Source organism: Mesorhizobium sophorae (genome assembly GCF_002270415.1).
GTDB classification, from domain to species: Bacteria; Pseudomonadota; Alphaproteobacteria; order Rhizobiales; family Rhizobiaceae; genus Mesorhizobium; species Mesorhizobium sophorae.
Window position 1 is genome coordinate 55,687 of record NZ_NNRI01000024.1, and the last position, 54,937, is coordinate 110,623.

General features: G+C 63.3%; 54 protein-coding genes, 1 pseudogene and 1 riboswitch (2 of these 56 running past the window's edge). Of the genes and pseudogenes, 33 read left to right on the top strand and 22 right to left on the bottom strand.

What is annotated here, in order from left to right:
- The 3 genes from CGZ66_RS38395 to CGZ66_RS38405 form a co-directional block, all read right to left on the bottom strand.
- Nucleotides 1–770 carry the 5' portion of a S49 family peptidase gene (locus CGZ66_RS38395; RefSeq protein WP_095091892.1) on the bottom strand. 94 nt of this gene lie to the left of the window's left edge, so the window shows 770 of its 864 coding nt (coding positions 1–770); it begins with the start codon at nt 768–770; its stop codon lies off the left edge, out of view.
- A 79-nt stretch (nt 771–849) separates the two neighbouring features.
- Nucleotides 850–1,650, bottom strand: coding sequence for a tRNA1(Val) (adenine(37)-N6)-methyltransferase (locus CGZ66_RS38400; protein ID WP_095091893.1), 801 nt, complete (start codon nt 1,648–1,650; stop codon nt 850–852).
- The gene (locus CGZ66_RS38405) at nt 1,650–1,874 is read right to left on the bottom strand and encodes a putative signal transducing protein (RefSeq protein ID WP_015318845.1); all 225 of its coding nucleotides are present in this window, start codon (nt 1,872–1,874) and stop codon (nt 1,650–1,652) included. Before CGZ66_RS38405 ends, CGZ66_RS38400 begins: the two co-directional genes overlap by 1 nt.
- A gap of 207 nt (nt 1,875–2,081) precedes the next feature.
- Between CGZ66_RS38405 and CGZ66_RS38410 the strand changes: the two genes are divergently transcribed.
- Nucleotides 2,082–3,098, top strand: coding sequence for a polyprenyl synthetase family protein (locus CGZ66_RS38410; RefSeq protein WP_095091894.1), 1,017 nt, complete (start codon nt 2,082–2,084; stop codon nt 3,096–3,098).
- 226 nt (nt 3,099–3,324) lie between these two features.
- Here CGZ66_RS38410 and CGZ66_RS38415 read toward each other — a convergent pair whose 3' ends face one another.
- Together CGZ66_RS38415 and CGZ66_RS38420 are read right to left on the bottom strand one after the other, a co-directional pair.
- The gene (locus tag CGZ66_RS38415) at nt 3,325–3,924 is read right to left on the bottom strand and encodes an NAD(P)-binding domain-containing protein (protein ID WP_095091895.1); all 600 of its coding nucleotides are present in this window, start codon (nt 3,922–3,924) and stop codon (nt 3,325–3,327) included.
- A 216-nt stretch (nt 3,925–4,140) separates the two neighbouring features.
- A complete protein-coding gene (locus tag CGZ66_RS38420) occupies nt 4,141–4,875 on the bottom strand; it encodes an SDR family NAD(P)-dependent oxidoreductase (protein WP_095091896.1) in 735 nt (244 codons plus the stop codon).
- 289 nt (nt 4,876–5,164) lie between these two features.
- On the opposite strand from CGZ66_RS38420, the gene CGZ66_RS38425 reads away from it, so the two are divergent.
- Both CGZ66_RS38425 and CGZ66_RS38435 read left to right on the top strand, forming a co-directional pair.
- Nucleotides 5,165–6,103 (top strand): LysR family transcriptional regulator, encoded by a 939-nt coding sequence (locus tag CGZ66_RS38425; RefSeq protein WP_095091897.1) that lies wholly within the window; start codon nt 5,165–5,167, stop codon nt 6,101–6,103.
- A 455-nt stretch (nt 6,104–6,558) separates the two neighbouring features.
- The gene (locus CGZ66_RS38435) at nt 6,559–8,334 is read left to right on the top strand and encodes a tetratricopeptide repeat protein (protein ID WP_095091898.1); all 1,776 of its coding nucleotides are present in this window, start codon (nt 6,559–6,561) and stop codon (nt 8,332–8,334) included.
- A gap of 104 nt (nt 8,335–8,438) precedes the next feature.
- Here the strand turns inward: CGZ66_RS38435 and CGZ66_RS38440 are convergent, their stop codons facing one another.
- Nucleotides 8,439–8,900 (bottom strand): GNAT family N-acetyltransferase, encoded by a 462-nt coding sequence (locus CGZ66_RS38440; protein WP_095091982.1) that lies wholly within the window; start codon nt 8,898–8,900, stop codon nt 8,439–8,441.
- A gap of 235 nt (nt 8,901–9,135) precedes the next feature.
- Between CGZ66_RS38440 and CGZ66_RS38445 the strand changes: the two genes are divergently transcribed.
- Nucleotides 9,136–10,056, top strand: a complete 921-nt coding sequence (locus CGZ66_RS38445; protein WP_095091899.1) for a glycine--tRNA ligase subunit alpha — start codon at nt 9,136–9,138, stop codon at nt 10,054–10,056.
- A gap of 2 nt (nt 10,057–10,058) precedes the next feature.
- Here CGZ66_RS38445 and CGZ66_RS40245 read toward each other — a convergent pair whose 3' ends face one another.
- The gene (locus tag CGZ66_RS40245) at nt 10,059–10,235 is read right to left on the bottom strand and encodes a hypothetical protein (RefSeq protein WP_167392422.1); all 177 of its coding nucleotides are present in this window, start codon (nt 10,233–10,235) and stop codon (nt 10,059–10,061) included.
- A gap of 194 nt (nt 10,236–10,429) precedes the next feature.
- Here CGZ66_RS40245 and glyS point away from each other — a divergent pair, with 194 nt between their 5' ends.
- The gene (gene glyS, locus CGZ66_RS38450; RefSeq protein WP_095091900.1) at nt 10,430–12,550 is read left to right on the top strand and encodes a glycine--tRNA ligase subunit beta; all 2,121 of its coding nucleotides are present in this window, start codon (nt 10,430–10,432) and stop codon (nt 12,548–12,550) included.
- Nucleotides 12,551–12,655: 105 nt separating this feature from the next.
- A complete protein-coding gene (locus tag CGZ66_RS38455) occupies nt 12,656–13,000 on the top strand; it encodes an ATPase (RefSeq protein WP_095091901.1) in 345 nt (114 codons plus the stop codon).
- 76 nt (nt 13,001–13,076) lie between these two features.
- Here CGZ66_RS38455 and CGZ66_RS38460 read toward each other — a convergent pair whose 3' ends face one another.
- Together CGZ66_RS38460 and CGZ66_RS38465 are read right to left on the bottom strand one after the other, a co-directional pair.
- Nucleotides 13,077–13,466: a hypothetical protein gene (locus CGZ66_RS38460; protein WP_095091902.1), complete on the bottom strand. Its 390-nt coding sequence runs from the start codon at nt 13,464–13,466 to the stop codon at nt 13,077–13,079.
- Nucleotides 13,467–13,568: 102 nt separating this feature from the next.
- Entirely contained in the window at nt 13,569–14,096 is a 528-nt protein-coding gene (locus CGZ66_RS38465; protein WP_167392423.1) for a hypothetical protein, read from the bottom strand.
- Nucleotides 14,097–14,280: 184 nt separating this feature from the next.
- Here CGZ66_RS38465 and CGZ66_RS38470 point away from each other — a divergent pair, with 184 nt between their 5' ends.
- From CGZ66_RS38470 to CGZ66_RS38480, 3 genes are all read left to right on the top strand, one after another.
- Entirely contained in the window at nt 14,281–15,261 is a 981-nt protein-coding gene (locus CGZ66_RS38470) for an L-threonylcarbamoyladenylate synthase (protein WP_425352347.1), read from the top strand.
- An 8-nt stretch (nt 15,262–15,269) separates the two neighbouring features.
- Nucleotides 15,270–16,700, top strand: a complete 1,431-nt coding sequence (locus CGZ66_RS38475) for an FAD-binding oxidoreductase (RefSeq protein ID WP_095091903.1) — start codon at nt 15,270–15,272, stop codon at nt 16,698–16,700.
- A gap of 185 nt (nt 16,701–16,885) precedes the next feature.
- Entirely contained in the window at nt 16,886–17,452 is a 567-nt protein-coding gene (locus tag CGZ66_RS38480) for a DUF6101 family protein (RefSeq protein ID WP_095091904.1), read from the top strand.
- A 51-nt stretch (nt 17,453–17,503) separates the two neighbouring features.
- Here the strand turns inward: CGZ66_RS38480 and ubiA are convergent, their stop codons facing one another.
- Both ubiA and CGZ66_RS38490 read right to left on the bottom strand, forming a co-directional pair.
- A complete protein-coding gene (gene ubiA, locus CGZ66_RS38485) occupies nt 17,504–18,487 on the bottom strand; it encodes a 4-hydroxybenzoate octaprenyltransferase (RefSeq protein WP_095091905.1) in 984 nt (327 codons plus the stop codon).
- A gap of 31 nt (nt 18,488–18,518) precedes the next feature.
- The gene (locus tag CGZ66_RS38490; RefSeq protein WP_095091906.1) at nt 18,519–19,445 is read right to left on the bottom strand and encodes a LysR family transcriptional regulator; all 927 of its coding nucleotides are present in this window, start codon (nt 19,443–19,445) and stop codon (nt 18,519–18,521) included.
- An 88-nt stretch (nt 19,446–19,533) separates the two neighbouring features.
- Here CGZ66_RS38490 and CGZ66_RS38495 point away from each other — a divergent pair, with 88 nt between their 5' ends.
- Complete coding sequence (locus CGZ66_RS38495; protein WP_095091907.1) at nt 19,534–20,349, top strand: phytanoyl-CoA dioxygenase family protein; 816 nt, start codon at nt 19,534–19,536, stop codon at nt 20,347–20,349.
- Between the two features lie 157 nt (nt 20,350–20,506).
- Nucleotides 20,507–21,784, top strand: a complete 1,278-nt coding sequence (purD, locus tag CGZ66_RS38500) for a phosphoribosylamine--glycine ligase (RefSeq protein WP_095091908.1) — start codon at nt 20,507–20,509, stop codon at nt 21,782–21,784.
- Nucleotides 21,785–21,801: 17 nt separating this feature from the next.
- Here purD and CGZ66_RS38505 read toward each other — a convergent pair whose 3' ends face one another.
- A complete protein-coding gene (locus tag CGZ66_RS38505; protein ID WP_095091985.1) occupies nt 21,802–22,914 on the bottom strand; it encodes a glycoside hydrolase family 25 protein in 1,113 nt (370 codons plus the stop codon).
- A gap of 133 nt (nt 22,915–23,047) precedes the next feature.
- On the bottom strand, nt 23,048–23,284 hold the full coding sequence (locus CGZ66_RS38510; protein ID WP_095091909.1) for a hypothetical protein: 237 nt from the start codon (nt 23,282–23,284) through the stop codon (nt 23,048–23,050).
- Nucleotides 23,285–23,496: 212 nt separating this feature from the next.
- Between CGZ66_RS38510 and CGZ66_RS38515 the strand changes: the two genes are divergently transcribed.
- Together CGZ66_RS38515 and CGZ66_RS38520 are read left to right on the top strand one after the other, a co-directional pair.
- Nucleotides 23,497–25,266, top strand: a complete 1,770-nt coding sequence (locus CGZ66_RS38515; protein WP_095091910.1) for an acyl-CoA dehydrogenase family protein — start codon at nt 23,497–23,499, stop codon at nt 25,264–25,266.
- A gap of 19 nt (nt 25,267–25,285) precedes the next feature.
- Complete coding sequence (locus tag CGZ66_RS38520; RefSeq protein ID WP_095091986.1) at nt 25,286–26,038, top strand: crotonase/enoyl-CoA hydratase family protein; 753 nt, start codon at nt 25,286–25,288, stop codon at nt 26,036–26,038.
- Between the two features lie 8 nt (nt 26,039–26,046).
- Here the strand turns inward: CGZ66_RS38520 and pdxH are convergent, their stop codons facing one another.
- Nucleotides 26,047–26,664 (bottom strand): pyridoxamine 5'-phosphate oxidase, encoded by a 618-nt coding sequence (pdxH, locus tag CGZ66_RS38525; protein ID WP_095091911.1) that lies wholly within the window; start codon nt 26,662–26,664, stop codon nt 26,047–26,049.
- Between the two features lie 40 nt (nt 26,665–26,704).
- On the opposite strand from pdxH, the gene CGZ66_RS38530 reads away from it, so the two are divergent.
- The 4 genes from CGZ66_RS38530 to CGZ66_RS38545 all read left to right on the top strand — a co-directional run bounded on the left by CGZ66_RS38530 (nt 26,705) and on the right by CGZ66_RS38545 (nt 29,764).
- On the top strand, nt 26,705–27,166 hold the full coding sequence (locus tag CGZ66_RS38530) for an RT0821/Lpp0805 family surface protein (protein WP_095091912.1): 462 nt from the start codon (nt 26,705–26,707) through the stop codon (nt 27,164–27,166).
- A gap of 100 nt (nt 27,167–27,266) precedes the next feature.
- On the top strand, nt 27,267–28,196 hold the full coding sequence (locus tag CGZ66_RS38535; RefSeq protein ID WP_095091913.1) for a DnaJ C-terminal domain-containing protein: 930 nt from the start codon (nt 27,267–27,269) through the stop codon (nt 28,194–28,196).
- Nucleotides 28,197–28,304: 108 nt separating this feature from the next.
- Entirely contained in the window at nt 28,305–29,123 is an 819-nt protein-coding gene (gene fabI, locus CGZ66_RS38540) for an enoyl-ACP reductase FabI (RefSeq protein WP_095091914.1), read from the top strand.
- 44 nt (nt 29,124–29,167) lie between these two features.
- The gene (locus CGZ66_RS38545) at nt 29,168–29,764 is read left to right on the top strand and encodes a histidine phosphatase family protein (protein WP_095091915.1); all 597 of its coding nucleotides are present in this window, start codon (nt 29,168–29,170) and stop codon (nt 29,762–29,764) included.
- 86 nt (nt 29,765–29,850) lie between these two features.
- Here the strand turns inward: CGZ66_RS38545 and CGZ66_RS38550 are convergent, their stop codons facing one another.
- Together CGZ66_RS38550 and CGZ66_RS38555 are read right to left on the bottom strand one after the other, a co-directional pair.
- Nucleotides 29,851–30,573, bottom strand: coding sequence for a carbonic anhydrase (locus CGZ66_RS38550; RefSeq protein WP_095091916.1), 723 nt, complete (start codon nt 30,571–30,573; stop codon nt 29,851–29,853).
- A gap of 105 nt (nt 30,574–30,678) precedes the next feature.
- Nucleotides 30,679–30,933: a DUF1344 domain-containing protein gene (locus CGZ66_RS38555; protein WP_095091917.1), complete on the bottom strand. Its 255-nt coding sequence runs from the start codon at nt 30,931–30,933 to the stop codon at nt 30,679–30,681.
- 271 nt (nt 30,934–31,204) lie between these two features.
- On the opposite strand from CGZ66_RS38555, the gene aroC reads away from it, so the two are divergent.
- Nucleotides 31,205–32,314 (top strand): chorismate synthase, encoded by a 1,110-nt coding sequence (gene aroC, locus CGZ66_RS38560; protein ID WP_095091918.1) that lies wholly within the window; start codon nt 31,205–31,207, stop codon nt 32,312–32,314.
- Nucleotides 32,315–32,415: 101 nt separating this feature from the next.
- Nucleotides 32,416–33,516 (top strand): 3,4-dihydroxy-2-butanone-4-phosphate synthase, encoded by a 1,101-nt coding sequence (ribB, locus tag CGZ66_RS38565; protein ID WP_095091919.1) that lies wholly within the window; start codon nt 32,416–32,418, stop codon nt 33,514–33,516.
- Between the two features lie 54 nt (nt 33,517–33,570).
- On the opposite strand, the gene CGZ66_RS38570 is transcribed toward ribB, so the two are convergent.
- The gene (locus CGZ66_RS38570; protein ID WP_095091920.1) at nt 33,571–34,794 is read right to left on the bottom strand and encodes an MFS transporter; all 1,224 of its coding nucleotides are present in this window, start codon (nt 34,792–34,794) and stop codon (nt 33,571–33,573) included.
- A gap of 121 nt (nt 34,795–34,915) precedes the next feature.
- Here CGZ66_RS38570 and CGZ66_RS38575 point away from each other — a divergent pair, with 121 nt between their 5' ends.
- A complete protein-coding gene (locus CGZ66_RS38575) occupies nt 34,916–35,524 on the top strand; it encodes a TetR/AcrR family transcriptional regulator (protein ID WP_095091921.1) in 609 nt (202 codons plus the stop codon).
- 95 nt (nt 35,525–35,619) lie between these two features.
- Nucleotides 35,620–36,603, top strand: a complete 984-nt coding sequence (locus CGZ66_RS38580) for a hypothetical protein (RefSeq protein WP_245331399.1) — start codon at nt 35,620–35,622, stop codon at nt 36,601–36,603.
- Between the two features lie 119 nt (nt 36,604–36,722).
- Here CGZ66_RS38580 and bluB read toward each other — a convergent pair.
- Nucleotides 36,723–37,394, bottom strand: a pseudogene (bluB, locus tag CGZ66_RS41295) (5,6-dimethylbenzimidazole synthase); the annotation flags it as partial.
- A 3-nt stretch (nt 37,395–37,397) separates the two neighbouring features.
- A riboswitch (cobalamin riboswitch) is annotated at nt 37,398–37,577 on the bottom strand.
- A 121-nt stretch (nt 37,578–37,698) separates the two neighbouring features.
- Here bluB and CGZ66_RS38590 point away from each other — a divergent pair.
- The 6 genes from CGZ66_RS38590 (at nt 37,699) to CGZ66_RS38615 (ending at nt 42,700) form a co-directional block, all read left to right on the top strand.
- The gene (locus CGZ66_RS38590) at nt 37,699–38,625 is read left to right on the top strand and encodes a histone deacetylase family protein (protein WP_095091922.1); all 927 of its coding nucleotides are present in this window, start codon (nt 37,699–37,701) and stop codon (nt 38,623–38,625) included.
- 3 nt (nt 38,626–38,628) lie between these two features.
- Complete coding sequence (locus tag CGZ66_RS38595; RefSeq protein WP_013532792.1) at nt 38,629–38,880, top strand: exodeoxyribonuclease VII small subunit; 252 nt, start codon at nt 38,629–38,631, stop codon at nt 38,878–38,880.
- Nucleotides 38,881–38,993: 113 nt separating this feature from the next.
- Nucleotides 38,994–39,260: a DUF2277 domain-containing protein gene (locus CGZ66_RS38600; protein WP_095091923.1), complete on the top strand. Its 267-nt coding sequence runs from the start codon at nt 38,994–38,996 to the stop codon at nt 39,258–39,260.
- A gap of 37 nt (nt 39,261–39,297) precedes the next feature.
- Nucleotides 39,298–40,218 carry a pirin family protein gene (locus tag CGZ66_RS38605; protein WP_095091924.1) on the top strand — a complete coding sequence of 307 codons (921 nt, stop codon included), beginning with the start codon at nt 39,298–39,300 and terminating at the stop codon, nt 40,216–40,218.
- Between the two features lie 126 nt (nt 40,219–40,344).
- Nucleotides 40,345–42,258: a 1-deoxy-D-xylulose-5-phosphate synthase gene (gene dxs, locus CGZ66_RS38610; protein ID WP_095091925.1), complete on the top strand. Its 1,914-nt coding sequence runs from the start codon at nt 40,345–40,347 to the stop codon at nt 42,256–42,258.
- Nucleotides 42,259–42,406: 148 nt separating this feature from the next.
- Nucleotides 42,407–42,700 (top strand): hypothetical protein, encoded by a 294-nt coding sequence (locus CGZ66_RS38615; protein WP_095091926.1) that lies wholly within the window; start codon nt 42,407–42,409, stop codon nt 42,698–42,700.
- Between the two features lie 29 nt (nt 42,701–42,729).
- Here the strand turns inward: CGZ66_RS38615 and CGZ66_RS38620 are convergent, their stop codons facing one another.
- A complete protein-coding gene (locus tag CGZ66_RS38620; RefSeq protein WP_095091927.1) occupies nt 42,730–43,131 on the bottom strand; it encodes a GFA family protein in 402 nt (133 codons plus the stop codon).
- Nucleotides 43,132–43,299: 168 nt separating this feature from the next.
- On the opposite strand from CGZ66_RS38620, the gene CGZ66_RS38625 reads away from it, so the two are divergent.
- From CGZ66_RS38625 to CGZ66_RS38635, 3 genes are all read left to right on the top strand, one after another.
- Nucleotides 43,300–44,064: a TlyA family RNA methyltransferase gene (locus CGZ66_RS38625; protein WP_095091928.1), complete on the top strand. Its 765-nt coding sequence runs from the start codon at nt 43,300–43,302 to the stop codon at nt 44,062–44,064.
- Complete coding sequence (locus CGZ66_RS38630; protein WP_095091929.1) at nt 44,061–45,302, top strand: class I SAM-dependent RNA methyltransferase; 1,242 nt, start codon at nt 44,061–44,063, stop codon at nt 45,300–45,302. Before CGZ66_RS38625 ends, CGZ66_RS38630 begins: the two co-directional genes overlap by 4 nt.
- A 186-nt stretch (nt 45,303–45,488) precedes the next feature.
- On the top strand, nt 45,489–47,876 hold the full coding sequence (locus CGZ66_RS38635; protein ID WP_095091930.1) for a caspase family protein: 2,388 nt from the start codon (nt 45,489–45,491) through the stop codon (nt 47,874–47,876).
- A gap of 82 nt (nt 47,877–47,958) precedes the next feature.
- Here CGZ66_RS38635 and CGZ66_RS38640 read toward each other — a convergent pair whose 3' ends face one another.
- The 3 genes from CGZ66_RS38640 to CGZ66_RS38650 form a co-directional block, all read right to left on the bottom strand.
- Entirely contained in the window at nt 47,959–48,651 is a 693-nt protein-coding gene (locus CGZ66_RS38640; protein WP_167392426.1) for a transglutaminase-like cysteine peptidase, read from the bottom strand.
- Nucleotides 48,652–48,894: 243 nt separating this feature from the next.
- Nucleotides 48,895–50,307, bottom strand: coding sequence for a metalloprotease TldD (gene tldD / locus CGZ66_RS38645; protein ID WP_095091931.1), 1,413 nt, complete (start codon nt 50,305–50,307; stop codon nt 48,895–48,897).
- A gap of 256 nt (nt 50,308–50,563) precedes the next feature.
- Complete coding sequence (locus CGZ66_RS38650) at nt 50,564–51,169, bottom strand: invasion associated locus B family protein (RefSeq protein WP_167392427.1); 606 nt, start codon at nt 51,167–51,169, stop codon at nt 50,564–50,566.
- A gap of 375 nt (nt 51,170–51,544) precedes the next feature.
- On the opposite strand from CGZ66_RS38650, the gene coxB reads away from it, so the two are divergent.
- The 3 genes from coxB to CGZ66_RS38665 form a co-directional block, all read left to right on the top strand.
- The gene (coxB, locus tag CGZ66_RS38655) at nt 51,545–52,411 is read left to right on the top strand and encodes a cytochrome c oxidase subunit II (protein ID WP_245331400.1); all 867 of its coding nucleotides are present in this window, start codon (nt 51,545–51,547) and stop codon (nt 52,409–52,411) included.
- A 38-nt stretch (nt 52,412–52,449) separates the two neighbouring features.
- Complete coding sequence (ctaD, locus tag CGZ66_RS38660; protein WP_095091932.1) at nt 52,450–54,102, top strand: cytochrome c oxidase subunit I; 1,653 nt, start codon at nt 52,450–52,452, stop codon at nt 54,100–54,102.
- A 77-nt stretch (nt 54,103–54,179) separates the two neighbouring features.
- A protein-coding gene (locus CGZ66_RS38665) for a heme o synthase (RefSeq protein WP_095091933.1) crosses the window boundary here: on the top strand, nt 54,180–54,937 show its 5' portion. Its footprint extends 187 nt past the window's final position; only the first 758 of its 945 coding nucleotides appear in the window; it begins with the start codon at nt 54,180–54,182; the stop codon falls past the right edge of the window.

Genomic DNA, 54,937 nt, shown 5'->3' on the forward strand with positions numbered 1-54,937 from the left:
TTGCTCGACCCGAACAGGCCGAACCGGCTGAGGAAACCGCGCGGCGCCGTGACCAGCCTGAGCTGGGTCTTCGCTCCGAAACGGGTCTTGAGCACCGTGCGCATGTCGCCGAGTGCATCGACCAGGCCGAGTTCGAGACCCTTCATGCCGGTCCAGAACAGACCGGTGAACAGGTCCGGATCGTCCTTCAGCTTCGTGCCGCGCCTTTCCTTGACGAGGTCGATGAACGTGCCGTGCACCTCGAGTTGCAGCGCTTTCAGGCGCTCGACGTCTTCCTTCTTCTCCGGCTTGAACGGATCGAGCACAGCCTTGTTCTGGCCGGCGGTGTGGACACGGCGCTCGACGCCGATCTTCTTCATCAGCTCCGGGAAGCCGAACGAGGCCGAGACCACGCCGATCGAACCGACGATGGAGGACGGATCGGCGAAGATCTCGTCGCCGGCGACCGCGATCATGTAGCCGCCCGATGCCGCGACGTCTTCGACGAAGACCAGCACTTTCTTGTTCTTTTCAGTTGCCAGGTCACGAATACGCTTGAAGATCAGCCGCGATTGCACCGGCGAGCCGCCCGGCGAATTGATCGAGATGGCGACCGCCGGTGCGTCGTAGGAAAACGCCTTCTCGATGAGGCCGGCCGTCGAGGCCAGCGACAGGGTCGGCCGGAACTGGCCACCCCCGGGCATGATGGTGCCGTGCAGCCGGATGACCGGAATGGTGACGACGGTCGAGCGCCAAGACTTCGGCAGCAGGCGGTTGATAAGTCGTTTCACGAGGGCGCGGTCTCCAGTCGATAGGTTGCAGGCATGTAGGAACTCCCCGGCCAACGGCAATGCGGCCGGTAAGAATAGCTCAATCTCCGAACAGCGAGGCCAGGCCGTTGGCAATCATTTCGCTGCGCTCATCAGGGCCGTCGCCCGATTGCGCATGAAGCATCAGCGGAGGGCGAATGGCGAGCTTCCCCCGCGCCCCGAGCGCAGCCCTGACGACGATGCGGATCGCCGCCGCGTCGGGGCGGGGATGGACAGCGAGGATCTCGGCATCGCCGAAGCGGCCGGAGATCGCGTCGAGAATGGAGCCGAGCTGCTCGGGCCGGGCGATCACGGCAAGCCCACCGCGCGGCCTGACTACGGCGGCAGCACTTCTGATCCAGCTCTCGAACAGTCCGTCCTCCGTGACGTGGGCTTCCTTTCTCAGGCGATCGGGCGTGGCACGATCCCGTACGGCGTTGAAAGGCGGGTTCATGATGACGAAGTCGAAGTCGTTGTCGGCGAGGCCGGCCGCCGCCCGCGCCCGTCCCGATACGGTGACATCGGCGATGAGCACAGAGGCACGGTCACTGAGATGGGCATTGCCGGGATGGGCAAGCGTTGCTGCGGCGAAAGCAGCCATTTCCGGCGCCCGTTCGACGAGCACGGCAGCGGCCGTTGGGCAGCGCGACAGCACCGCCAGACCGGCGGCCCCGGCGCCAGCGCCGAAATCGGCGAGACGTCCGCCAAAGGAGGATGGCACGGCCGCCGCCAGCATCATGGCATCCATGCCCGCGCGATGGCCGCCTTGCTTGGGCTGCACGAGCCAGAACCGGCCGCGATGGAAGGCATCGACCGTATGGGCCGGCGTGTCCGGGGCAAGGGTGGCCGGCGCGGCGGACATTATTTCCCGCGGATCTCGTTGGCGATGCCGGCATCCGTCAGGATGCGCCGTGCCGCGTCGGCCTGGTCGGCATCGACCATGACACGTCGCGGCAGGATGCCGAGCGAGCCGTCGAGCACGCTCATGTTCTGGTCGGCGACGAAGCAGCCGATGCCGGCATCGCGCATCAGCGATTCGACAAAGGAGATGATGACGGCGTCGTTGGTGCGAATGAGCTCTATCATCGGGCGAAACTCTCAGTTTGCGGCGCATATGTAAACGGGCAGGCGGATTTCCGTCACCAAGCAGACCTGCTCTTTCGGCAGGGTTGACAGGCTGTCATCGCCGCCGCGCCAATTCGCCACTTGCCGTGGCCGTGTCTGGCGCCCTAGAGTCCCTGCCGGGACCAAGGGTGCCGTCGCACGCGTTATACCAAGACGGGAGTGATTGTCGTGGGTGTCGTTCTCAACATCGAAAACGGGAAGCGGGAACCCGCCTCCATCAAGGATTTGATCGATCTGACGGCGGCCGATATGGGACGCGTCAATGAATTGATCCTGTCCAAGGCCGGCTCCGACGTCGAGATGATTCCGGAGGTTGCCAACCATCTGATCTCGTCCGGCGGCAAGCGGCTGCGGCCGATGCTGACGCTCGCTGCCGCGCAGATGTTCGGCTATGCCGGCGAGGGCCACGTCAAGCTCGCAACGGCGGTCGAATTCATGCACACGGCAACGCTTCTCCACGACGATGTCGTCGACGAAAGCGGCATGCGGCGCGGCAAGAAGACCGCGCGCATGATCTGGGGCAACCAGGCGAGCGTCCTGGTCGGCGACTTCCTGCTCGGCCAGGCCTTCCGCATGATGGTCGATGTCGGCTCGCTCGAAGCGCTCGACATCCTGTCGAGTGCGGCCTCGATCATCGCCGAGGGCGAGGTGATGCAGCTCGCCGCCGCCAAGAACCTCGATACCACCGAGGACGAGCATTTCGCCGTCATCAAGGCCAAGACCGCGGCGCTGTTTTCGGCCGCTGCCGAGGTCGGCCCGGTCATTGCCCAGGCGACACGCAACGACCGTGCCGCACTGCGCTCCTACGGCATGAACCTCGGCCTTGCCTTCCAGTTGATCGACGATGCGCTGGACTATGGCGGCACCAGCAAGGATCTGGGCAAGAATGTCGGCGACGACTTCCGCGAGGGCAAGGTGACCTTGCCGGTTATCCTCGCCTACCGGCGCGGCACCAAGGCCGAGCGCACCTTCTGGAAGCGCGCCATCGAGGACAATGTCGTCGATGACGCCGGCCTGGAAAAGGCGATCGGCCTGATGACCCGCCACGGCGCGATCGCCGACACGATCGGGCGTGCCCGCCATTTCGGCGAGATCGCCCGCGACGCGCTGGCGCCGCTGGAAGCGACGCCGCAGAAATCGGCGCTGATCGACGTCATCGATTTCTGCATCAGCCGGGTGAACTGAGCGGCTGGCGTTTCGGGGCAGGCTCTGCTCTGCAAAAAACCTGATCAGGAGATGGCACCGCCACGGCCGCTGTCTGGTGAGCCGACCTCCTGAAATTCGCTTTGGGGGTGGAAAGGGGACGTCGAAGCCCTCGCCACTTCCGGACCTCGGGTTATGACTTAGCCCGCGTGGACTCTCATGGCGGGGCCCGGGCAAGCAGCACCTCTGACAGTGGACAGTAAATCCGTTACTGCTCCTTCTTGAACAGGTCCTGGAAGAGCAGCTGGCCCCAAGCGCGGTCGCGTGCGTGCACCAACGCGCCACCCTCGTTGAGCTTTCCCAGCTTGACGGGTGCGAACCCCAGTTGTTTGGCCAAATCCGCCACGGGAGCGATCGCGTCCTCGTCGTCGCTCGACAGGAAGACCACCCGGTGGCCGCCCTCGACGATCGGATCGGCGGCCAGGGTGGCCGCAACGAGGTGATTGAAACCTTTCACGAACTTAGCGCCGGTGAACGACTTCGCAACGAAGGCGGAGGACGGGAGGCCGTCCAGCTCCTCAAGAGGAACCAACGCGTTCATCGCGTCGATGACCGTCTTGCCTTTCCAACTCGGCAGGGCCTTCGCAACCTCGCGATGTTCCCCGAACGGGACCGCCAAGATGATTGTGTCGGCCTCGAGTGCATCCCGCAGCGACTTGGCGACGACCGTGGGTCCAATCGCCCGAGCCTGCGGCGCCAACGCCTCGGGCGGCCGGCGGCTCGCGACGGTCACGTCGATGTTTTTACGGGCGAAGGCGTAGGCGAGGGCCTGGCCTATCTTACCGAATCCTACAATCGCGTAGCTCATAATGCTTCTCCTATCGGTGTCGATACTGATTACCCCGGCCTTCGACAGCGCTGGGTTATCCGTTTCGCCGCATGGCGACCTTCGCGAGATCTTCGGACCGCCACCGCAAGCGATGCGTGACATCGGTTCGAATTCCTGAATTGACGCGTAGTCGTCCTGCCGTGACGACTTCCGCGCGCCCGGACGGTCAACCACTTCCGGCGATCGGGCGCGATTTCAGATGGCCGAGAAGCCGCCGTCGACAGACAACTCCACCCCATTCACGAAGCTTGAATCGTCTGAAGCAAGAAACAGCGCGACCGCCGCAATTTCCTCAGGACGCCCCATCTTTCCCCGCGGGATCAGAGATTCGAACATCCGCTTCGCCTCCTCCGTGAGAACTTGGTCCTGCATCGGTGTGGCGATCGGCCCCGGCCTCAGCACGTTCACCCGGATATTCCTGCCCTTCAGTTCGTTGAGCCAGGTGCGTGCGAATGAGCGCAACGCCGCCTTGCTCGCCGCATACACGCCGTAACCAGGAAAACCTTTCACCGAAGCAACTGACCCGGTCATGAAGATCGATCCGCCATCGTTGAACAGCTGCAACGCTTTCTGAACCGTAAACAGCGTGCCGCGCGTATTCAGGCCGAAGGCCGCATCGAAATGCTGCTCGGTAATCTCGCCCAGTGGGACGGCTTCGCCCATGCCGGCGCTCGCGTACAGGACATCGATCTTGCCCTTCTCTCGCTTGACTGTATCGAACAGACGGTCGAGGTCGTCGAGATTGGCCGCGTTGCCGCGCACGCCGGTCACGTTCCGGCCAATCAGCTTGACGGCCTCGTCGAGCGCCTCCTGCCTTCGGCCCGTGATGAAAACATAGGCGCCTTCTTCAACGAACCGCCTGGCGCTCGCCAGCGCCATGCCGCTCGATCCGCCCGTGATGACCGCAACCTTACCGTCCAGCTTTCCCACGATTTTTCCTTTCAGGCTCTGCCTTTGGTCGTTCGGGAAGAACCCCGAGAGCCTAGAAATAAGTCTGCCGGGGTATGGCTTTGAGTGCGGAAACGCGCACATCGGTGGTGCAAAATCGATCCGGCTCGACGACGGACGCCGGCCGCGACGACCGGTGTGCGCCATTCAGGATTGGGCCGCGTTTGTCGGCATGGGTTATGTTAATCGCCGTGCTACCCGCAAACGAGATGCTGTTCGATGTGGTAGATGTGGGCTTTGGAAGGCGCACCGCGCGGTGCGAGATTGCACCATGATCGACTGGGATGACGTTCGCTACTTTCTTGCCGTCGCGCGTGGAGGCTCGGTGCGGGCTGCCGCCGAGCGCCTCGGTGTGAATCACTCGACCGTGCTGCGACGCATCGCCCAGCTTGAGGAACGCCTCGGGGTGCACATGTTCGAAAAGCTGCCGTCGGGCTACCGCCTGACGGCTGCGGGCGAGGAGGTCCTCGAGTTCGCGGACCAGATGGAAGCGTCGTCGCACCTGCTCGAGACGCGCGTCTTCGGGCGCGACCAGAGCGTGCGCGGGCTTCTGCGGGTCACGCTGGCACCGCCCCTCGCGACACACCTGCTCATGCCGGACTTCGCCGATTTCGCTAGTCAGCATCCGGACATCGAGATGGAAATCTTGTCGTCCGGCGAGCTGGCAAATCTGACCAACCGAGAGGCCGACGTCGCGATCCGCGTCGTCTACGACCGCAAAACCCTGCCGCTCAATCTTCACGGCCTGAAGGGACCGGAGCTGTTCGGCGGCGTCTATATGTCTCGCGATCGACTATCCGCGTGGCGTGCGGGCGCGCCTGATCCCATCCGCTGGATCGTCATAAGCATTCATGGAATTCCGGATTGGGCCAGCGAGGGTGAGGTTCGCACCACGGGGGTTCCATTCAGGACCACGGACGCCGAGGCGCAGATCGTTGCCGTACGGCAAGGGCTCGGGATGACGACACTGCCGTGCTTCGTTGGCGATGCCGACCCCCTACTGGTGAGGGTGCCGGGTGCCGACCTGCACATGTACGGAACGCTCTGGCTTCTCACGCAGGGGGAGACACGCAAGACGAAGCGCGTGCGGCTCTTTACCGAGTTCGTATCCCGCAGGCTCGCCGCGTACGCTTCGCTTCTCGCGGGGCTGAATGGAGGCGAGAACTTACGCCGACCCCGGCTTGATGACGATCCGACGATGTACCGTTGAGCACCCCTTCGTGACGATCAAGCGCATGTCGGGCGGTGGAAGGTTCCTCACCAGGGGGCTTAGGGCGGTGAAGTCGAAGCGGCGCTGTCAATCCTCGCCTTCAACATCCTCCATGCCATGAACGCCTTTGGCAGTACGGCGACCACGTCGAGCTGAGCCGCAGCCACGCCGTTTCTCCTCGGCGGTCTGCCGGGCGAGCGCTGATATCGGAGTCCAGCGGGCCAAACCTGTGATGCGGACCAAACCTGTGATATGATCGGCTCCGCGCTGGGCCATGACCGGAACTCGAAAACGGAAAACTGTCCCTGATCGCCATGGTTTGTTAATCGGGTGCCCGGATTGTGAATTCGAGGCGGATTGAAGCGCGACCCCAAAAAGGCCATGCTTTGCCCGGAAAGATCGAGTCTACGCCAATCCCGCTGACGCGGAGATGGCGCCTGGCTGAAAGGGATACGATGCAGCAAGGACGTGCGCGCTGGCTGACAAGGCTGGCAATTGTGACAGGCATGGCGATCTCGGCTTTGCCGGCCTATGCCAAGCAAACCGCCGAACCGGTCAAGATCACGTCGTTCTCGGGTGCCTATCTGGCCGCCCGGATCGCCGAAGGCGACAACGACCTCGACAGCGCCATCGCCTATTACAAGCAGGCATTGGCCTTCAATCCGAGCGACACCGGACTGCAGCAGAGCCTGATGCTGTCGCTGATCGCTCAAGGGCGCTTCGACGAATCCCTGGTCTATGCCGACAAGCTCAAGGAAGTTCCCGATGTCGAGCGCTTCTCGCGCCTGGCGCTGGCGGTCGATTCCTTCCACAAGAAGGATTTCGCCAAAGCACAGTACTGGCTCAAGCTGTCGCTGGAATCCGATCTCGACCGGCTGATCTCCGGCGTCATGTCCGGCTGGGCCCAACAAGGCGCCGGCCAAGCCAGCGATGCGATGGCTTCCATCGACAAACTGCAGGGGCCGGACTGGTTCGGCCTGTTCAAGTCCTTCCATCGCGCGCTGATCGCCGACGCGTCGGGCATGCCCGAAAAGGCCGAGGCGATCTACGCCGCGACGATGCAGGATACGGCCGCCGGTGGTGCGGCTCCCGAAACCTGGATGCGCAACGCCCAGGCCTACGCGTCGTTCCTGGCCCGCAAGGGCGACAAGGACAAGGCACTGTCGGTGCTCGACCAGGCCGAGGCGTTTGCGCCGGGCAAGCTGGAAATCGTCGCCTTGCGCGACAAGATCAGCAAGGGTGACAAGGTTGCGCCGTTCGCTGCCGGCCCGTCGGACGGCGCGTCGGAGATCCTGCTTAATCTCGCCACGGCGCTCAATCGCGGCGGTGGCGAGCCATTCGTCCGTCTTTACCTGCAGTATGCCCTGGCCCTGAAGCCCGACAGCGACGCAGCCCTGGTGCAACTGGCGGCCGTTTCCGAGCAGTTGAAGGACGGCGAGGGCGCCATCGCGCTCTATCGGCGCATCCCCGACTCTTCGCCGTTGAAAGAGCTTTCGGACCTGCAACTCGGCCTCAACCTTGCCGATCTCAATCGCCAGGACGAGGCGATCACCCATCTGAAGGCTTTCGTTGACGCGCATCCCAACGACATGCGCGCCTATCTGGCGCTCGGCGGCGTCTATTCGTCGAAGGATGATTTCCGCTCGGCGGCCAATCTCTACGACAAGGCAGTCACGGTGCTGAAGACGCCGACTGCCGCCAACTGGAACATCTTCTACCAACGCGGCATCGCCTATGAACGGCTGAAGGAATGGCCCAAGGCCGAACCGAGCTTCCGCAAGGCGCTGGAACTGTTCCCCGACCAGCCGCAGGTGCTGAACTATCTCGGCTATTCCTGGGTCGACATGAATACGAACCTCAAGGAAGGCCTGGCGATGATCCAGAAGGCCGTAGATCTCAGGCCGAGCGACGGCTACATCGTCGATTCCCTGGGCTGGGCCTATTTCCGCCTCGGCCGGTTCGATGACGCGGTGCGCGAGATGGAACGCGCGGTGTCGCTGAAGCCGGAAGATCCGGTTCTCAACGATCATCTCGGCGACGCCTACTGGCGTGTTGGCCGCAAGCTGGAAGCCACCTTTCAGTGGAACCAGGCGCGCGACCTGAAGCCGGACCCCGATGTGCTGGCCACATTGCAGCAGAAGCTGATGAAGGGCCTGCCGCCCATCGAATCCAACACCGCGCAGGAAACCCCGAAGGTCAAGCCCGAGCCGGTGCCAGCCCCGAAGGGGTGAAATCGGTTTCTTGGAATGCAAACGGGGCTCTTTCGGAGCCCCGTTTTCGTTTGGACGTCCATCCGTCCAAAAACTCAACACGTGCCAGTGCGCCGGAAACTGCCTCAGAACATCTTCCGGTAGACGATGAACCCGGAGCGCTCGCCGACCTTGTCATAGAGCTTCATCGCCGTGTGATTGGTCTCATGCGTCAGCCAATACACCCGCCCCGAACCGTCGGCCTGGGCACGCTCGTAGACGCCCTCTATCAGGGCCCGGCCGATGCCTTTGCCGCGCGAGGCCTCTGTGGTGAAAAGGTCCTGCAGGTAGCAATTCGGCGAGATCGCCGTGGTGCTGCGGTGAAAGAGGTAATGCACGAGGCCGAAAAGCTGTCCCTCGCTCTCGGCAACCAGCGCATGCATCGGCTCATAGGCATCGAAGAAGCGCGACCATGTCATCGCGGTGATCTCGCTTGCCAGCGCCGTCTCGCCCGAGCGGCCGTAAAATGCATTGTAACCGTCCCACAGCGGCAGCCATTGGTCGAAATCCTGCCGGGCGATGGGACGGATGATCGTGGAACTGGGCATGATTGAACCTGTTGTCCTGACACTTTGCGGCACGAGCAGACCGCAGCCGCCCATGCCCGGCAATGGGCCAGTCGCTCGCAAAGCTTTCAACATCATCGGCGGGCTCGCTAGGTCCGCACCGGCGCGCCTTGCTTGACGCTACGCCGCCGTGTCTCTAGGACGTGCCGGCAAGCTAGCCTTTGCTGCCGAGGCCCCCGTGACGATTGAAATCCCGACGATTGAAATCCCCGCCCATATGCATCCCAGCCGCTCGTTCCAGGGGCTGATCCTGACCTTGCACAATTACTGGGCGAACTATGGTTGCGTCATCCTGCAGCCCTACGACATGGAGGTCGGCGCCGGCACCTTTCATCCGGCGACGACGCTGCGCGCGCTCGGGCCAAAACGCTGGAACGCCGCCTATGTCCAGCCGTCGCGCCGCCCCAAGGATGGCCGCTATGGCGAGAACCCGAACCGGCTGCAGCATTATTACCAGTACCAGGTGATCCTGAAGCCGAATCCGCCGAACCTGCAGGAGCTTTATCTCGGCTCGCTGGCGGCGATCGGCGTCGATCCGCTGCTGCATGACATCCGCTTCGTCGAGGACGACTGGGAAAGCCCGACGCTGGGCGCCTGGGGGCTGGGCTGGGAGTGCTGGTGCGACGGCATGGAAGTGTCGCAGTTCACCTATTTCCAGCAAGTCTGCGGCATTGAGTGCGCCCCAGTGGCGGGCGAACTGACCTATGGGCTGGAGCGTTTGGCCATGTATGTGCAGGGCGTCGACAATGTCTACGACCTCAACTTCAACGGCCGCGAAGGGGCCGACAAGGTCACCTACGGCGATGTCTTCCTGCAGGCCGAGCAGGAATATTCGCGCCACAATTTCGAATACGCCAACACGGCGATGCTGCTGCGCCATTTCGAGGACGCCGAGGCCGAATGCAAGGCGCTGCTCGATGCCGGTGCACCGGCGTCGAACGACAATCTGCCGATGCACCGCATGGTTTTCCCGGCCTACGACCAGTGCATCAAGGCCAGCCATGTCTTCAACCTGCTCGACGCGCGTGGCGTGATTTCGGTCACGGAACGGCAGAGCTACATCTTGCGGGTGCGCAATCTGGCGAAGGCCTGCGGCGAGGCGTTTTTGAAGACGCAGGCCGGCGGACTGGCGGCCTGAGTTCAGGCACGCTTCATCACCTTGAGGCAAGCGTTGATCGGCAACACGTTCTGACCAGTGGCACCGTCGATCGTGCGCAGTGCCTGCCGTACACCCGGCATCGAGAAGGCACCGTGAGCCTGCGCGGTGAAGCAGGCGGTGAGTGCTACAATCTGCAGAAGTCTGGATGCCGTTTTCATGGTCGTTCAGCCAATAGTTCCCTACCTGAGCGTGGGTCGCTTCAGCGCTGCGTTCGGTTCATGGAAATCTTTGATCCAAGGACGGGCGGGGTCGCCTCGTCCCGACAGGGCGGCCAAAATTTCCGGAAAGGGTGACAGCGGCCAGCCGAGTTGCTATGCCCCGCGCGGACCATCTTGCCGCGTGAGCCTCATCCATGCCTGACCTGCTTCTCGAACTTCGCTCAGAGGAAATCCCCGCGCGCATGCAGCGCAAGGCAGCGGGTGATCTCAGGAAGATGCTGACCGATGGTCTGGTCGAGGCGGGCCTGACCTATGAGGCGGCGCGCGAGTACTGGACCCCGCGGCGTCTGGCGGTCGATATCAGGGGCCTGACCGCGCGCTCGAAGGATATAAGCGAGGAGATCAAGGGACCGTCTACGACGGCGCCCGAACAGGCGGTGCAAGGTTTCCTGCGCAAGGCCGGGCTTTCGTCGATCGCCGAGGCGCATGTCCATTCCGGTCCTAAGAAAGGCGATTTCTACGTCGCCCACATCTCGAAGCCGGGCAGGGCATCGGAAGAGATCATCGCCGAGCTGGTGCCGGGCATCATCCGCGGCTTCCCTTGGCCGAAATCGATGCGCTGGGGGCCGGCCTCGGCCAAGCCCGGTTCGCTGCGCTGGGTGCGCCCGCTGCAATCGATCCTGTGCACCTTCGGCCCGGAGACCGAGGAACCGGTGGTGGTCGATTTCGAGATCGACGGCATCCGCTCGGGCAACATCACCTATGGCCACCGCTTCCACGCGCCTGGCGCCATTACGGTGCGCCGCTTCGACGACTATGTCCCAAAGCTGGAGGCGGCCAAGGTCGTGCTCGACGCCGACCGGCGCAAGGAGATCATCCTTGCCGACGCACGCAATCTCGCCTTCGCCAACGGGCTCGATCTTGTCGAGGACGAAGGGCTGCTGGAGGAAGTCTCCGGGCTGGTCGAATGGCCGGTCGTGCTGATGGGCGAGTTCGAGGAGGCTTTCCTGGCCATTCCGGCCGAAGTGGTCCGGTTGACCATCCGCGCCAACCAGAAATGCTTTGTCACGCGGCCGCAGGGTGCTGCCGAGGGTCTTTCCAATCGCTTCGTCCTGACCGCCAACATCGAGGCCAAGGATGGCGGCAAGGAGATCGCCCACGGCAACGGCAAGGTGGTGCGCGCCCGCCTGTCCGACGCGCTCTATTTCTGGACGACCGACCAGGGCGATTTGCCGGACCTCCATCAGCTCGCGGCATCGGCGGAAAAATTCGGGCTCGATCTCAAGAAGCCGCTCGACCAGCGCATGGCGCGCCTCGACCATCTCGGCGTTACCTTCCACGCAAAGCTCGGCACGCAAGGTGAGCGGGTGGAGCGGATTGCCCGGCTTGCCGAGGAATTGGCGCCGATCGTCGGCGCCGATCCTGTGCTGGCGCGCCGAGCCGCTGTCCTGGCGAAGGCCGATCTCACCACCGAAGTCGTCGGCGAATTTCCCGAACTGCAAGGCGCCATGGGCCGCAAATACGCGCTGCTGCAGGGCGAGCATGCTTCGGTCGCCGCGGCGGCGGAAGAGCACTACAAGCCGCAGGGCCCTTCCGACCGAGTGCCGGCCGATCCGGTTTCGGTCGCTGTCGCGCTTGCCGACAAGCTCGACACGCTGGTCGGCTTCTGGGCTATCGACGAAAAGCCGACGGGGTCGAAGGACCCCTATGCGTTGCGTCGGGCAGCGCTCGGGGTGGTTAGAATATTGATCGAAAATGATATTCGACTGGCGCTGGCACCCATCGTCGGGAGGGTTTCCGACCTCCTCGGATTCTTCCACGACCGTCTGAAGGTCTACCTCCGCGACCAGGGTGCGCGGCATGATCTGATCGATGCCGTCATCACACCGCAGTCCGACGACTTGCTGCAGATCGTGCGCCGTGTCGAGGCGCTTGGTTCTTTCCTCGACACCGAGGACGGCAGGAATCTGCTCGCCGGCACCAAGCGCGCGGCCAACATCCTGGCTGCCGAGGAGAAGAAGAAAACGGCGGTCGCCAAGGCTGTTGAGCCGGCGCTGTTTCGCGAGGATGCCGAGAAATTGCTGTTTGCGGCGGTGAATCAGGGTGAGAAGCAAGCCGGCGAAGCGATTCAAAACGAAGACTTTTCCGGCGCGCTGCTGGCGCTTAGCGTGTTGCGCGAACCGGTTGATTCATTCTTTGAGCATGTTCTCGTGAATGATGAGGACGAGGCCGTGCGCGCCAACCGCCTGGCGCTCCTCGCCCGCATCCGGGCGGCCACCGGTCAGGTCGCGGACTTCTCGAAGATCGCTGGTTGAGGCCTGAAAAATTCTGAAGATGGGTCCTTCGAGCCGGCTTACAGTCATATGACGATGACCTCTCCGTGGCAAAAGGGACATGTTCCCCAACCCACGGAGGCTTCCATGAATTCCGATCACGAAATCGAAGTGACAGAAGAAACCCCGGCTCCCGCCGAGGCGCTTGAATCCGCTTCCGAAACCGCCCTCGATCACGCTGCCGCCGTCACGGTCGAAGCGGCCGATCTGTCGGATGATGACGAAGACGGCGACGATGAAGAAGAGTCTGACAAAGACGACGCCGAAGCCGCCACGCTCTCGGATGACGACGAAGATGAAGAAGACGATGAAGACGAGGACGAAGACGACGCCGATGACAGCGTGAAGGCTGAAGGCGACGACGAGAAATCCAAAGAAGAAGAATCCGAAGACGACGAGTCCGAAGAAGACGACAAGGAAGAAGCTGCCTGATTTTAGGCTGCCGATCTATCGATTGATGACAGGGCGGCGCTGACGCGCCGCCCTTTTCTGTCAGATGCTAGCCTTCTCAGTCTTCCAGAATGCTGACGCGCACGCTGTTTTCGTAGACGTCGACCTGGATCAGCGGCTCGCCATTGACGATGGCGCGCTTGGTCGAGGAGCTCATCGCGCCGGAACGCTCCAGCATGCGCTGCAAATCGGCGCGCTGGTCGTTGGTCCTGAACCAGCCATCACCCTCGTCATCGCGGTCGCGACGGTGGAATTTGTGCCAGTTGGCGCGGTCCTGCCGTACCATCTGCGCCGCAGTCTCCAGTGCATAGCCGTCACTCGCCTGATGATCCCGATCGGAAATGCGCGCGACATAGGATCCCAGCATGTCATCGGCATGAGCCGCGCCGGCGCCAAGCAACGACGCCAGCAGAAGCCCGGCCGCAGTGATGGTTTTGAATTTGCTCATGATCAGCCCCCCTTAGTGGCACCCGGCGGCGAAGAACCGGGACGGGTTTGCCTGCCAATGGTGCGCTGGGCGCCAGACCGCCGTCAAGTCGCTGTCCAGCCTCTAATTGGCTTTGCTGACCCCGCGAACGGGCTGGGTTGTTGCTCGTGCGGGTGCTTTCGGCGGCGAGGCCGAGTTTGTCCCGGCGTCTCCCGCAGGAGCGTCGGAGGCTGTAGCCGTTGCCGGCGCAGTACCTGTCGCCGGTGCGGTACCCGTCGCCGGTGCGGTGCCCGTCTCTGGTGCCGCGGCTTTCGCCGAGGCGGCGCTTGGCGCCGGCGCCGAGAAGGCGGGACCAACGACGCCGCCGCGAATGACCATCGGGTTCTGCTCAAAGCCGTGCTTGGCCTCGGGCTTGTCCGTGATCGCCGACACTTTTTCATAGGTGACGTCGGGCTGCGCTTCGCCGAGCCCCATCACCGATTGCACATTGCTGGCCTTGGCGGTTTCGGCGGTCTTCAGCGGTTTGGCGACATCGAGCTTGATGATGGATGGCGTCGAGGAGGGCACGCCGGGGAAAACCAGCGACGAGGCCTGTGCCCCGCCGGCCGTCACCACAACGACAATACCCAGCAGCATGCGCACAGACACCATGATCGCTCCCCTTTGCCCAGAAGCCGCACAGTAGCGGGCCGGAATTGATGCCGGCTTTCGCGTGAACGTAGCATTTTAGCTATTGATAAATCGCCAATACCCAGATTGCCCGACAGCGACTTGTCGCAACAGCCGACTTGCCCAACAGCCGCCATCGTACTACGCAGCCGGCATCTGCGAGGTGATGAGAGTGGCTGAAATACTTGCCGTCAGCGAGGCGCTGGAGCGGGCGCTGGCGCTGCTCCGGGACGGCGATGTCGTCGCCATCCCGACCGAAACCGTCTACGGGCTTGCCGGCGACGCCACCAACGGCATCGGCGTGGCGCGCATTTTCGAAACCAAGGGGCGGCCCCGCTTCAACCCGCTGATTGCCCATGTCGCCGACATGGCGATGGCCGAGCGCATAGCGCTGTTTGATCCGCTGTCGAAGAAACTGGCGCTTGCGTTCTGGCCAGGTCCGCTGACGCTCGTGCTGCCGCAGCGAACCGGCAACGGCATCCACCCGCTGGTCACGGCCGGGCTCGATACGATTGCCTTGCGCATGCCAAGAGGCTTTGGCGGCGAGCTCATCGCCCGGCTTGGCCGCCCGCTTGCCGCGCCCAGCGCCAATTCATCGGGCAAGATCAGCGCGACCACGGCGCAAGCGGTGGCGGCGGATCTCGGCGCACGCATAAAGCTGGTGGTCGATGGCGGGGCGACGCCGGTCGGGCTGGAATCGACCATCGTCAAGGCCGAAGGGGAAAGATTGCGGCTGCTCCGGCCCGGCGGCATTGCCGCCGAAGACATCGAGGCGGCAATCGGCATGGAGCTCTTGCGTGGCGGTGCCGCCGGCGTCGAGGCGCCGGGCATGCTTGCCTCGCACTATGCGCCTGACGCCGCGATGCGGCTCAACGCCGGGACAGTTGGTGAGGGCGAAGCCCTGCTCGGCTTCGGCATCCGGCGAGCCGAAGGCTGGCGGCACGCCGCCGCGTTCCTCAACCTGTCCGAGACAGGCGACCTGCGCGAAGCGGCGAGCAATCTTTTCGCCTATATGCAGGTACTCGACAGCAGCGGCGCACGGATTATCGCCGTCGAGCCGGTTCCCTTCGACGGGCTTGGCGAGGCGATCAACGATCGGCTCTCGCGTGCCGCCTCCCCTCGTGACAACATCTTGGCAGCAACGTAGTTTTCCCCATGACCGAAATATCAGAGAAACTCGATCCCTCTCTCATCGATCGCTTCGCGGCGATCGTCGGTGACAAATACGCGTTGCGCGACGAGCAGGATATCGCGCCTTACCTCACCGAGCGGCGCGGGCTCTGGCATGGTGCGACATCACTGGTGTTGCGGCCGGGCAGCGTCGAGGAAGTCAGCCAGATCATGCGGCTGGCAACCGAGTCGGGAACGCCAGTGGTGCCGCAAAGTGGCAACACCGGACTGGTCGGCGCCCAGGTGCCGGACAGATCCGGCCGCGAGATCGTGCTGTCGCTGTCGCGGCTGAACCGCATCCGCGAGATCGATGTCCTGTCCAACACGGTGACGGTCGAAGCCGGCGTCATCCTGCAGACATTGCAGGAAGCGGCCGATGGCGTCGACCGGCTGTTTCCGTTGTCGCTGGCCGCGCAGGGCTCCTGCCAGATCGGCGGCAACCTGTCGTCCAATGCCGGCGGCACCGGCGTGCTTGCCTATGGCAATGCGCGCGAACTCTGCCTTGGGGTTGAAGTGGTGCTGCCGACCGGCGAGGTGTTCGACGATTTGCGCAAGCTGAAGAAGGACAACACCGGCTACGACCTGAAGAACCTGTTCGTCGGCGCCGAGGGCACCCTAGGCGTCATCACAGCCGCCGTGCTCAAGCTGTTCCCGAAACCGAAAGGGCGCGAGGTGGCTTTCGTCGGCCTGTCATCGCCGCAAGCCACGCTCTCCCTGTTCAGCCTGGCGATGGACCGCGCCGGAGCAGCGCTCACCGCCTTCGAGCTGATCGGCAGGCGCCCGTACGACTTCACCCTGGCGCATACCCAGGGCGTGGTGCGGCCGCTGATCGAAGATTGGCCGTGGTATGTGCTGATGCAGATTTCGTCCGGCCGCTCATCGGAGGATTCGCGGGCATTGATCGAGGAGGTGCTCTCGACTGGTCTCGAACAGGGATTCGTCGGCGACGCAGTCATTGCCGCAAGTCTTGGGCAGGGCGATGCCTTCTGGAACTTCCGCGAGCTGCTGCCCGAGGCGCAGAAGCCGGAGGGCGCTTCGATCAAGCACGACATTTCGGTGCCGATCGCTTCGATCCCGCGCTTCATCGAGGAGGCCGCCGGCGCGGTGGCGTCGGTGAGTGCCGGCGCCCGCGTGGTCTGCTTCGGCCATATGGGTGACGGCAATCTGCACTATAACATCTCGCGGCCCGTGGACGGCGACGACGAGGCGTTTCTCGCTCTCTATCATCCGATGAACAAGGCCGTGCATGACGTGGTGCGCAGCCTGCACGGTTCGATCTCGGCCGAGCATGGCATCGGCCAGTTGAAGCGGGACGAACTGATCGCCACAGCGCCACCGATGGCGATCGACCTGATGCGCCGGGTGAAGGCTGCCTTCGACCCAGCCGGCATCATGAACCCCGGTAAGGTTATCTGATCCTTTCGGCTTCTTGTGGCTGGTGGCATTCCGATAACCATCCCGCAGATCAGCAAAATTTAACCGACTTTCTTAAGCGGGGCGGTAAGGTGCCCGCGCTACTGTCTGCTCACAAACGAGGCTGGAAAAACCGGCCCGGAGAGAACCGGACACCGGCTCTCAGGAGACAGACAGGAAGGCACTCTATGAACACCGGACTGAAGCCAGTCTGGGCCGGACGCAACATGCGTCTCGACCCATTCCGCCTGCCGCAAGTGGTCAGCTACGCCACACGCGACGACTACGGCGACGTGACCTTTACCATCGACAAGCGGGGCGCAGTGATCCGCCGCATGCTCGAGATGAGCGGTTTGCCGGCGATCATCGCGCTGCCAGCCAATGCGTTTCGCGGCGTCGCCGCCCGTGCGATGGAGGATCCGGACGGCAATGTTACGGTGACGCTGGAACTCCTGCACAACGATCCGATGCTGTCGGTGCCGCTGCTGGTGGCCGATGATCTCGAAGATGTCGCCGCCGACTGGCGCGCCTGGGCCGACGCCTACCGTCTGCCGATGCTCTTGATCGAATCGGACGGCGTTGCCCGTACCCTGGAAGAATCGCTCGGAGCCGCCATCAAGACGCTGCCGCCGCAGGATCGTCGCAAGGGCCGCGTTTCGCACATGCGCCGCCCGCGCTTCCTCGCCCGCCGCAGGGCCGGCGATCTCGGTCTCAGGCTGGTCATCGACGGCCAGGAGATTATTTCGCGCGAATAGGAAGAGCTTGGCGCGTCCTTCCTTCTCCACAAGCGGAGAAGGAAAAAGCCGCTAAACCAGCGGCTTCAATGCCACCCACACTGCGCCGCCGATCAGGCCAAGGAAGATCAGCCAGCCGACCTGGTTGTTCGAACGGAACAGCCGCAGGCACTGGTCCGGATTGTCGATATCCAACACGGCGATCTGCCGGGCCATATGGGCGCCGGCGGCGATCAACCCGGCCAGTGCCACCACCGGAGCCTGTGCCGACGCGAAGGCGATGGCGAAGCAGACCAGCGTGCCGCCATAGAGCCCGACAAGCCATGACTTGGTGTTGTCGCCGAACAGCCGTGCCGTCGAGCGTACGCCGACAATGGCGTCATCTTCCTTGTCCTGATGCGCATAGATCGTGTCGTAGCCGATCACCCACAGGATAGAGCCGATATAGAGCATGATGGCGGGCCCATCGAGATCGCCGAACTCGACCGCCCATCCCATCAGTGCACCCCAGGAAAAAGCAAGGCCGAGAACCAGTTGCGGCCAGTTGGTTATCCGCTTCATGAACGGATAGACGGCGACGATGGCCAGCGAGCAGATGCCGAGCAGAATGGCGAAACTGTTGAACTGTATGAGCACCACCAGGCCGATCAGCGCCTGCAGGACAAGAAACACCCATGCCCGCCGGCGCGTGGTCTTGCCCGACGGCAGCGGCCGTGACCGCGTCCGCTCGACCTTGTTGTCGATGTCCTCGTCGACGAGGTCGTTGTAGGTGCAGCCGGCGCCGCGCATGGCGATGGCGCCGATCAGGAAAAGCACAAGATACAATGGCGCCGGCAGCAGCGAGAGCAGCGGATCGCCGGGACGCGGATAGGCGCTCGCCGCAAGTGCCGCCGACCACCAGCACGGCCACAAAAGCAATTGCCAGCCGATCGGCCTGTCCCACCGGGCAAGCTGCGCATAGGGCCATATCGAGCGCGGCAGCACGCGATAGACCCAATGGCCGTTCGGTGCATCGGCGACACGGCCCTGGGCCGCTTTCGACTGGATCGGTTCCATGCTGCTGGATTGGCAGCAGACTGGAAGGCCGTCAAGCAGTCTCGCTTGCGGACGCGAAGATGTCATGAGAGGCGAACCAATCCTTCGCGACCTCGATGAACGCCAGCGCCGCGTTGGAGACGCGCTGGTGCGTGTCATAGGAGAGCAGGATCCGCTGCATGGGCAGCGGATCGGACAACCGTTTGCAGAGGAGCGGCAGGCCGTCATAGCTGCGGTCGCCATGCGGGCGGGTGTAGCTGACGGCGACGCCGAAGCCATTGGCGACCATGCTGCGCTGGAGTTCGAATGAACTCGTCGTTGTGTCCGCGACCGGGGAGAGGCCACGGCTGCGGAACAGGTCGAGCATGTGCTGCCAACTGTGCGGCTGGTCTGTCGTGATCAGCGGATAGGCGGCCAGATCCGCAAGGCTGACCTCGGAACGATCCGCCAGGGCATGGCCTGCCGGCAACAGCGCATGCGGCCGAAGTTCGCGCAGCAGGATGCGGGCGAAATGTGTCGGCAGGCTGAGGTCGTAGGTGAGGCCGAGATCGATGGCGGCGTCGCCGAGCCGCCGCCCGAGCGTTTCGAACGTCTCGTCGCGAACGACAATTTTCACGGCCGGATAGCGTTCGGAGAAGGCGCGGATCAGGGCCGGCGCAAAGAAAGGCGCCAGGTCCTCGAAACATCCCAGCACCAGTTCACCGCCGACGGCCGATCTGCTTGAACCCAGGCCGACGAGTTCGTCCGTTTCGGTGAGAACCTGTCTTGCCTTCGCCACGACAGCCCGACCGAACGACGTCGGCGACACGCCGCTGCCCCGCTGGCGGACGAACAGCTTCTGGCCGAAATTCTTTTCGACGGCGTCGATGGCCACCGAAATCGACGGCTGCGAGACGTTCAACATTTTCGCGGCGCCAGTGACGCTGCCATGACGCGCAACGGCGACCAGATAACGCAGCTGCGTGAGGGTCACATTCATAGGGTGATCCTATATATAAAATGAGAAGTCATTATTTTACTAAATGAAAGCGAGTTGCGATAGTCGGTCATTCCAAGAGGAGAACGCCATGGCTTCCCAGACCCAGACAATCGACACACAGACGATCGACGCAAGGACAATTGCCGACTACCAGCGCGACGGTGCGGTTTGCATCCGCGGTGCCTTCAAGGGTTGGGTCGACACAATTGCCGCTGGGATCGAGCGCAACATGCAGAACCGCAGCGCCACCGCATCTGATATCGCCAATGGCCGCGGCAGTTTCTTCGATGATTATTGCAACTGGGAGCGCATTCCCGAATTCGTCAGCGTGGTGCGGGATTCGCCCGCTGCCGAACTGGCAGCGGCGGTCATGCAGTCGCGCACCGCGCAGTTCTTCCACGATCACGTTCTGGTCAAGGAACCCGGCACGCAGAAGCCGACGCCCTGGCACCAGGACATCCCCTACTACTTCGTCGATGGCCGGCAGACGGTGAGCTTCTGGATCCCCATCGATCCGGTGAAGGAGGCGACGCTGCGCCTGATCGCCGGCTCGCACAAATGGGATAAGATGATCCTGCCGGTGCGCTGGCTCGACGACACCAATTTCTATGCCGGCGAGGGCGACTATCTGCCGGTGCCGGACCCGGACAAGGACCCGTCGATGAAGGTGCTTGAATGGGAAATGGAACCGGGCGACGCCATCCTGTTCGACTTCAGGACCGCGCATGGCGCGCGTGGCAACATGACCTCGGCACGGCGCCGGGCGCTGTCGTTGCGCTGGGTCGGCGACGATGCGCGTTATGTCGAGCGGCCGGGACGCACCTCGCCCCCCTACCACGGCCATGGCATGCAGCCGGGTCAGAGGCTGCGCGAGGACTGGTTCCCGGTCGTCTTCCAAGGCTGAACGACTGCCAGAAAATCGTCGGCGGTGTGCGCCGCCGATCTTCGGCAGGGGTAACGTTCCCGTGCGCAATTCCGATCAAAGCACCCTGATGCCTTGACCCATCGTGCAGAGAGCAATAGCGGGTGCTCTGCAGGTTAATAGGCATCACGAGGTGGCCATGAACGTTCTTCTTCTCGGCTCCGGCGGCCGCGAACATGCGCTCGCCTGGAAGATCGCCGCGTCGCCGTTGTTGACAAAGCTCTATGCGGCTCCCGGCAATCCGGGCATCGGCGGCGAGGCCGAGTTGGTGAAGCTGGACATTACCGATCACGAAGCCGTTGCCGCCTTCTGCAAGGACAAGAAGATCGACCTCGTCGTGGTTGGCCCGGAAGGGCCGTTGGTCGCCGGCATCGCCGACGATCTGCGTGCGCAAGGCATTCGCGTCTTCGGACCTTCCAGAGCTGCCGCCCGGCTGGAGGGCTCGAAGGGGTTCACCAAGGATCTCTGCGCCAGATACGACATCCCCACCGCCGCCTATGGCCGTTTTGGCGATCTGGCGTCCGCCAAGGCCTATGTCGAAAAGACCGGCGCACCGATCGTCATCAAGGCCGACGGCCTGGCGGCAGGCAAGGGCGTCACCGTCGCCATGACGCTGGACGAAGCACTGGTAGCGCTCGATGCCTGTTTCGAGGGGTCCTTCGGCGCTGCAGGCGCGGAAGTGGTGGTCGAGGAATTCATGACTGGCGAGGAGGCGAGTTTCTTCTGCCTCTGCGACGGCACCACAGCGCTGCCCTTCGGCACCGCGCAGGACCATAAGCGCGTCGGCGACGGCGATGTCGGCCCCAACACCGGCGGCATGGGCGCCTATTCACCGGCCCCGGTGATGACGCCGCAGATGATCGAACGCACCATGCGCGAGATCATCGAGCCAACCATGCGCGGCATGGCCGAACTGGGCGCGCCTTTCGCCGGCATTCTCTTCGCCGGGCTGATGATCACTGATAAGGGGCCGAAGCTGATCGAATACAACACCCGTTTCGGCGACCCGGAATGCCAGGTGCTGATGATGCGGCTGAAGGACGATCTGCTGGTCCTGCTCAATGCGGCAACCGACGGCCAGCTTGCACACACTTCGGTGCGCTGGCGCGACGAGGCCGCACTGACCGTGGTCATGGCGGCCAGGGGCTATCCAGGCACGCCGGAAAAGGGATCGGTCATCCGCGGCGTCGAAGACGCGGCGGCCGAAGGCGTCCAGATATTCCACGCCGGCACGGCCATAAACGGCGGCGCGCTGGTTGCCAATGGCGGCCGCGTCCTCAACGTCACGGCATCAGGCGCAACGGTCCGCGAGGCGCAGAAACGCGCCTACGCCGCGCTCGACCGGATCGATTGGCCGGATGGATTCTGCCGCCGCGATATTGGCTGGCAGGCCGTGGCACGCGAGCAGGCAGACTAAAGTTCTGCGACGGTAGCTTATCGCAAACCGCGATCGATCTCGGTCGAAGCGGTGCTGAGCGGATCGGCGGCGGCAAAGGCGGCGTCGAGTTGCAACGGCGAACGCTGTTCGGTCCGCTTCCAGGCGACATATTGGACAATGCCGAAAGTCGGCCGCTGCGGCACGGTCTTCACGACAGGCATGCGGAATCCGTCGCGGAACTTCGTCCAGCGCGTGCCCAGCGCCGCGACCATGTCCTCGAAGGTCGGCGGCGCCGCGACCGAGGCGTAGGTGATCGTGACATTGCCGGCGAGGCCGGCTTCGCGTGACACCGGCAACGGTATCGAGGCGAGATAGTCAGGCGGCACGTCGATGAGACCACCGAAAGGCCATTGCGCGCGCAGCGTGGCCGCGTCCGTCGGCGCGACATTGACGTCGATGTCCTTGGGCGTGCCGGCGACCCTGTAAGGGCAGCGGAGCCGGCCGCAATTGGCTTGCGCCGAGAACTGCCACAGCGCGTAGCCCTGCCAGTTGCCCATCGGAAAATGCACGTCGATGTCGGGCTTGTAGCGGGCATACCAGAGCGGCAGCCGCGACAAGAGCCGGTACCTGTAGCTGTTGTCGGCAATGTACTGGGCCGTCTTGCCATTGGAGTAGAGCACCGGGAAGCGGCCGATGCGCCGATGCACCTGGCGCACGAACTCCTCGGCATCTTCGAGCGACATCCACTGCGAAGGATCATTGCCCTCGATGTCGAGAGCCAGCAGGTCGTCAGGCGCGGGTTCGGCGAAATCGAGGAAATTATTGGCCTGTTCGACCGGATTGCCGGGGCGGGCGAGGTGATAGGCTCCCCATTTCAGGCCGAGCGCCTTGGCGACCACCTTGCGTGTCTGGAACAGTTCGCGCGTCACCGCGTGGCGTTTCCACAGCGCCTTGCACAACTTCACCTCGGTGTCGTCGCCGAAACAGAAATAGGGTGGCGGCATGCCGTCGGATGCCTTGTTGATGAAGCCGACGATCCGCTTGTCGGTGGCAAGTTGGGCCCAGTCGATGGAATTGTACTCGTAGGCGTCGACGACCAGGGCGCGGTCAGCGTTCTTCCACGGCTCGGAAAAATCCGAGGTTTTTGCCGCTGATATCAGCGCCATCATCGCCGCGAGAGCGATCGCTGAGCGGCGTAGAAGATGCGCCGGCGTTTTCAAACAGGGAATCCCCGTTAACCAAAGACAAATCCTGGACCGTCATGGTTAAGGAAGTGCTTCCACGGGGCTGGCGCCGGCAAAGCTATCGTCTGATGAGTGGCTGAAATTCAAACGGGTCTGGCGCCGGCTCTTGCGGCAGCGTGCCCTCGGCGGCGCGTTTGCGGTGGTGTGCGAGGGAGCATTGCGGCGAGCATAATATGCCGTGATCCGACCAGTAGGCGGCGCCGTTTTCCAGTCTGCCCTGATGGTACGAGAACCCTGCCGCGCGATAGGGCAGGCCGCATTCGATGCAGCGATAGGCATCAGGTCTGGCAAGCATGGGTGGTTCCGGTCTGTTGGTTCGGTCTGTCGCCGGTCGACTTGATCCGGCGTCGATAGAATCTAATACGTGTCGGCGCGATTGCAAAATCCACGTGACATAGTTTGACGTTTACGTAAAAAGAAGATGGGAGGCCGCCGCTGAAAGGCGGATGGTTTTGCGGCAGTGCGGGTCCTAGGATCGGTGGGCCTATATCAGGAGGAGGGAGCGGCATGTATCGGGCACCGGTCGAGGATATCGCTTTCACGCTCAAGCACGTGGCTGGTCTCAAGTCCGCCCTTGATGCCGGCACGTTCGGCGATCTCGGCGAGGATCTGGTCGATGCGGTTCTTGGCGAGGCCGGCCGCTTCGCCACCGACGAAGTCGCGCCACTCTACAAGATCGGCGATGAGCAAGGTGCGGTGCTGAAGGACGCTATCGTCACCACGCCGCGCGGCTGGAAGGAACTCTATCGCCGCTGGATCGACGGCGGCTGGAATGCGCTGTCCGGGCCCGAGGAGTATGGCGGCCAGGCGTTGCCGACCATGCTTGGCGTCGCAGCGCTCGAAATGTGGAACTCAGCCGCCATGGCCTTCGGCATCGGCCCGACGCTGACCATGGGCGCTGTCGAGGCGCTCGACAAGCACGCCTCTGAGGCACTCAAGTCGAAATATCTTGAAAAGCTCGTCTCCGGCGAATGGATGGGCACGATGAACCTGACCGAGCCGCAGGCCGGCTCGGATCTCGCTGCCTTGCGCGCCCGCGCCGAGCCGGTGGGTGATGGCACCTATCGCATCTTCGGCCAGAAGATCTTCATCACCTATGGCGAGCACGACTTTACCGACAACATCATCCATCTGGTTTTGGCGCGGCTGCCCGATGCGCCGGCCGGCACGCGCGGCATATCGCTGTTCCTGGTGCCGAAATTCCTGGTCGGCGACGATGGATCGCTGGGCACGCGCAACGACGTCTTCTGCTCCGGCCTGGAGCACAAGCTCGGCATCCACGCCTCGCCGACCTGCACCATGATCTATGGCGATGGCTTCGGGGGCGCTGCGCCTGGCGCCATCGGCTGGCTGATCGGCGAGGAGAACAAGGGCCTGGCCTGCATGTTCACCATGATGAACAACGCCCGCCTTTCCGTCGGCATGCAGGGTGTCGCGGTCGCGGAAGCCGCCACGCAGAAGGCGATCGCTTATGCCAATGAGCGCCGGCAAGGCAAGGCGGCAACCTACGTCGGCGCCGGCATGGCGCCGATCGTCCATCATCCCGACGTGCAGCGCACGCTCCTGACCATGAAGGCGCTGACGCAGACGGCCCGCGCCATCAGCTACTGCTGCGCCCATGCCATCGACCTGGCGCGCGTATCGGCCGGCGATGAGGCGGCGCATTGGCGCGACCGTGCCAATCTGCTGACGCCGCTGGCCAAGGCTTTCTCGACCGATGTCGGCGTCGAGGTTGCCTCGCTCGGCCTCCAGGTGCATGGCGGCATGGGCTTCATCGAGGAGACCGGCGCGGCGGCATTCTACCGCGATGCGCGCATCGCACCGATCTATGAGGGCACCAACGGCATCCAGGCGATCGATCTGGTCATGCGCAAGCTGCCGCTCGGCGGCGGCGAACACGTGCATGGCTTTATCGACGAACTGGCGGCTGTGGCCAATGCCGTGCGGACATCGAATCTCGAGGGTTTCGGCCGCACCGCCGATGCTCTCGACAAGGCGCTCGGTGAACTCAGCGAGGCGACCCGCTTCCTGCAAAAGCTGTCCGCCGATGGCCGGTCGGACGAGGCGCTGTCCGGTGCCACGCCCTATCTCAAGCTGATCTCGCTGGCCGCCGGCGGGGCCTATCTGGCGCAGGGCGCTCTTGCCGATCAGGACCGTATCGCGCTTTGCCGCTTCTTCGCCGAAAACCTGCTCGGTGAGGTCCGTGCCCTGAAGGACCGCGTTGTCGATGGCGCCGAAAGCCTCGCCGCTGCCGGCAAGGCGCTCATCTCTGCCTGACGTTCAGAAGGAAAAACCCGTGACAGACCATATCCTCGTCGAGCGCCAGGGCGCCATCCAGATCATCCGTATGAACCGCCCCGACAAGAAGAACGCCTTGACGCGCGCCATGTATGCGAAAATGTCGGCTGCTCTGGCCGAAGGTGATGCCGACCCGGCGATCCGCGTCCATGTCTTCCTGGGCGTGCCCGGCGCCTTCTCCTCCGGCAACGACCTTGCCGATTTCATGGTCGTCGCCACCGGCGGCGACGGCGGCACCGAGGTCTGGGACTTCCTGATGGCGCTGGCCAGGGTCGAGAAACCCATTGTCTCCGGTGTCGACGGCATCGCGGTGGGCATCGGCACGACGCTCAACCTGCATTGCGACCTGACCTTCGCCACGCCGCGCACCGTGTTCAGGACGCCTTTCGTCGATCTCGGACTGGTGCCCGAAGCGGGCTCCAGCCTGTTGGCGCCGCGCATCCTGGGACAGCAGGCTGCTTTCGCGCTGCTCGGCCTCGGCGAGGGCTTTTCGGCCGAACGCGCGAAGGCCGCCGGCCTGATCTACGATGTGGTCGAGGAAGACGCGCTGGAGGCCTCGGTGCTGACGGCGGCCGGCCAGATCGCGGCCAAGCCACCTCAGGCTCTGAAGATCGCGCGCGACCTGATGCGCGGCTCGCGCGACGACCTCCTCGCCCGCATCAGTGAGGAAAGCGAGTATTTCCGCGCGCGGCTGAAATCAGACGAGGCGCGCGCCGCGCTCACGGCGTTCATGACCAGGAAGAAGGCCTGAGCCTCTCTTTAGGGATAAAGCCTCGTCTTGTCCCAGCCGCCTTTTGCATCACGCGAAAAGACGACCCGGTCGTGCAACCGGAACGGCCTGTCATGCCAGAACTCGATCGTCTGCGGTACGATGCGGAAGCCCGACCAATGCTTTGGCCGTGGAATTTCGCCGATCGGATAGCGCGCTGTGTATTCGGCCACCGCCTTTTCCAGCGCAAAGCGGCTTTCCAGCGGCCGCGACTGTTTCGAGGCCCAGGCGCCGATACGGCTGCCGCGTGGTCGCGTCGCGTAGTAGGCGTCGGCTTCGGCGTCGCTGACGATCTCCACCGGACCGCGAATGCGCACCTGGCGGCGCAGTGATTTCCAATGGAAGCACATCGCCGCCTTCATGCTGCCAAGAATCTCCTGGCCTTTGGCGCTCTCGAAATTCGTGTAGAACACAAACCCGCCTTCATCGAACCCCTTGAGTAGAACCATTCGCACATCCGGCATGCCGTCGGCATCGACGGTCGCCAGCGCCACGCCGTTTGGGTCGTTCATTTCGCTCTTGGTGGCGTCCTCCAGCCATGCGGCAAAGAGGCGAAACGGCTCCGCCGCCTCGGTAAAGTCACTGCTTGTTAACTCTGTGTCACTCATAGTTTTTCTCAAATCGTTACGAGGCGGGGGAGGTTGCAGATTGTCGCGTATCGCGCAAGCTTTTGACAGCAGGCAAAGCGGCCTAATTGCTTCAGCCAGCGCCAAAGCCGCGATCATGATGATCGCTCTGCCGCTTGCTGCCTGCGGCGCGGGTGGCTTCAGCCTGGAAAAAGCAGAAGTCGACCGCTCGATCCTGACCAGCAGCACGTCCGTCCCCTCCGCGCCGGTCAGTTCGGATCGCGACTCCGACCAGACGACGATCGGCAATGCGGTGTCCTCGGCCGATATCGAGCAGCTCGGCGGGCAGGCCGTGCCGTGGGCGAATGCCGGCACCGGGTCGCGAGGCTCCATCACCGAACTGGCGGAATTGAAGGACAAGGGCCAGACATGCCGCCGTTTCAGAGCCTCGCGCGAGAGCTTTGATGGCGTTGCCATGTTCGAAGGCGAACTTTGCCTGGCCAGCGCCGGCGGCTGGCACATGCAGGACTTCAAGACGCGCTGATTTTCCGTTTTTGATATGGTGCTCGGCCACTGGAATTTCTTCCTATGCGAGCGCATATAGGGGGCAACCAGAGACTCACTCCTTTTCCAGGGCAGTAAGCATGCGCGACCCCTATGAGGTGCTGGGCGTTGCCAAGAACGCATCGGCCAAGGACATAAAATCGGCGTACCGGAAACTCGCCAAGAAGCATCATCCGGACCAGAATCCGAATGATCCCAAGGCGAAGGACCGTTTTGCCGCAGCCAACCAGGCCTACGAGATCGTCGGCGACGAAAAGAATCGGGCCGCGTTCGATCGCGGCGAGATCGATGCCGACGGCAAGCCGCGTTTCCAGGGCTTTGAGGGCGCCGCTGGTGGCGGTGATCCCTTTGGCGGGTTTCGCCGGCAGCAAGGAGCCGGCGGCTCGCGCTTCGAATTCCGCTCCGGCCGTCCTGGCGGTGATCCGTTCGACGGTAACAGCGATATTTTCAGCCAGATTTTCGGCGACGCCTTTTCGGGCGCGCGCGGCCCCGGCGCGGGCGACCGCCGCCAGCCGGCGACCGCTGCCGACCTGAATGTGACACTCGACGTCACCATCGAGGAGGCGGCAACCGCCGAAAAGGTGACGGCGATGTTCCCCGACGGCCGCAAGGTGGCGGTCAAGCTGCCGGCCTATGTCGAGGACGGCCAGACCATCCGGCTGAAGGGGCAGGGCGAGCAAGGGCCGGGCCAGCCGGGCGATGCGCTGGTCAAGGTCCATCTGCGCCGGCACCCGCGCTACCGCATCGAGGGCCGCGACCTGCATGCAGATCTGCCGGTGACGCTGGCGGATGCGGTGCTCGGCGCCAAGGTGCCGGTCGAGACGCCGACCGGCAAGCTCGCGGTCAACGTTCCCGCCTGGTCGAACTCGGACAAGGTGCTGCGGCTGAAGGGCAGGGGCCTGCCGGAGAAAGCCGGCGGCCATGGCGATCTCTACGCCCATGTGCGGATCATGCTGCCGGAAGGCGGCGATAGCGCGCTCGAAGCGCTGCTGCGCAGCCAAAAAGGCTGATTGGCGGCTTTTGTCCCCCGAACTGTCCGGTTTGAACGCTTGAAGGGGCAGTGTGCCTGTGCGATAGGGCACTCCACAAAGCTGAAAAATCTTGCGGAGAGCGCTGACATGGCGGGTGGACAGGGCCTTATGGCCGGCAAGCGCGGCCTTATTCTTGGCGTCGCCAACAACAGATCGATCGCCTATGGCATCGCCAAGGCCTGTGTCGACCATGGCGCCGAGATCGCGCTCACCTACCAGGGCGAGGCGTTCAAGAAGCGTGTCGAGCCGCTGGCGGCCGAACTTGGCGCGTTCGTCGCCGGCCATTGCGACGTCACCGATCCGGCTAGCCTGGACGAGGTTTTCGCCAAGGTCGCCAGGCATTGGGGCAAGCTTGATTTCCTCGTCCACGCCATCGCTTTTTCAGACAAGGACGAGCTGACCGGCCGTTACGTCGAGACGACGCGCGACAATTTCCTGCGCACCATGGACATTTCGGTCTATTCCTTCACCACCATCGCCAAGCGCGCCGAGGCGCTGATGAGCAATGGTGGCTCGCTGCTGACGCTGACCTATTATGGTGCCGAAAAGGTCATGCCGCACTACAACGTCATGGGTGTCGCCAAGGCGGCGCTCGAGGCCAGCGTGCGTTATCTCGCGGTCGACCTCGGCGCCAAGAAGATCCGCGTCAACGCCATTTCCGCGGGCCCGATCAAGACGCTTGCCGCATCAGGCATCGGCGACTTCCGCTACATCCTGAAGTGGAACGAATACAATTCGCCGCTGAAGCAGACGGTGACGCAGGAGGAAGTCGGCGATTCCGGCGTCTATTTCCTGTCCGATCTGTCGCGCGGCGTCACCGGTGAAGTGCATCACGTCGATTCAGGCTACCACGTCGTCGGCATGAAGGCGGTCGACGCCCCGGATATTTCGACGGTCAAGGATTAACAGCCCCAACCGTCGTCCGTCCCGATCCCGTACCGGAAGACCTGATGTACCCGCTGGTTTATATCGTGCGCCACGGCCAGACCGCGTGGAACGCCGAATCCCGGCTTCAGGGGCAGGCCGACACCGACCTCAATGCGCTTGGCCGCGAGCAGGCGACCGGAAACGGTCATCGGTTGGCCGAGGTGATGCAAAATCCCGCGGATTTCGATTTCGTCGCCAGCCCAATGAAGCGGACGCGCGAGACGATGCAGCGCATCCGCGCCGCGATGAAGCTCGATCCGGATGCCTATCGGACCGATCCTCGCCTGGTGGAAGTCAATTTCGGCGATTGGCAGGGTTTTACCTATGCCGAGCTCAAGACGCGGTATCCAGGCGCGCGCCGGACACGCGCGCTGGACAAATGGAACTTTCAGCCGCCCGGCGAGGGCGCGGAGAGTTACCAGATGCTGCTCGAGCGGGTGAAGCCCTGGTTCGACGCGATCCAACGCCAGACGATCTGCGTGACGCATGGCGGGGTCATGCGGGCTCTGTTTCGCTTCGTGCTTGGGGTGGCGGAGGACGAGGCAGCCAACCTGGAAATACCACAGGACCGCGTGCTCAGGCTGCAGGGCGACCGCCTGGAGTGGCTGTCGCAGTCCTAGCCGGGACGCTTGCCTAGCCAGGACGCTTGTTCATCCCAGGGTTTGGAAGGCTCCCAACTCTTGACCCGGTCGTTCCGATGAACGTGTCATTCGATGTAGGTCACCACACCCGTCTCAAGATCATAGATTGCCGCGACGATCTTCAGCTTCCCGGCCCCGATGGGATCGGCCAGGAGCTTACTTGAAGCGGCCAGGCGCCGCACAGTCCTGCGCGCGCTCTCCCTGGCGGTGTTGTCGACGAAATCGCCTGCCTCGCTCCGCGCCGCGATCGCCGCAGGCAGGATCGGTTCGATCATCGGGCCGATCGCGCCCGGATAGGTCGCGTTCTTGGTGACCACGTCGCAAGCCGCCTTGACGGCACCGCAGCTTGTGTGCGCGAGGACAACAATCAATGGCGAGCCGAGCACCGCCGCGCCGTATTCGACCGTGCCGAGCGTCGCAGCGTCGGCGAGGTTGCCGGCATTCCGGGCGACGAATAGCTCTCCAACGCCTTGGCCGCCGAAGATCAACTCGGGCGGAACGCGACTGTCGGCGCAACTGATGATGGTAGCCCAAGGCGCCTGATGCCCGGCGACAGCCTTCCGCTGCGCGGCAAGGTCGATCGAGCACAGTTCCGGGTGGCTGACATAGCGCTCGTTGCCGGATTTCAGCGCGGCGAGCGCTGCATCAGGGGACAATGCCGGCGCAGCACTCTCTGCCGCACGCGCGGACCACGAAGCTCCACCAAGACCGATCGCAACGAGCCCCGCCGCGCCGACCTTGAGGAAATCCCTCCGGTCGACCCCTTCGCCTTCGCAGTCGCTGCACATTGTTCGGTCCCCGCTCGCATCTTCCACTTGATGGCTGGATCTGCGCGCTGAGATTGCTACCAACGGACGGCGTTGGCAAGCGCGCCGTGCGGGGCCGGAAGGCGCTTATTCGGTGTCGGGCAATTGCATGTCGGTGACGATGTTTTCGCCATTGGTCTCATCGTAAGCGATGACGACATCCATGCCCGGCTTCAGCGAGTCGAGGTCTGTCTCGGCATTCAGCTTGTAGGACTTGCCGTCATCCAGCGTCAGCGTCGCGGTGTCCTTGTCGATCTTCTTGATCAGGCCTTCGGTCTGTCCGGCGAAAGCGGCGGTGGAAAGCAGCAGCGTGGCGGCTACGGCGCCAATCAGGGTACGCATAATCGTTCCTCGTTATCATTGCACCGGCATGGGCGGCGGCAGGCGATGGAAGAGAGCAGAAACCAACCGAATGTGTCAAAACTAAATCCGCCTGATCACAGTTTGACCACTGTGAAAAACGCCAATAGAAGGCAGGCCACGGCGCCGAGCGTCCTCCTGGGTGCGCGGAGGATGCTGTGGCACTTTTTGATTTGCGTATGATCCCTTGCGAGAACGGCTTCGTTTTCGGGTCATGTGCTAAGCTGGCTCCGATGCCGGGCAGGGTCATTTCATGTCTCACAACACGTTCGGCCACCTTTTCCGCGTCACCACCTGGGGCGAAAGCCACGGCGCCGCACTCGGCTGTGTGGTCGACGGCTGTCCGCCCGGCATCCGCTTCACTCTGCGAGACATCCAGGCCGAGCTCGACAAGCGCCGGCCGGGCCAGTCACGCTTCGTCACCCAGCGCCGCGAACCCGACGAAGTGAAAGTGCTGTCGGGCTTCGTCTTCGACGAGGACGGCGAGACGATGATCACCACCGGCACGCCGGTCTCGATGTTGATCGAGAACGTCGACCAGCGCTCGAAGGACTATGGCGAGATAGCCCGCCAATACCGGCCGGGCCATGCCGACTACACCTATGACGTCAAATACGGCCTGCGCGATTATCGCGGCGGCGGCCGCTCCTCGGCCCGCGAGACGGCGGCACGCGTCGCGGCCGGGGCCCTCGCCCGCAAGGTGGTGCCCGGCATGGTGGTGCGCGGCGCGCTGGTGTCGATGGGCGAAAAGTCCATCGACCGCGCCAACTGGAACTGGAATTTCATCGGTGACGCGGAAAATCCGTTCTTCACCCCAGATCCGGCTTCCGTTCCCGTCTTTACCCAGTATCTCGACGGCATCCGTAAGGCGGGGTCCTCGGTCGGCGCGGTGATCGAGATCGTTGCCGACGGCGTTCCCGCCGGCCTCGGCGCGCCGATCTACGCCAAGCTTGATCAGGACATTGCCTCCGGCCTGATGTCGATCAACGCGGTCAAGGGCGTCGAGATCGGCAACGGTTTCGAGGCCGCCCGCATCACGGGCGAGCAGAATGCCGACGAGATGCGCATGGGCAATGACGGCAAACCGGTGTTCCTGTCCAACAATGCCGGCGGTATTCTCGGCGGCATCTCGACCGGCCAGGCGATCATCGCCCGTTTCGCCGTCAAGCCGACCTCGTCGATCCTGACGCCGCGAAAGTCGATCGACAGGGACGGCAACGACGTCGAGATCATGACCAAGGGCCGTCACGATCCCTGCGTCGGCATCCGCGCCGTGCCGATCGGCGAGGCGATGGTTGCCTGCGCCATTGCCGATCATTATCTGCGTCATCGGGGACAGACAGGTAGGGGAGTAGGGCAGTAGGGGAATATGTTACGCTACCCACCCGAGACAGCCATTTTTTCCTTTTCCCCACTCCCGTACTGCCCTACTCCCTTATTCCCCTGCGAGTGAAACGAGCGCCTATGCCTTACGACCAGAAGAAAATCGTCGAAGCCCTGCGCGCTTTCGAGCGCGGCGAGATCGTCGTTGTCATGGACGATGATGGACGCGAGAACGAGGGTGACCTGATCGTCGCCGCCGTCCATTGCACGCCGGAGAAGATGGCGTTCATCATTCGTCACACCTCCGGCATCGTCTGCACGCCGATGCCGCGCGAGGAGGCCAAGCGGCTCAACCTGGCGCCGATGGTGGCCGACAATGATTCCGCCCACACCACCGCCTTCACCGTCAGCGTCGATTTCAAGCACGGCACGACAACAGGCATTTCGGCCGAGGACCGCACGCTCACCGTGCGCAATCTCGCCAACGGCAATGTCGGCGGCTCGGATTTCGTCCGCCCCGGCCACATCTTTCCGCTGATCGCGCGAGAGGGCGGCGTGCTGATGCGGTCGGGTCATACCGAAGCCGCGGTCGATCTGTGCAAGCTCGCTGGTCTGGCGCCGGTCGGCGTCATTTCGGAACTGGTCAATGACGACGGCACTGTCAAGCGTGGCCCGCAGGTTTCGGCCTTTGCTGAAGAGCATGGTCTCAAACAGGTTTCGGTCGCCGACCTCATTGCCTACCGGCAACGCAAGGAAACGCTGGTCGAACGCGTGGCTTGCTCCGAAATCGACACGCTCGGCGGCAAAGCGCAGGTCTTCACCTACACGCTGCCCTGGGACCCCATGCATCATGTCGCCATTGTCTTCGGCGACATCCGCGACGGCGAGGAGGTGCCGGTGCGCCTGCATTCCGAGGATGTGGTGACCGATGTATTCGGCACCAGCCACCGGCTCGACGGCATCATGAAGGCGATGGGCGAGCGCAGGCGTGGCGTCATCGTCTATCTGCGCGAGGGCTCGGTCGGCGTCGCCCATCAGGAGCGCAAGCGACCGGCGAGCGGCGACCGAGAGGATCATGAAGAGGCGCGCCGCCGTGAGAACGAATGGCGCGAAATCGGCCTCGGTGCGCAGATACTCAAGGATCTCGGCATTTCCTCGATCAATCTGATCGCTTCGCGCGAACGGCACTATGTCGGTCTCGAAGGCTTTGGCATCCATATCGCCAAGACCGAGATTCTCTGAAGGGCAACCGCTGGGGATAGAGCCCGGTCCGTTCGAAACCGGGCGCTTCGGGGATCATCCGGCGGGAACGACGGCTGCTTCGCAGCCATCCAGGTGGCATTCAGGCGTGGCCAGGCTGCGCTGACCAAGCAACGCGGTGACCAGTGCGATCGTGCCGGCCGCAACCGACACCCAGAATCCGTTCTGGGCGCCGAACGCATCCACCACCGAGCCGGCGGCGAACGAGCCCAGCGCCATGCCGATGCCGATCCCGGTGGTCACCCAGGTGATGCCCTCGGTCAGCATCGCCTCCGGCACATGCCGTTCGATCAGGCCGAACGCCGTGATGAAGGTCGGCGAGATCGCCACGCCGCTGACGAAGACGGTCAACGCCAGCAGCGGCACCGTGCCGGCGGTGAGCGGCAGCAAGGTGCTCAGCGCAATGACGGCGATTGCGATGGCAAGCTGGCGTTGCAGCGGTGCTTTCAGGTTGAGCGCGCCGACGATGATGCCGAGCACGAACGATCCCAGCGCGTAGACACCGATGACGAGGCTTGCGGCGCCTGGCTGGCCAAGTTCCTTGGTGATCGCCACGGTGCTCACTTCCGTCGTCGCGAAGGTCGCGCCGATGAAGATCAGGGCAAAGGTGATGATCTGCACCGGCCGCAGGCGGATTGCCGAGCCGCGCGACCCATGTTCCACCGGCCGCACTTGCGGCTCGGTCGAGCGCTGCAGGATGAACGCCGTCGAACCGAAGGCGAGAAACAGCGTGCTCACCAGCATCCCTGCTTCCGGGAACAGGGCGGCACTCAGGCCGACCGACAGCGATGCCCCGGCAATGTAGACCAGCTCGTCCGCCGCCGACTCGAACGCGAATGCGGTGTTCATCTCGGGCCGTCCGCGGAAAATCTCGGTCCAGCGTGCGCGCACCATTGCGGGGATGCTGGGCATCGCCGCCGCCAGCAGTGCCGACACGAACAGCGTCCATACAGGCCAGTCCTGATTGGCCGCCGCAATCAGGACCGCGAAGGCCAGCACCGAAATGGCGGTGGTCGGCACCACGACCTGCGTCTGGCCAAGGCGATCGACAAGCCTTGATATTTGCGGCGCCACGAAAGCGTTGGCCAGCGCGAATGTCGCGGAGACGGCGCCGGCCAGCCAGTACTCGCCACGCGTCTGCGACAGCATCGCCACGATGCCGATTGGCGCCATCGCGATCGGCAGCCGCGCCATGAAGCCCGCTGCTGCAAAGCCCTTGGCGCCGGGGGCGCGAAAGATCTCCGAATAGGGATTTTGCATGGTCCGGTTCCTCGACAAAGGCAGATTCGGCAATTACATACGATGCGTATGATTGTTAGATAGATCATACGCCGCGTATGTAAATTGGCATACGAAGCGTATGTTAGTAGGTCCAGAAGCCATGCACAAACCTCGCAAGGAGATGATCGCCGAGACGCGCGCCAAGCTGATCGCGGCCGCCCGCCACGCCTTCGGCACAATCGGCTATGCCCAGGCGTCGATGGATGATTTCACCGCATCGGCCGGGCTGACGCGTGGCGCACTCTATCATCACTTCGGCGACAAGAAGGGCTTGCTGCAAGCAGTTATCGCCGAAATCGACGGTGAGATGGCGGCGCACGTGAACGAAGTGGCGTCGAGAGCACCGACCCGCTGGCAGCATTTCGTCGACGAATGCACGACCTATATCGAGATGGCGTTGGAGCCGGAAATCCAGCGCATCATGTTCCGGGATGGCCCGGCCGTGCTGGGGGATCCTGCACAATGGCCGAATGCCAATGCATGTGTCGGTTCAATGACCGATCATCTGACCAGGCTGCAGGAGGAGGGCGTGGTCGTTCCCAGCGTCGACCCCGAGACCGCCGCACGGCTGATCAACGGCGCCAGCAGCCAGGCAGCGCAGCGGATCGCCAATTCGAACGACCCCGAAGCGACGTCGAAGTCCGTTGTGGCAGCCTTCAAGCAGTTGCTCGAAGGCTTGCTCAAGAAGCAGGGTTCGCAGCCGGTCTGAAATCCCCATTGCTGACCTGGCGCCACTGCACGCGATTGACAACAGCCGGTTTCAGCGCATCCTCTCGCGCCATCTCTGAGCGGAGATTCGGGGGCATGTGGGATTTCAATATCGGTAGGTCGGTGTCCATCATGATGCGGACCTGGCCCTTCATTGTCTTTCGCATGATCGTCTATTTCGGCATAACGCTGGCTTACATCGTCGCGACCGGCACGGGCGCCTCCGTTGGCTACGGCATTGGCCATATCTCCACCGATCCCGACGGGCCGCTGTCCTTTGCCTTGTGGGGCGGCGTGGTTGGCTTTGGCGTTGTCTCGATCGCCGTCTACTGGATCCGCGAATACATCCTTTATGCCGTCAAGGCCGGCCATATCGCCGTCATGGTCCATCTGGTCGACGGCCGCGACATTCCCGACGGCCAGAACCAGATTGCCTATGCCAAGGACATCGTGACCCAGCGTTTTGCTGAGGCCAACATCCTTTTCGTCGTCGACCAGCTGGTCAAGGGCGCCATTCGCGCCATCACCGGGCTGCTCGGCGGCATCTCCGCCTTCCTGCCGATCCCGGGCCTGAGCGGCCTGGTCAGCTTCATGAACACGGTGATCCGCCTGTCGCTGACCTATGTCGACGAGATCATCCTCGGCTACAACATCCGCATCAATTCAGCCTCGCCGTTCGAGACGGCGCGGCAAGGCGTCGTGCTCTATGCCCAGAACGGCAAGATCATGGTCAAGAACGCCGTTTGGCTGGCTGTCATCATGTGGGGCGTCTCGTTTGTCATCTTCCTGCTGATGTTGGCCCCAGCCGGCGCCATTCTTTTCCTCATGCCCGGGCAGCTTGCCGGCTGGGCTTTCGTGCTCGCCATCGTCTTCGCCTGGGCCTTCAAGGCGGCGTTCATCGAACCCTTCGCCATCGCCTGCCTGATGCAGGTCTATTTCAGGACCATTGAGGGCCAGGTGCCCGATCCCGCCTGGGACGCCCGGCTGGCCGAGGCGTCGTCGAAGTTCAGGGAACTCAAGGACAAGGCGCTGGCCTCCTTCGGCGGTTCGCGCTGGGGCACGGCCGGCGCGACGCGCTGATCGGCAGTGGTCGCCGGCGCGGCATCGAACCCGTTGAGGCGCGTAACGGTCGATTTGAGCGACGCTTCACCTTGCCCGCAAAAGGTCTCGCTCATGATCAGGTCCGGCAGCGGTAAGCGGCGGCCCCAGCCATGCGCTTCGAGGTCCGGCTTTGGCGCGAACTCGGAAACTCGACCGACGCAGAGATAGGCGACCGGCGTAACATGCTCGGGAATTGACAGCAGCTGTTTCAGCGCTTGCGCCTCGATGATGCTCACCCAGCCGACCCCGACGCCTTCGGCGCGCGCCGCCAGCCAGAAATTCTGCACCGCGCAAACCGTGCTGTAGAGGTCCATCTCCGGATTGTGCCAGCGCCCCAGCGGCGAACCCTTCGAACGCTGCCGGTCGCAGGTGATGCAGATGTTGAGCGCGCTTTCGCAGATGCCTTCCAGCTTGAGCTTGCGGTAGAGCGCCTGTCGTTCTTCCGCGATGGCCGGCAGTTCCTGCTCCCGCGCTGCCAGGAACAGGTCACGCACTTTTTGCCGTCGCTCGGCATCGCGAATGACGATGAAATTCCAAGGCTGCATGAAGCCGACCGAGGGCGCATGATGAGCCGCAAGCAGCAGCCGCGCCAGCACCTCATCGTCGAGCGCGGTTGGCAGGAAATGGCTGCGCACGTCGCGCCGCGTGAACATCGCGCGATAGACCGCGTCGCGCGCACTCTGGTCAAATCCGTCGCCAATAGGAGCGGTCATGTATTCCGGCATCGCGTGTCCCCTTGCGATTGCAATCCATTTCATCCGCCTGACCATGCGGATGACGATGCCTGCCAGGCCGGTCTTCTGGCTCGGGATCAACCCGCGTCCGGTGCCTTCCCGTCATCGACAGTGGCATTTACCGGCGCGGTCCCCCTTACAGCGTTGGGCACGCCACGGAATTCAACCGTGTTCCCGATTCTCCCGCTTGCGGCGAGCACCAGGCAGTGGCAGCTAGCTTACGCCGAAGCGCTGACGACGCCAATGCCTGCAGCGACACCAATGGACGCATGTGTGATTTTCCCCAGCCATCAGGCCACAACGCATGGCCATCGCGACGTCGGGGCACTAGATAGGGGAGATGGCCACTCGTCTCTATACCCATCCGATCTTCCTTGAGCACATCACGCCGCCCGGTCACCCCGAGCGGCCTGACCGCTTGCGCGCCATCGAGCGGGTGCTCGACGATGAAGCTTTTGTCGCCCTCGATCGCATCCGGGCGCCGGAAGGCGACGAGGCCACCATTCTCTACGCGCATCCCGCCGATTTCGTCGCCCGCGTCCGCGCCGCCATTCCCGACGAGGGCATCGCCCGCATCGACGCCGACACGTCAGTCAGCCCGAAGAGCTGGCAAGCGGCGATCACCGCGATCGGCGCCGCCAATGCCGCCGTCGACGATGTCTTTGCCGGCCGCGCCGACAACGTCTTCGTCGCCGCGCGGCCGCCCGGCCACCATGCTGAAAAAACCACGGCCATGGGTTTCTGCCTCTTCAACACGGCGGCGATCGCCGCGCGCTACGCTCAGAAGAAACATGGCGTCGAGCGCGTTGCGGTCGTCGACTGGGACGTGCATCACGGCAACGGCACGCAAGATATTTTCTGGGACGATCCGTCGGTGCTCTATTGCTCGACGCACCAGATGCCGCTTTATCCCGGCACCGGTGCAAAGAGCGAGACCGGCGCCGGCAACATCGTCAACGCGCCACTGGCGCCGCAGACCGGCAGCGAGGTTTTCCGCGATGCCTTGCTGTCGCGTGTCCTGCCGGCGCTCGACAATTTCGCGCCCGACCTGATCATCATTTCGGCCGGTTTCGACGCGCATCATCGCGATCCGCTGGCCGAAATCAACCTGACAGAGGATGATTTCGACTGGGCGACCGGCCAGCTTATGCAGCGCGCCACGCGCCACAGCGGCAACCGGCTCGTCAGCCTGCTAGAGGGTGGCTACGATCTGCAGGGACTGGCATTTTCGGTCGCCGCCCATGTCGGGCGACTGATGAAAGGATGAATGATGGCTGGTGAGACCAACGAAGACGTCAAGGCGATGAGCTTCGAGCAGGCACTCGACGCGCTGGAAAAGATCGTCGATGACCTGGAACGTGGCGACGTGCCGCTCGACCAGTCGATCAGGATCTATGAGCGCGGCGAGGCGCTGAAGGCGCATTGCGACAGGCTGCTGAAGGCCGCCGAGGACAAGGTCGAGAAGATCAGGCTGTCGCGCGACGGCAAGCCGGTTGGAACCGAGCCGCTCGACGCCGACTGAGTCATGCTTCCCGAACGATGGTCTTGCCTCACCGGCTTTTGGACATGATCATGCTCGAGGATAACAGCCGTCCCGATTGAAACGCCTTCAGGACAAGAGGAGGTTCGGAAACGATGTGCAGAAACATCAAGACCCTGTTCAATTTTGATCCGCCGGCAACCAATGACGAGGTGCGCGACGCCGCACTTCAGTTTGTCCGCAAATTGAGCGGAACGACGCGACCTTCGAAGCAGAACCAGCACGCCTTCGATCATGCGGTCGAAGCCATCGCGGCATCGGCGCGTGAGCTTCTCGATTCCCTCGAAACCCATCAGCATCCTCGCAATCGCGAAGAGGTGGCCGCCAAGGCGCGGGCAAAATCGGCGATCCGGTTTGCCTGATGCGACAGGCAGGCACGGCCGCCGACAAGGAGAGTCCATGAGCTTCTTCCCCGGGAAAGACCCTGAAGTCGGCGACGCCTTTGCCAGCGACCAGATCGAGCTGATGGTCATTCCAAACGCCAAGGACATCGGTGGTTTCCAGGTCCGCCGCGCTCTGCCGACCGCAAAAAGGCGGCTCGTCGGGCCTTTCATCTTCTTCGACCGCATGGGCCCGGCGATCCTGCGCGCGGGCCAGGCGCTCGATGTCCGTCCGCATCCGCATATCGGGCTGTCGACGGTGACCTATCTGTTCGACGGCAAGATCAGGCATCGCGATTCACTCGGCACCGAAATGGTCATCCAGCCCGGCGACGTGAATTTGATGACCGCTGGCCGCGGCATCGTCCATTCCGAGCGCACGCCGGAGGAATTGCGTGGCGCGCCGATGTCTGTTTCCGGCCTGCAGACATGGCTGGCACTGCCGGACGGCAAGGAGGAAGTGGCTCCGGTTTTCGAGAACACGGCTGCCCTGCGGCTCCCCGAGATCGATGCCGAAGGCGTCAGCGGGCGCGTCGTCATCGGCGACTTCCAGGGACTGCGGTCCCCCGTGAGGGCTTACTCCGAGACGCTTTATGCCGACCTCAGGCTGGCGCCTGGCGCCAGCGTGAAAATCCCGGCCGATGCCGAGGAGCGCGCCATCTACACGCTCGAAGGCGAGGTTTCGATTTCAGGCGATGTTTTTCCGGCGGAGCGGCTGTTGGTGTTTCGGCCCGGCGACGAGATCGTCGTGTCGTCGGAAGGCGGTGCGCATTTCATGCTATTCGGCGGCGCCTCGCTCGGCTCGAAGCGTTACATCTGGTGGAATTTCGTCTCGTCCTCCAAGGAGCGCATCGAACAGGCCAAGCAGGAATGGAAGACCGGCCGCTTCGATATCGTTCCCGGAGATGAGGAAGAATTCATCCCGTTGCCGGAAAGCTGATGCATGTCGCCCAAAAGTGGCCGGGTTTTGGGACCTAAAGCCTGATCCGCGTCACAGACACGCATTTACTTTCGCCGGCGGCCGGCCTATCCCGCCCATGAACAGAAAGCCTGAGCAGGCCTACCCGTGAATTCAACGCCGCACACGCCGCTTCTCGACAAGGTCCGCATCCCGGCCGACCTGCGCACGCTTGCCGAGAGTGAATTGCCGCAACTGGCATCCGAGCTTCGTGCCGAACTGATCGACGCGGTGTCCCACACCGGCGGCCATCTTGGCGCCGGCCTTGGCGTGGTCGAGCTGACGGTGGCGCTGCACTATGTCTTCAACACCCCGGATGACCGGCTGATCTGGGATGTCGGCCACCAGGCCTATCCGCACAAGATCCTGACCGGCCGTCGCGACCGTATCCGCACCTTGCGCCAGGAAGGGGGCCTGTCCGGCTTCACCCGTCGCGCCGAGAGCGAATACGATCCCTTCGGCGCCGCTCACTCCTCGACATCGATATCGGCCGGCCTCGGCATGGCCGCCGCCCGCGACCTCTCCGGCGGCCGCAACAACGTCATCGCCGTCATCGGCGATGGCGCCATGTCGGCCGGCATGGCATACGAGGCGATGAACAATGCCGGCGCGCTCGATGCCCGGCTGATCGTCATCCTCAACGACAACGACATGTCGATTGCGCCGCCGACCGGCGCGATGAGCGCCTATCTGGCGCGTCTGGCCTCGGGCAAGACCTATGTCGGCCTGCGCGACTTCGGCAAGAAACTGACCTCCTATCTCGGCAAGCGCGCCGACCGTGCGATCACCCGGGCGGTCGAGCATGCACGCGGCTACGTCACCGGCGGCACGCTCTTCGAGGAGCTCGGCTTCTATCACATCGGCCCGATCGACGGTCACAATCTCGAGCATCTGATCCCGGTCCTGAAGAACGTCCGCGACAATGGCGAAGGCCCGGTGCTGATCCATGTCGTCACCCAGAAGGGCAAGGGCTACGCGCCGGCCGAAGCCGCCGCCGACAAGTATCACGGTGTCAACAAATTCGATGTCATCACCGGTGCGCAGGCCAAGGCGCCGGCCAACGCGCCAGCCTACACCAAGGTGTTCGCCGAAAGCCTGGTCCAGGAGGGCCGCGAGGATGACCGCATCGTCGCCGTCACCGCCGCCATGCCGAGCGGCACCGGCCTCGACCTGTTCGGTGAAGCATTTCCCTCGCGGATCTTCGATGTCGGCATCGCCGAACAGCACGCGGTGACCTTCGCCGCCGGCCTCGCCACCGAAGGTTACAAGCCGTTCGCCGCTATCTATTCGACCTTCCTGCAGCGCGCCTACGACCAGGTCGTCCACGACGTCGCGATCCAGAAACTACCGGTGCGCTTTCCCATCGACCGCGCCGGCTTCGTCGGCGCCGATGGCGCCACCCATTGCGGCGCCTTTGACACCACCTTCCTGGCGACCCTGCCGGGTTTCGTGGTTATGGCAGCAGCAGACGAGGCGGAACTGCGCCACATGGTGCGCACCGCCGCAAGCTATGATGACGGTCCGATCGCCTTCCGCTATCCGCGCGGCAATGGCGTCGGCGTCGACATGCCGGAGCGCGGCGCTGTCCTCGAAATCGGCAAGGGCCGCGTCGTCAGGGAAGGCAGCAAGGTCGCGCTTCTGTCCTTCGGGACCAGGCTGCAGGATTGCCTGATCGCCGCCGAGGAGCTTGGCGCAGCCGGGCTTTCCACCACGGTCGCCGATGCCCGTTTCGCCAAGCCGCTCGATGAGGATCTGATCCGCCGGCTGGCCCGCTCGCACGAGGTTCTGGTAACGGTGGAAGAGGGCGCCGTCGGCGGCTTCGCCAGCCATGTGTTGCAGTTCCTCGCCCATGAGGGCTTGCTGGAAAGTGGCCTGAAGGTACGCCCGCTGGTGCTGCCCGACGCGTTCACCGACCACGCCAAGCCGGAAAAGATGTATGCCGATGCCGGGCTTGATGCCGCCGGCATCGTGCGCACGGTGTTCATCGCCCTCGGCCATACAGCCCGCGCCCAGCGCGCCTGAATCAAAGTCTCAAGGGCTTGAATCAGTTTGCCGGCTTGATGCCTTAACGCCTTGTTAACGCTACCGTTTGGCGCTTTGCTTACCGTGTCTCTTGGCCGTTTTTCAACGGCGCCCTGCTAGATCCTGACCAGGCAGGGAGACAAAAACAATGAGAACGCTTCTGTGCGGCGTGGCGCTTTCAGCGGTCATCGTCGCGCCGGTCGCCGCCGAAACGCGCTATGATCGCAGCCTTGAAAAGGCGGCCATGGGCATCATCGCTGGCAAGATGGGCGATATCCGCGGCGGCTTTTCCTACAAGCAGGCGCCGCAGCTGGTGGTCCTGCCGGACCCTGTGCCGGCGCCTGCGCCTGCGACCGAGCATCCGGGCGAGCAGGCTTCGGGAAATCGGGATGACGGTTTGTCTCCAGCCGTCGATCGCCGGGTTTCGCGAACCATTTTCTAGAGCATGCCGCCGTCCAAGCGCGGCGCGCTTTAGAACCACATGTCGCGCACGCAGCGGCCATCGCGCGGCAGGTCGTCGTAAGTGTCGAGGCCATCGAAATGGTCGATCGGCAAGTCGGCGACGGCCTCCGGCGGCGCAAGCCTTACATTGACGGCGATTCGAGTGCGGCCAGTGGCGTGGGAGCCCAAGCCACGCCAGGCGAGCACGCAAGCGCAAGTGGGACAGAACAGGATCTCAAGCGAGGGCGTGTCCTTTCCGGGGCGCGTATAGCTCTTCATCGGCCCCGCGACGCGGATGCGTTCGTCGACATAATCGTAAGCCCAGAGCGCGCCATAGCGGCGGCAAAGCGTGCAACTGCACGCGGTGATCGGCCCGGGATCGCCCTCCAGGGTCCAGTGGGTCGCACCGCAGTGGCAGGTTCCTGTCAGCATTCGTCCTTCCTCGTTCGGACAGTACGGCGCTCCTGCTTGGTATTGTGCCGGGCCGATGCGATGCTCGCAAGCGGCGCAGCGGCTTGAAGTGTTCGCATGCTTCGAACGATGTTCCTTGTCCCGCCCCAATATCCTTGCCTTCGCGACCGGCTTTCGCCATGAAGGCCAATGAACTCGCCTCTGCCAGCCAGCCCCCGCCAGCGGCTCGACGACCTGCTCGTCCAGCGGGGCCTTTTTGCCAGCCGTTCGCGCGCCCGCGACGCGGTCGAGCGTGGCACGGTGATGGTGGACGGCGTCATAGCCCGCAAGCCCGGCCAGAACGTTCCGCCGCAATGCCTGATCGCCATTGATGATCCGGCGCAAGGCTATGTGTCGCGCGCGGCGCTGAAACTGATCGGTGGGCTCGACCATTTCGGCCTCGATCCAGCCGGCCGTGAAGCGCTAGACATCGGCGCCTCGACCGGCGGCTTCACCCAGGTGCTGCTCGAGCGCGGCGCGGCCCACGTCACCGCCATCGATGTCGGGCACGGCCAGATGCATGCCGATATCGGCGGCGATCCGCGTGTAACTGTCATCGAGGGCCTGAACGCGCGCGATCTCACAGCCGATGATCTGGCCGGCCGCATCCCGGATTTCGTCGTCTCCGATGTCAGCTTCATTTCGTTGAAACTGGCGCTGCCGCCGGCGCTTGGCCTTGCGAAGGCTGGTGCCGGTGCCATGTTTCTGGTCAAGCCGCAATTCGAGGCGGGCCGCGAAGCGATCGGCAAGGGCGGCCTGTTGAAGGATCCCTACGACGCCGCCCGTGTCGCCGGCCTGCTGCAGGATTGGCTGGACGCTGTTCCAGGCTGGCGTTCGCTGGGCCTGCATTTGTCGCCGATCGAAGGCGGCGACGGTAATCGCGAATTCCTGCTCGGTGGGATCAAGGATCGATGAGCGCGCGGTTCAGCATCAGGAAACTTGGCGCCCAGGGCGACGGCATCGCCGAGACCGAGAGCGGCGATCTGTTCATTCCCTTCACACTACCCGGCGAGGTCGTCACCGCCGCGCGCGAAAAAGACCGTGCCACGCTGATGGCGGTGCTGGAGGCTTCGCCGCTGCGCATCGATCCCGCCTGCCGCCATTTCACGGAATGCGGCGGTTGCGCGCTCCAGCATTTCGAAGCCGCAGCCTATCGCCAATGGAAACGCGAAAAGGTGGTGCACGCGCTGAAGGGCAAGGGCATCGATTGCGACATCGGCGAACTGGTCGCCTGCGCGCCGCACACGCGCCGCCGCGTCGTGCTCGCCGCGCGGCGCACCGATACTGGCATGCTGCTCGGCTTCAATCGCCATCTGTCGCCGGAAATCATCTCGATATCGGAATGCCCGATCTCGCTGCCCGAGATCGTCAGCGCGTTCGATCGGCTGAAGGCGCTCGCCGAACTGGTGTGCGCCACCACCAAATCGTTCCGGCTGGCGGTCACCGTGACCGGGTCGGGCCTTGACGTCGCAGTCTACGAGTCCGGCAAACTGGGCGAACACCAGCGTCGGATCGCTTCCAACTTCGTGTTGGCTCAGGGATTTGCCAGGCTGTCCATCGATGACGAGATCATCATCGAGCCAAGGAAGCCTGTGGTCATGTTCGGCAATGTCGCTGTCGCCGTGCCGCCGGGCGCCTTCCTGCAAGTGACCGAGGCCGCCGAACAGACCATGGCCGACATCGTCGGCGGACATCTGAAGCGCGCCAAGAAGGTCGCCGATCTGTTCGCCGGTTGCGGCAGCTTTGCCTTGCGGCTGGCAGAGAAGTCGGAAGTCCATGCGGTCGAAGGCGATGCGGCAGCCCTTTCGGCGCTCGACCGGGGCTCGCGCTTCGCGACCGGCCTGAAGCGGGTGACGGGCGAGCGCCGCGACCTGTTCCGCCGGCCGCTGACCTTCAAGGAATTGAATGGCTTCGACGGCCTGGTGTTCGACCCGCCACGCGCCGGCGCCGAGGACCAGTCGAAGCAGATCGCACGCTCGGACGTTCCGTTTGTCGCGGCCGTATCCTGCAATCCGGTCACGCTGGCTCGCGACCTGCGAATCCTGCTCGACGGCGGCTACACATTGAAAAGCGTGACGCCGATCGACCAGTTCCTGTGGTCGCCGCATGTCGAGGCCGTGGCGCTTCTGGAGAAGCCCAAACGAAGGCGGTAGCGCTGTTCGCATTTCCTTCGGTTCACGCGCGAACCGAAAATGATCACATTTTCTTGAGGTTTCGGCGTCAGGCGGGTTTGCCGAAATCGCGCCGCGAAGCCGCCTCTTTGCGACCGTCTATTTTGGAAATCACTGGAGGAAGGAACCATCCTGCTCCATCACCGTTTCCATACTTGGTGGCCAGAAATGCGGACGCTCCAGAAATTCCTAGGCTTCTTCCTCCTCTTCATTTTCGTGGCCGCTTCGGTGACCGGTGCCCTCGCGCAGAGCGAAAAACGCCTCGCTTTCGTCATCGGCAATGCGGCCTATCCGTCTGGTGCGCTAGCGACGCCCGCCAATGATGCCGGGCTGATCGGCCAGACCTTGCAGGCAGCAGGGTTCGATGTTGTAGGTGCCCGCGACGTCGACCAGGAATCGCTGCGCGGCGCGCTACGCGATTTCCTTGGCAAGGTTTCTGCTGCCGGTCCCGACGCGGTGGTCTTCATCTATCTCGCCGGCCAGGGCGTACAGTTCGAAGGCGAGAATTACTTCTTGCCTGTCGATGCCCAGATCGCCAATCCAACCGACGTCCCGCTTCAGGGGATGCGGCTCTCCGATGTCACGAAGTCGCTGGCTGGACTGCAGACGAAGGTCAATATCGTCGTGCTCGATGCGGCGCGGCCGAATGCATTCCCGCAGACGAACCAGCCGCTGGCCGGAGGTCTTGCACTGGTCGATCCCGATCCGAACATGCTTGTTGCGTTCAATGCCGCCCCGGGTACGGTCGCGCCTGAAGGCAAAGGTCCATACGGTGCCTATGCCCAGGCGCTGGCGGAGATGATGCGCGAAGGCGGCCTGCCGCTTGACGATGTCTTCGATCGCACGCGCCTGCGCGTCAACGAGGTGACCCAGGGCGCGGAAGTTCCGTGGGGCGCCTCAAAGATCACGGCGCCCTTCGTCTTCTTCGACCGCGCTCCGGACGCGCCCGCGCCCAGGGTCTCGGAGGCTGAGTCCCAAGCCAACCGGACCAGAGAGATCCGCGACTTCGACGCCCGCGATGCCTATGTCGCGGCCCTCGACCGCGACACGCTCAGCGGTTACGAGGATTTCGTCGGCGCCTACCCGCGCAATCCAATGGCCAAGCGCGTGCGTGCCATCATCGCTGCTCGGCGCGAAGCAATCACTTGGCGCGAAACCTGGCTCCGGGACACCCCGGAAGCCTACTGGTCCTACCTCGATCGCTATGCGCACGGCCCGCATGCCTGGGATGCCCGCCGCCGGCTGGAGCATTTCGATGCAGCGCTGGAGCCGCCGGAGGACTTTACCGTCTATGACTACGACGTGCCGCCGCCGCCACCGGAAGAGATCATCTATGTCGACCGGCCCGTGCTCTATTTCGATGATCCGGATTTCGACTTCGAGCCACCACCGCCTGTCGCGGTGATCTTCCTGCCGCCGCCTCCGTCGGATTTTGTCGTGTTGGCGCCGCCGCGGCCGGCAGTCGATGTCTTTGTCCTGCCGGCGCCGGTCTTCGTGCCGGTGCCGGTGTGGGTCAACCCGCCGCACAACATTGCGCCGCCGCCCGACAACGTCATCTTCAACAACATCCACAACACGACCGTCATCAACAACACGACGATCAATACCGAGAACAATCAGGCAGGGCAGGGTGGCGGCGGCCGCACCACCGGCCAGAAGCTGACCGGCGCCGCTGTTGGACTGGGCGCCGCAGCGCTCGCGACCAAGGTGGCGCTGCCGCCGCTGCTGCATAAGAAGGCCGTGCTCTCTAACCAGAAGCCTGCCGCTCCGGGCAAACTCGGCCAGGGTGTGACGCAAGGCCGGCAGCCTCCCGGCGCAAAGCCGGTCTCGAAGACGCTCTCAACTGATCACACCCTGCCGGGAGCGAACGGCAAGACGCTGCCACTCGTTAATGGCAAACCGCCGGTGCTCAACGGCCAGAATCTGCCCAACAACAAGTCCAAGAAGCTGCTTGGCAAGCAAGGCACCCTGGGCGGCAACCAGCAGGCTACGGGAAATGCCGGCGCTGCCGTTACCGGACAGGGCAATGGCCAGCAGAACGGAGGTGGCAATGGGCAGGGCAAGAACGGCAAGTTCAGCAGGCTGCCGACCGTCAACGGTGCACCGGCCGGGCAGCGCCCGAACGTGCAGGAGAGGATCAAGAAGAACAATCCAGCTGTCTTCTCCGACCAGGGTGGCGGCAAGCCGAAGAAGCTGACGCGCAAGGATCTGTCCGCCGGCCAGGGCGTTGTCGGACCGAGCGATCAGGCTCCGGGAAACGGGAACAAGAAGTTCCGCAAGCCGCAGAACGGCGGTGGAGGCTCCGCCGGCCCGCAAGTCAACGTCCAGCGGAATTTCAAGGTCAACAAGCCGAACGAGAATCCGCAGCGCCAACTCAAGCTGCAGGAGAAGCCGAACGTGAAAGTGTTCTCCAAGCCGCAGAAGCCGGAGTTCCATGCTCAGCCCAGGCCCCAGGTCCAGGAGCGGCGTCCGCCGCAACAGCCCAATCAGCAGCCGCCGCGAGGCAACAAGAAGCCTGCCTGCGGACACCCGGGCGAGCCTCCATGCAAGCAGTAGGCAGGAGTGAGGCAGGGATTGCCCGCCGGTCGCCGGGCACCGAACCTTCAAAAAGCTGAAGCGCTCTGGTCTGGTAGGCCGCTCAGTCTACGAGCTTGGAAGCATTCGTGAGGGTTTTCGACGTGCCGCCCCGTTGGTTGATCGACACCCACGTGTTTGGGTTTTGCTGGGACTGGCGTTTGAGGAAGTAATAGCCCGTCGCATTCCAAGGTCTGATCTCATCGACCAGGTTGTCCAGGACAAGATCGCCCTTATCGGTTTTCACCGTCAGGATGGTGTGGCCTTCATTGTCCAGGTCGCGCACCACGGTCATCAGTAGCGCCTGCCGGGGGAATCCCGCCTCCAGAAGAAGCTTGCGCTTGTAGAGAGCGTAGATCTTGCAGTCGCCCTTGCCGTCCACGGGGTAATCCCAATGGTCCACCATCGTGCCCCAGTGGTCGAAATTGCTGACCGGTTTGATGAAGCTGTTCGCCTTCTGATTTATCCGCTTGAGGATGCGCAGGTTCTGCGCGGTCAGCTTGACATTCGCGGCCGGCAGAGCGGGCACCTTGCACTCTTTTGGTCGGCGATGGCAGAAATCGACCCAACCGTAGGGGACGCTGGTGCTTGCACCGACTGTGGCAGAGCGCAGCCCTTGCAGGGAAGATTGCGTCGATCGCGACTTGAACAATGTCGACTGAGCTTCAGCCGGGCTGGCTTGCAGCGATGTCGCACCGATCAACGAAACGAAGCCAAGTAGGAAAGAGGAAGTGAGAACGCCGGGGACATGCCGCATTGCCAAAACACCACCGCAACCAGGAAGCTGGTGCTGCGTTCGTGCGCAAAAGGCAGCCCAGGCAGTTAGAGACTTAATAATTTCCTAACGTGGATTGTGTTCGCTTCAAGGTGCCGAAAGGGATTCGGCTGGAAAGCGCCGTCTTTGGCCCAGAACCCCGGCAGGATCGAGCAACGTTGCGACGCCCGGCGCCTGTCAGATTGGCGATTTTGAGTCTGGCTTGGTCGGCCGCACCAGGTACATTCAAACCCGCGTGCCGCCCACCGTCATCTGGTTCATTCGGAGATGCGGTTGGCCGACGCCGACCGGCACGCCCTGTCCGGCCTTGCCGCACATGCCGATGCCGGTATCGAGTTGCATGTCGTTGCCGATCATGGCCACGCGGTGCATGGCGTCTGGCCCGTTGCCAATCAGCATTGCGCCCTTGATCGGCTGGGTCACCTTGCCGTTCTCGATCATGTAGGCCTCGGTGCAGCCGAACACGAACTTGCCCGAGGTGATGTCGACCTGGCCGCCGCCGAAGGAGACGGCATAGATACCGTTCTTGACCGAGGCGATGATTTCGTCCGGCTCCATGTCGCCCGCGGTCATGAAGGTGTTGGTCATGCGCGGCATCGGCTGGTGGGCATACCCTTCACGCCGCCCGTTACCTGTCGCAGTCATGCCCATCAGCCGTGCGTTCTGGCGATCCTGCATGTAGCCAACCAGTCTGCCGTCCTCGATCAGCACGTTGCGGGCCGTCGGGGTACCTTCATCGTCGACGGTGAGCGACCCGCGCCGCTCCGGCATGGTGCCGTCGTCGACGACGGTCACCCCCTTGGCGGCGACCTGCTGGCCCATCAGGCCGGCGAAAGCCGAGGTCTTCTTGCGGTTGAAGTCACCCTCGAGCCCATGGCCGACAGCCTCATGCAGCATGACGCCCGGCCAGCCGCTGGACAGCACGATGTCGAAGGTGCCAGCCGGCGCCGGTATGGCCTCGAGATTGACCAGCGCTTGCCTCAGCGCCTCCTTGGCGGCGTGCTTCCAGCTGTCCTCGACAAGGAAGTCGCCGAAGGCCTTGCGTCCGCCCATGCCGTAGGAGCCGCTCTCCTGGCGGTCGCCATCGCCGACGACGACAGAAACGTGGACTCGGACCTGCGGGCGGATGTCGCGCACAACCTGGCCATCGGCGCGCACGATCTCGACATGCTGCCAGGATGAGGACAGCGAGGCAGAAACCTGGCGCACGCGAGGATCCTCGGCGCGCAGCCAGGCGTCGATTTCCTGCAGCAGCTTTGCCTTGACCTCGAAAGAGGGGGAGGGGATCGGATTCTCTTCACCATAGAGATGGCGGTTGGTGCGGGCCGGTGCCGCGGCCAGCGTGCCGGAATAGCCGCCCTTGACGGTTGAAACAGCGTCGGCGGCGCGCAGCAGCGAGGCCTCGGAAAGGTCGCTGGAATGGGCATAGCCGCTGGCTTCGCCAGCAACGGCGCGCAGGCCAAACCCTTGGTCGGTGTTGAAGTTGGCGGTCTTCAGCCGGCCGTTGTCGAACATCAGCGCTTCGCTCTCGCTGTATTCGAGAAACAGTTCGCCGTCGTCGGCGCCATTGATGGTCTCAGTGACAATCTGCTTGATGCGATCGTCTGAAATGTCGAATTGGCCGATCAGGCTGTTCATGGCGCGTCCGTTCACAGGAGAAATGCTTCTTTAGCCACGATGTAGGCGCGAAGGTGCCCGGAGACAATCGCCCCGCTGCATTGTCACGACAAATGCGATCGTCGACAGCCCATCGACGTCACTTTTGGTTGATGAGATCCTTGATGTCGCCGGTCTTGAATCCCAGTTCGAGAACCGTTCCTCAAGGTTGGCCCTGGTGACGCCCAAGGAAGGTGACATCCATCCTGACGTTGGATTCTTCGCAAGCGCCGAGGTCTCAGGGCAGGGCGGCGAAACCGTCAGCGAAACCCTTGAGGTCGACGGGGATGCCGATGCCTTCTTCCGGGGTCTGGAAGACGATGAAGGTGGCCGACGTGCCGGTCTTCAACGTGTCGAGCAGCGGCTTTTCGAGAATGACTTCGGCATAGCAGCCATCCTGGAAGCAGCGCACGAAATAGGCGCGGCCGATATCCTTGCCGTCGACGTTGAGGCCGAGACCGTTGGGCAAAAGCACGCCGAGCGGCGCCAGCACGCGCAGGATCTCCGCCTTGTTGTCGGCTGTGCGCAGCACGACCACCGACAGCCCCATCTCGGGACGGTCCTCGGCGACGACGTTCTGCATCATCACGCATTGCTCGGAGGTGGCGCCGGCCGGCGTGTCGCAGATGATCGACCACGCGCCATGCGTCGAGCGGACGGTGCCGCTCGGCTGCGCGGCATTTGCCTGGCTGGACAAGCCGACAACGGGCTGGCCGATAACGGACGGGCCGATTGCGGACAAGGCGGCGAGAAAGATGACCTTCGCCAAGATTCTCGAAAGCGCCAAGATTCTCGAAAGCGCCAAGATTCCCGAAAGCGCAAGTCTCGAAAGCCAAGAGTTCATGACGGCTCCATTGCGAATCACGGCACTTTAAGCCGCGCCAAAGCCAAGTAAAGGACGAGACCGCAACCGGTCTGCCCCGAAACAGCCAATACGGCGCTTTTCTTAGCCAATTTCGCCCGAATTGCGACGGTCGGCACGCCCGGCCCGCAGGAATGTGGCCATGGCCGATCATATGCGATTCGGGACCGTTGCCGCTGCCTTGAAAGGCACATCCGGGCTTGCGCGCAAAAATGCCGCACGGTTTCGCCCGCTCCTTTCTTGCGGAGGGAAAAAGAGTATGGTTTGAACCACCTTGAGACTGTCGGGATTCCCGTCCCGGCATTGTTCGATATTCTCGTGGGCATAGCCTCGAGGAACTGGGAGACGATGAGGGCGATGAGAAAATTCCTAGCAGGCGCAAGTGCCGCTGCCACGTTTTTCGCCGGCGCATCCGCCCATGCCGATCAGCCCAGGGACTGGGAGACCGGCTTCCAGGCGCCGGCGACCGATATGATGCGGCAGATCGAGTGGTTCGGGAACTACACGATGTGGTTCATCGTCCCGATCACCATACTGGTGCTGTGCCTGCTTGCTTATTGTATCCTCAAATTCCGCGCGAGCGTGAACCCGGTTCCCTCCAAGACCAGCCACAACACGCTGATCGAGGTGATCTGGACTGTCGGCCCGGTCGTCATCCTGCTCTGCATCGCCATTCCTTCGTTCCAGCTGCTGACCGCGCAATACACGCCGCCGGAAGACGCAAAGCTGACCGTCAAGGCGACCGGCAACCAGTGGAACTGGGACTACGAATACCAGACCGAGAACACGATTTCCTTCAACTCCGCGATCCTGCAGGAAGCCGACCGGGCAGCTGCTGGCAAGGAGGATCGCAAGATCTATCCGCGCCTGCTCGCCGTCGACAACGAGATGGTTGTGCCGGTTAACACCATGACCCGCGTCCTGGTGACCGCAACAGACGTGATCCACTCCTTCGCCATGCCGTCGTTCGGCATCAAGATGGACGCGGTTCCCGGTCGCACCAACGAGACCTGGTTCAAGGCCAACAAAGAAGGCCTCTACTATGGCCAGTGCTCGCAGCTCTGCGGCAAGGATCATGCTTTCATGCCGATCGCCATCCGCGTCGTCTCCGATGCGCAATTCAAAAGCTGGCTGGCGGAAGCCAAGACCAACCTGCCGGGCGCCAACAAGGCGCTGATGGCTGAGGTCGACGGCCAGAACAAGGTAGCGGCCGCCGGCAACTGATGCCGCGGCCAATAAAAGATCAGGGAACGGAGCGGAACATGGCAGACGCTGCAGCTCACGACGACCACGACCACAAGCCGTATCACGGCTGGGTCCGGTGGGTGTATTCCACCAACCACAAGGACATCGGCACGCTCTATCTGATCTTTGCGATCTTCGCCGGCATCGTCGGCGGTGCCTTGTCGGTCGCCATCCGCATGGAGCTGCAGGAGCCGGGGATCCAGATTTTCAGCGGCCTCGCGCAAATGGTCTACGGCATGAACGGTGACGCCGCGATCGACGGCGGCAAGAGCATGTACAACGCCTTCGCCACCGCGCACGCGCTGATCATGATCTTCTTCATGGTCATGCCGGCCCTGATCGGCGGTTTTGCCAACTGGATGGTGCCGATCATGATCGGTGCGCCTGACATGGCCTTCCCGCGCATGAACAACATCTCGTTCTGGCTGCTGCCGCCGGCCTTCCTGCTTCTGATCGCCTCGGCCTTCATGCCGAGCGCGCCTGGCGCCTTTGGCGTCGGTGGCGGCTGGACGCTTTATCCGCCGCTGTCGACTTCGGGCCAGCCTGGACCGGCGATGGATCTGGCGATCCTGTCGATCCACATTGCCGGTGCCTCGTCGATCCTTGGCGCCATCAACTTCATCACCACCATCTTCAACATGCGTGCGCCCGGCATGACCATGCACAAGATGCCGCTGTTCGCCTGGTCGGTGCTGGTCACCGCTTTCCTGCTGCTGTTGTCGCTCCCCGTGCTTGCCGGCGGCATCACCATGCTCCTGACCGACCGCAACTTCGGCACGACCTTCTTCGCGCCCGATGGCGGCGGCGATCCGATCCTGTTCCAGCACCTGTTCTGGTTCTTCGGTCACCCTGAAGTCTACATCCTGATCCTGCCGGGCTTCGGCATCATCAGCCACATCGTCTCGACCTTCTCGAAGAAGCCGGTGTTCGGCTACCTCGGCATGGCCTACGCGATGGTCGCCATCGGCGCGGTCGGCTTCATCGTCTGGGCCCACCACATGTACACGACCGGCCTGTCGCTCGACACGCAACGCTACTTCGTCTTCGCCACGATGGTCATTGCGGTGCCGACCGGCGTGAAGATCTTCTCCTGGATCGCCACGATGTGGGGCGGATCGATTTCGCTGAAGCCGCCGATGCTGTGGGCACTGGGCTTCATCTTCCTGTTCACGATTGGCGGCGTCACCGGCGTCCAGCTGGCCAATGCGGGTCTCGACCGCTCGCTGCACGACACCTATTTCGTGATCGCGCACTTCCACTACGTGCTGTCGCTGGGCGCGGTCTTCGCCATCTTCGCCGGCTGGTACTACTGGTTCCCGAAGATGACCGGCTACATGTATTCCTTCGCCATCGCCAACACCCATTTCTGGGTCACCTTCGTCGGCGTCAACCTGATCTTCTTCCCGCAGCATTTCCTCGGCCTCGCCGGCATGCCGCGCCGCACCATCGACTATCCCGACGCGTTTGCCGGCTGGAACATGGTGTCGTCCTACGGTTCGTACATTTCGGCCGTCGGCGTGGCGATCTTCCTCTACGGCGTGTTCGAGGCATTCCAGAAGAAGCGGGTTGCCGGTGCCAATCCGTGGGGCGAAGGCGCCACGACACTGGAATGGCAGCTGCCTTCGCCGCCGCCCTTCCACCAGTGGGAGCAGCTGCCGAAGATCAAGTAAGGCGGCAGCCTCCATGGAATCGAAAGCGCCGGCCTGCCGGCGGTTTTGGCCAAACGGAACGATGGACTTGAGTACGCATGGCCCTAGTCGACGAAACCAGCATTGACGAAGCGGGCTTCCGCATGTCGGAAGCGACGGCGGGCGATTTCTTCGCCCTGCTGAAGCCGCGCGTCATGTCGCTGGTGGTGTTCACCGCCTTCGTCGGATTGGTCGCGGCTCCTGTGACCATCAATCCGTTGCTGGCGGTGATCGCCATCCTGTCGATCGCCATCGGCGCCGGGGCCTCTGGCGCGCTCAACATGTGGTACGATGCCGACATCGACGCGGTGATGACGCGCACCGCATCTCGTCCGGTGCCAGCCGGCCGCATCCGGCCGGGCGAAGCGCTGAGTTTCGGGCTGGTTCTGTCAGTTCTGTCAGTGATGACGCTGGGCGTGCTGGTCAACTGGCTGTCGGCGACGCTTTTGGCCTTCACCATCTTCTTCTATGCCGTCGTCTATACAATGTGGCTCAAGCGCTCGACGCCGCAGAACATCGTCATCGGCGGCGCCGCCGGTGCCATTCCGCCTGTTATCGGCTGGGCCGCTGTAACCGGAAGCGTCAGCCTGGAAAGCTTTGTCCTGTTCCTGATCATCTTCCTGTGGACGCCGCCGCATTTCTGGGCGCTGGCGCTGTTCAAGTCCGAAGACTATGCCCGCGCCGGCATTCCGATGATGCCGAACGTCGCCGGCCAGGCTTCGACCCGCCGCCAGATCTTCGCCTATGCGCTGCTGCTGGCGCCGGTCGGCGTGCTGCCATGGATCCTGGGCTACACCACGCCGGTCTATGGCGTGGC

What these genes read in the sequence shown, in the direction of transcription:
- CGZ66_RS38400 (WP_095091893.1), bottom strand. Translation starts at nt 1,650, where the DNA reads ATGTCCGCCGCGCCGGCCACCCTTGCCCCGGACACGCCGGCCCATACG.
- CGZ66_RS38405 (WP_015318845.1), bottom strand. Translation starts at nt 1,874, where the DNA reads ATGATAGAGCTCATTCGCACCAACGACGCCGTCATCATCTCCTTTGTC.
- CGZ66_RS38415 (WP_095091895.1), bottom strand. Translation starts at nt 3,924, where the DNA reads ATGAGCTACGCGATTGTAGGATTCGGTAAGATAGGCCAGGCCCTCGCC.
- CGZ66_RS38425 (WP_095091897.1), top strand. Translation starts at nt 5,165, where the DNA reads ATGATCGACTGGGATGACGTTCGCTACTTTCTTGCCGTCGCGCGTGGA.
- CGZ66_RS38435 (WP_095091898.1), top strand. Translation starts at nt 6,559, where the DNA reads ATGCAGCAAGGACGTGCGCGCTGGCTGACAAGGCTGGCAATTGTGACA.
- CGZ66_RS38440 (WP_095091982.1), bottom strand. Translation starts at nt 8,900, where the DNA reads ATGCCCAGTTCCACGATCATCCGTCCCATCGCCCGGCAGGATTTCGAC.
- CGZ66_RS38445 (WP_095091899.1), top strand. Translation starts at nt 9,136, where the DNA reads ATGCATCCCAGCCGCTCGTTCCAGGGGCTGATCCTGACCTTGCACAAT.
- CGZ66_RS40245 (WP_167392422.1), bottom strand. Translation starts at nt 10,235, where the DNA reads ATGAAAACGGCATCCAGACTTCTGCAGATTGTAGCACTCACCGCCTGC.
- glyS (WP_095091900.1), top strand. Translation starts at nt 10,430, where the DNA reads ATGCCTGACCTGCTTCTCGAACTTCGCTCAGAGGAAATCCCCGCGCGC.
- CGZ66_RS38455 (WP_095091901.1), top strand. Translation starts at nt 12,656, where the DNA reads ATGAATTCCGATCACGAAATCGAAGTGACAGAAGAAACCCCGGCTCCC.
- CGZ66_RS38460 (WP_095091902.1), bottom strand. Translation starts at nt 13,466, where the DNA reads ATGAGCAAATTCAAAACCATCACTGCGGCCGGGCTTCTGCTGGCGTCG.
- CGZ66_RS38465 (WP_167392423.1), bottom strand. Translation starts at nt 14,096, where the DNA reads ATGGTGTCTGTGCGCATGCTGCTGGGTATTGTCGTTGTGGTGACGGCC.
- CGZ66_RS38470 (WP_425352347.1), top strand. Translation starts at nt 14,281, where the DNA reads ATGAGAGTGGCTGAAATACTTGCCGTCAGCGAGGCGCTGGAGCGGGCG.
- CGZ66_RS38475 (WP_095091903.1), top strand. Translation starts at nt 15,270, where the DNA reads ATGACCGAAATATCAGAGAAACTCGATCCCTCTCTCATCGATCGCTTC.
- CGZ66_RS38480 (WP_095091904.1), top strand. Translation starts at nt 16,886, where the DNA reads ATGAACACCGGACTGAAGCCAGTCTGGGCCGGACGCAACATGCGTCTC.
- ubiA (WP_095091905.1), bottom strand. Translation starts at nt 18,487, where the DNA reads ATGGAACCGATCCAGTCGAAAGCGGCCCAGGGCCGTGTCGCCGATGCA.
- CGZ66_RS38490 (WP_095091906.1), bottom strand. Translation starts at nt 19,445, where the DNA reads ATGAATGTGACCCTCACGCAGCTGCGTTATCTGGTCGCCGTTGCGCGT.
- CGZ66_RS38495 (WP_095091907.1), top strand. Translation starts at nt 19,534, where the DNA reads ATGGCTTCCCAGACCCAGACAATCGACACACAGACGATCGACGCAAGG.
- purD (WP_095091908.1), top strand. Translation starts at nt 20,507, where the DNA reads ATGAACGTTCTTCTTCTCGGCTCCGGCGGCCGCGAACATGCGCTCGCC.
- CGZ66_RS38505 (WP_095091985.1), bottom strand. Translation starts at nt 22,914, where the DNA reads ATGATGGCGCTGATATCAGCGGCAAAAACCTCGGATTTTTCCGAGCCG.
- CGZ66_RS38510 (WP_095091909.1), bottom strand. Translation starts at nt 23,284, where the DNA reads ATGCTTGCCAGACCTGATGCCTATCGCTGCATCGAATGCGGCCTGCCC.
- CGZ66_RS38515 (WP_095091910.1), top strand. Translation starts at nt 23,497, where the DNA reads ATGTATCGGGCACCGGTCGAGGATATCGCTTTCACGCTCAAGCACGTG.
- pdxH (WP_095091911.1), bottom strand. Translation starts at nt 26,664, where the DNA reads ATGAGTGACACAGAGTTAACAAGCAGTGACTTTACCGAGGCGGCGGAG.
- CGZ66_RS38535 (WP_095091913.1), top strand. Translation starts at nt 27,267, where the DNA reads ATGCGCGACCCCTATGAGGTGCTGGGCGTTGCCAAGAACGCATCGGCC.
- fabI (WP_095091914.1), top strand. Translation starts at nt 28,305, where the DNA reads ATGGCGGGTGGACAGGGCCTTATGGCCGGCAAGCGCGGCCTTATTCTT.
- CGZ66_RS38545 (WP_095091915.1), top strand. Translation starts at nt 29,168, where the DNA reads ATGTACCCGCTGGTTTATATCGTGCGCCACGGCCAGACCGCGTGGAAC.
- CGZ66_RS38550 (WP_095091916.1), bottom strand. Translation starts at nt 30,573, where the DNA reads ATGTGCAGCGACTGCGAAGGCGAAGGGGTCGACCGGAGGGATTTCCTC.
- CGZ66_RS38555 (WP_095091917.1), bottom strand. Translation starts at nt 30,933, where the DNA reads ATGCGTACCCTGATTGGCGCCGTAGCCGCCACGCTGCTGCTTTCCACC.
- aroC (WP_095091918.1), top strand. Translation starts at nt 31,205, where the DNA reads ATGTCTCACAACACGTTCGGCCACCTTTTCCGCGTCACCACCTGGGGC.
- ribB (WP_095091919.1), top strand. Translation starts at nt 32,416, where the DNA reads ATGCCTTACGACCAGAAGAAAATCGTCGAAGCCCTGCGCGCTTTCGAG.
- CGZ66_RS38570 (WP_095091920.1), bottom strand. Translation starts at nt 34,794, where the DNA reads ATGCAAAATCCCTATTCGGAGATCTTTCGCGCCCCCGGCGCCAAGGGC.
- CGZ66_RS38575 (WP_095091921.1), top strand. Translation starts at nt 34,916, where the DNA reads ATGCACAAACCTCGCAAGGAGATGATCGCCGAGACGCGCGCCAAGCTG.
- CGZ66_RS38580 (WP_245331399.1), top strand. Translation starts at nt 35,620, where the DNA reads ATGTGGGATTTCAATATCGGTAGGTCGGTGTCCATCATGATGCGGACC.
- CGZ66_RS38590 (WP_095091922.1), top strand. Translation starts at nt 37,699, where the DNA reads ATGGCCACTCGTCTCTATACCCATCCGATCTTCCTTGAGCACATCACG.
- CGZ66_RS38595 (WP_013532792.1), top strand. Translation starts at nt 38,629, where the DNA reads ATGGCTGGTGAGACCAACGAAGACGTCAAGGCGATGAGCTTCGAGCAG.
- CGZ66_RS38600 (WP_095091923.1), top strand. Translation starts at nt 38,994, where the DNA reads ATGTGCAGAAACATCAAGACCCTGTTCAATTTTGATCCGCCGGCAACC.
- CGZ66_RS38605 (WP_095091924.1), top strand. Translation starts at nt 39,298, where the DNA reads ATGAGCTTCTTCCCCGGGAAAGACCCTGAAGTCGGCGACGCCTTTGCC.
- CGZ66_RS38615 (WP_095091926.1), top strand. Translation starts at nt 42,407, where the DNA reads ATGAGAACGCTTCTGTGCGGCGTGGCGCTTTCAGCGGTCATCGTCGCG.
- CGZ66_RS38620 (WP_095091927.1), bottom strand. Translation starts at nt 43,131, where the DNA reads ATGCTGACAGGAACCTGCCACTGCGGTGCGACCCACTGGACCCTGGAG.
- CGZ66_RS38625 (WP_095091928.1), top strand. Translation starts at nt 43,300, where the DNA reads ATGAACTCGCCTCTGCCAGCCAGCCCCCGCCAGCGGCTCGACGACCTG.
- CGZ66_RS38630 (WP_095091929.1), top strand. Translation starts at nt 44,061, where the DNA reads ATGAGCGCGCGGTTCAGCATCAGGAAACTTGGCGCCCAGGGCGACGGC.
- CGZ66_RS38635 (WP_095091930.1), top strand. Translation starts at nt 45,489, where the DNA reads ATGCGGACGCTCCAGAAATTCCTAGGCTTCTTCCTCCTCTTCATTTTC.
- CGZ66_RS38640 (WP_167392426.1), bottom strand. Translation starts at nt 48,651, where the DNA reads ATGCGGCATGTCCCCGGCGTTCTCACTTCCTCTTTCCTACTTGGCTTC.
- tldD (WP_095091931.1), bottom strand. Translation starts at nt 50,307, where the DNA reads ATGAACAGCCTGATCGGCCAATTCGACATTTCAGACGATCGCATCAAG.
- CGZ66_RS38650 (WP_167392427.1), bottom strand. Translation starts at nt 51,169, where the DNA reads ATGAACTCTTGGCTTTCGAGACTTGCGCTTTCGGGAATCTTGGCGCTT.
- coxB (WP_245331400.1), top strand. Translation starts at nt 51,545, where the DNA reads ATGAGAAAATTCCTAGCAGGCGCAAGTGCCGCTGCCACGTTTTTCGCC.
- ctaD (WP_095091932.1), top strand. Translation starts at nt 52,450, where the DNA reads ATGGCAGACGCTGCAGCTCACGACGACCACGACCACAAGCCGTATCAC.